The organism is Spiribacter sp. 1M189 (genome assembly GCF_040838345.1).
In the GTDB taxonomy this organism is placed as follows: Bacteria; Pseudomonadota; Gammaproteobacteria; order Nitrococcales; family Nitrococcaceae; genus Spiribacter; species Spiribacter insolitus.
The window spans coordinates 1188490-1244812 of record NZ_JBAKFF010000001.1; the positions used below are offsets into that span (position 1 = coordinate 1188490).

The window sequence follows — 56323 nt, forward strand, 5'->3', positions numbered from 1 at the left end:
GGGCCATGACGCATCTGCGGGCAGCCGGCGTGATCGTCCAGCTTCATGTGGCACTGCCGGTGATCCTGGAGCGGGTGACCGATATCGATACCCGCGGCCTCGCCCGCGAGGCCGGCCAGCCCCTCGAGGCGCTCTATCATGAGCGCGAGGCCCTCTACCGCCGGCATGCGGATCTACGCGTGGATGTCAGCGGATACGACCCGGCGGCCAGCGTCGAGGCTGTCAGGGCCGCCATCGAGAGGGCTGATAACCGGGGCGATGGCTCTGGCATAATGCCGCCTTTGTAATCGTCAACGCGGAGCGTCCATGAGCCGCAAGATACTGGTGACCAGTGCCCTGCCCTATGCCAACGGCCCGATCCATCTGGGCCATCTCGTCGAATACATCCAGACCGACATCTGGGTGCGCTTCCAGAAACTGCAGGGCAACGAGTGCTGGTATGTCTGCGCTGACGATGCCCACGGCACGCCGATCATGCTCAAGGCCCGCGAGCGGGGGATCACGCCGGAGGCGCTGATCGAGCAGGTGGGCGCCGAACACCGGCGCGATTTCGCCGGCTTCGAGATCGGCTTTGACAATTACTACAGCACCCATTCCGAGGAAAACCGGCACTTCTCCGAGCTCATCTACACACGCCTGCGCGACGGTGGCTGGATCGACCGCCAGATCATCACCCAGGCCTACGACGCCAGGGAGGGCATGTTCCTCCCCGACCGCTACATCAAGGGCACCTGCCCGCGCTGCGGCGCAGACGATCAATACGGCGACAACTGCGAGGCCTGTGGTGCCAGCTACTCGCCCGACGAACTCCGCAATCCGGTCTCGGTGATCTCCGGCGAGGCACCGGTGCAGAAGGAATCCGAGCATTTCTTCTTCCGGCTGCAGGACTTCGAGCCGATGCTGCGCGAGTGGGCCGCCAGCGAAGGCCTGCAGGACGAGGTGGCGAACAAGCTCCAGGAGTGGTTTGACGCCGGGCTGCGCGCCTGGGACATCTCGCGCGATGCGCCCTATTTCGGCTTCGAGATCCCGGACGCGCCCGGCAAGTATTTCTACGTCTGGCTGGATGCGCCGATCGGCTACATGGCGAGTTTCCAGGATCTGTGCGATCGCCTCGGCATGGACTTCAACGCCTGGTGGAGTCCCGACTCGGAGGCCGAGCTCTATCACTTCATCGGCAAGGACATCGTCTACTTCCACGCGCTGTTCTGGCCCGCCATGCTGCACGGGGCCGGGTTCCGCACCCCGACCCGCGTCTGCGCCCACGGCTTTCTCACCGTCGATGGCCAGAAGATGTCGAAATCCCGCGGCACCTTCATAATGGCCGAGACCTACCTGCGGCATCTCAATCCCGAGTATCTGCGCTACTACTTCGCCGCCAAGCTCGGCACCGGCGTCCATGACATCGACCTGAGCTTGGAGGATTTCACACAGCGGGTGAACGCCGATCTGGTCGGCAAACTGGTCAACATCGCGAGCCGCTGCGCCGGTTTCATCAACAAGCGCTTCGACGGCCGCCTCGGGCCGCGGCTCGACACCCCGGAGCTGTTCCGGCGCATGAGTGCCCGTGCCGAGACCATTGCCGGGCTCTATGAAGATCGGGAGTACGCCCGCGTCGTGCGCGACGTGATGGCACTCGCCGACGAGGCCAACCAGTACATTGATGAGAAAAAGCCCTGGGTGCTGGCCAAGGATCCGGATGCCGCGGAGGCCGTACAGGCCATCAATACGACGGGGCTCAACCTGTTCCGCCTGCTGATGCTCTACCTCAAACCGGTGCTGCCGCAGACCGCCGCGGCGGCCGAGGACTTCCTGCAGATCCGCGCCATGGACTGGTCCGATGCCGGCCAGCCGCTGCTCGACCACGACATCGCTGCCTTCAAGCCACTCATGACGCGGGTGGACACCGAGGCCATCGACGCCATGGTCGAGGAATCCCGGGACAACCTGAAACCCGCATGAGTGAGAGGGCGACGCTCACCGACCGCATTGATGCGCTGCTGCCCCAGACGCAGTGTGAGCAGTGCGGTTATCCCGGCTGCCGGCCCTACGCCGAGGCCATCGCCCGCGACGAGGCGGACATCAACCAGTGTCCGCCGGGCGGCCAGGCGGGCATCGATGCCCTGGCCGATCTCCTCGGGCGGGCCAGCAAGGCCCTCGACCCCGCGCATGGCGAATACCGACCGCCGCGCGTGGCCTGGATCGACGAGGCGGTCTGCATCGGCTGCACCAAGTGCATCCAGGCCTGTCCCGTGGATGCCATCGTCGGCGCCCGCAAGCTCATGCATACCGTGATCGCCGAGGAGTGTACGGGCTGCGACCTCTGCCTTGCCCCCTGCCCGGTGGACTGCATCCACATGCTGCCCACCGCCCGGGAGCAGGAGCCGGAGGCCATCCAGCAGCGTCGCCGGGACACCGCCCGCGAGCGTTTCCGGCAGCGTAACGAGCGGCTGGCCCGCCGCCGGATCGAGCGTGACGCCCGGCGCGCGCGTCATCGCGCCCGCCGCGACCGCAACACCGGCAGCGATGCGACCAGGCCGGACAACACGCTGCCGGACCGGGCCGCCCGCCGGGCGACGGCCCGCGCCGCCCTGGAACGGGCCCGGGCCCGACGCCGCGATCGTCGAACGGACGATCCGTCGTGAACCGCGAGAAGCGTCAGGCGATCTTCGAGCGGCTGCGGGAGGCCAACCCGCACCCCACCACCGAGCTCAACTACTCGACCCCCTTTGAGCTGCTGATCGCGGTCATCCTCTCTGCCCAGGCCACGGATCGCGGCGTCAACAAGGCCACCGGCCCGCTTTTCCGGGATGCCAACACCCCTCGGGCCATCCTCGCGCTGGGCGAAGACGGCCTGCGCGGCTACATCCGCACCATCGGGCTTTTCAACAGCAAGGCAAAGAACATCATCGCCACCTGCCAGGCGCTGGTGGACCAGCATGACGGCGAGATTCCCCGCGACCGCAAGGCCCTCGAGGCGCTGCCCGGGGTCGGCCGCAAGACCGCCAATGTCGTCCTCAACACCGCCTTCGGCGAGCCCACCATGGCGGTGGATACGCATATCTTTCGGGTGGCCAATCGCACCGGCATCGCCAGAGGCAAGACCGTGCGCGCGGTCGAGGACAAGCTCCTGCGACTGATCCCGAAGGAATTCCTCAAGGACGCTCATCACTGGCTGATCCTGCATGGGCGCTACATCTGCACCGCCCGCAAGCCCCGCTGTGGCGCCTGCCCGATCTACGATCTGTGTGAATTCCCCGACAAGGCGCGCTACGCGGAGGCCGACGGCGGCTGAACCGCGTGTGGCGAGCGTGTCTGCTGCCAGGCCCGCCAGCGACGCCAGGCATAGGCGAGCAGCAGGAACGGCCCGGTGGCCAGTGCCATCGCACCACCAATCGAGACATCCAGCCACACCGCCAGGGCGTAGCCCAGCGGCGCGGTCGCTGCCGCCAGCGCCATGGCCAGCAGGATCATGGTCGAGAGCCGCTGGGTGAGCAGATAGGCGGTAGCCGGCGGCACCACCACGAAGGTGATGAAAAGCACCACCCCCACTGCATCGAATGCCGCCACCGCAGTCCCGCTCAGCAACGAGAGATGGGCATAGAAGATCAGCCCTGGGGCGAGACCCAGCGCGCGGGCCAGGTCCGGATCGAAGGTGGCCAGCTTGAGCGCCTTGTAGAAGGCCAGCACAAACGCGGCATCCAGCAGCAGCATCACGGTCATCGCGAGCATGGCGCGGGGCACCTCAACCCCACCGAGCGTGACGGTATCAAGCCAGACGAAGCCGATCTCGCCGAGCAACACCGTGTGCTCGTCCAGGTGGACATCCCGGGCGAAGACATTGATGAGGATGACGCCGGCACTGAACAGCGCGGGAAAGACCAGACCAATCGCCGCATCATCCCGCAGCCGCCGGGTGCGCGTCAGCGTCTCGATGAGATAGACGGCCAACACACCGCTCAGCGCGGCGCCGACGATCTGCACCGGGCCGCTGGTCTGGCCGGTCAGCAGCCAGGCAATGGCAATGCCGAAGAGAATCGAATGGCTGATGGCGTCAGCCAGCATGCTGTTGCCGCGCAGGACGAGGAAGCTGCCGAGCAGCGAGGCGCTCATGCCCACCAGCATGCCGGTCGCGAGAATGGCAGTAGTCGGATCGGCGAGCCCCGTCATGCCGACTCCCCGAAGCGCCGACGACGGCGCTGGGCGTACTCCGCCGCGTGCGCCACACCGGACTCGGTGAGCTGCCAGTGCCGCCCCTCATCCGGCATATGCTGGGTGGGCAACACCAGGCCGCGATCGGCCAGGGTGCAAAGCTGCGGCTCGGTGATCATGCCGTGGTAGGCATCCACCGCGCCCTGCTCGACGCGATAGCGCCAGTCACCATGTTCCCGGGCGAGTTCATAGAGCGTCTGCAGGATACGATCAGTGGAGGTGTGCGAACGGCGATGGCGACGCCGCCACCAGGCCGGGATCAGCCCCCGTCGCGGCGCCAGCAGCAGCGACAGCAGCGCCAGGAGCGTTGCCAGCAGGACCACCACGGGCCCCGTGGACAGCCCCGGCGCAAGGGCACTGACCAGGCCACCCCCCACGCCGGCAAAGGCACCGAAGACCGCCGAGAGCACGACCATGCTGAGCAGGCTGCCGCTCCACTGACGGGCGGCGGCGCCGGGGGCGACGATCATCGCCGTCATCAAGACCACGCCCACCATCTGCAGGCCGGTGACCACGGCCAGCGCAATCATGGCCGTGAGCAGGCGCTCGAGCCACTGCACCGGCAGCCCCGTCACCGCCGCGAAGGCCGGGTCGAAAGTCATGAGCTTGAGCGGCTTCCAGAGCAGCGCCACGCCCAGCAGGGCCACTCCGGCGAGGATCATCATTGGATAGAGATCGGCCCGCGAGGTCGCCGCCGCCTGCCCGAAGAGAAAACTATCCAGTCCCGCCTGCGCGGCACCGCCCTGGCGCTGTATCCAGGTCAGCAGCACCACCCCCAGGGCGAAACCGAGGCTGAGCGTGGCGGCGAGCGCCGCATCCATCTTCAGCCGCGTATTGCGGGTCAGCGCGATCATCAGCAGTGCCGCCACCACCCCGGTGAACAATGCGCCGCCCATGATGCTGCCCATCTCCCGCGCACCGGCGATCATGAAGCCGAGGCACACGCCGGGCAGCGCGGCATGGGCGAGCGCATCACCCAGCAGGCTCTGGCGCCGCAGCACGGCAAAGGCGCCGAGTACGCCGCTGATCACCCCAATCAGAGCGGCACCCAGCATGACGTTCTGCAGGGTGTAGTCAGCCAGCAGGCCCGGCATCCTCCGGCCCTCCGTTGCGCTGCCTCTCCTCGTCGAGCAGTGCGACCTGGCCACCGTAGGTGCGGCGCAGGTTGCGCGCGGTATATACCGAGTCGATCGGCCCGGCGGCGATCACACGGACATTGAGGAACACCAGCCAGTCGAAGTATCGCCGTACGGTCTGCAGGTCATGATGGACCACGATGATGGTCCGGCCCTCGCTGCGCAGTCGCCCGAGGATGTCGATGATGCTGCGCTCGGTGGTCGCATCGACACCGGCCATGGGCTCATCGAGCAGGAGGATGTCCGGCTGCTGGACCAGCGCCCGGGCGATGAACACGCGCTGCTGCTGGCCGCCGGAGAGTTCGCTGATCTGCCGATCCGCCAGCGCCTCCATGCCCACCTCCTCCAGCGCGCGCAACGCCCTGTCGCGCTCGCGTCGCCCGGGCCAGCGCAACCACCCCATGCGGGCGTATAGACCCATGGTGACCACATCCACCGCGGTGGTGGGGAAGTCCCAGTCCACGCTGGAGCGCTGGGGCACATAGCCCACCCGCCGGCGCTGCGCCGCATAGGTGTGGCCGAACAACCGGACATGGCCCGCCGACAGCGGCACAAGACCGAGGATGGCCTTGAGCAAGGTACTCTTGCCGGCACCGTTGGGACCGATGACACCAGCCAGCACGCCAGGCGGGATATTCAGATCGATATCCCATAGCGCAGGGCGATCGCCGTAGCTGACCGTCAGATCCTCGACATGCAGCGCGAGATCCGGCTCATGGGGCTGACCGAGGTCCTGATCCATAGGGCTCAATCGCCACGCGCCGGCTGTGCATCCAGTGACCCGCGCCAGGGCGCCAGCACCGGCGGCAGCGGCGCCATGGTCCCGCCCAGCGCCCCGGTAATCGCTGCGGTGTTGTGGATCAGCATACCAATGAGACTGTCGGCCAGCGTGCCCGGTTCGCCCAGCGCATCGCCGTAGATCGAGCCACCGATGGATACTTCCGCCGAGCGCTCCCGGGCGGCCGCCAGCACCGCTTCCACGGTGCGCGGATTGATGGTGGTCTCGACAAAGATGGCCGGGATGCCGCGCTCAGCGATGAGATCCGCGGTGGCCTGGATATCGGCGACGCTGGCCTCGGCGCTGGTGCTGATGCCCTGGATGCCTTCGACCTCGATACCATAGGCGCGGCCGTAGTAGCGGAAGGCATCGTGGGCGGTGAGCAGTGCCCGCTGCGCCTCGGGGATGCTGGCGATGCGCGCGCGGATCCACTCGTCCAGCGCCTGGAGCTGCTCATGCAGGGTATCCGCCCGGTCGTTGATGGCCTCTGCGCAGCCCGGTGCGATATCGGTGAGCATGCCGGCGAGGGGTGCCACACCCTGCGCCCATAGACCGGCGTCCATCCACAGATGCGGATCGACTGCATAGCCGCCCGTGCCCTGTATGCGCTCCAACGGCCCTTCCGCGGCGGCGGCCTCGGCCAGCGCCAGTGTGGGCCGGCGCTCACCGACGCGGGTCAGGACATTGTCGAGCTGTCCCTCGAGCCCGAATCCGTTATAGACGATCAGCTCCGCCTGCTGGAATGCGCGCACGTCAGAGGCCGAGGCCTGGAAGAGGTGGGGATCAACGCCGGGGCCCATCAACACTTCGACGTCGATGCACTCATCCCCGAGCCTCTCCACCGTATCGCCGACCATGCCCGTGGTGGCCAGCACCAGCGGCGCCGCAACCACCGCCTGCGCCGCGCCGAGGCCTATGCCCACGACCATCGCACCGGTCAGTAAAACGTTGCGGCAGCGGCTGGCAACCATACGTCCTCTCCCTGCGAATGAGAATTGGTATGGTTCCAATCTATCCATTGCCCCGGACCGGGTCAACGACCCGGCCGCCGGGCCGGCGCGCACACCGACGCGCTATTCGCCGCGTCGGGCGGCGACACGCAGCCGCAGGGCATTCAGCTTGATGAAGCCCTCGGCATCCTTCTGATCGTAGGCTCCCGCATCGTCCTCAAACGTGGCGATGCTGTCGTCGAACAGGCTGTCCGACCCGGAGCGACGGCCGACCACGATGACATTGCCCTTGTAGAGCTTCAGCCGCACGACACCATTGACCCGGGTCTGGGTGTGATCAATCAGGGCCTGCAGCGCCTCGCGCTCCGGGCTCCACCAGTAGCCGTTGTAGATCAGCTCGGCATAGCGCGGCATGACCTCGTCCTTGAGATGGGCCGATTCGCGATCGAGGGTGATGGATTCGATGGCGCGATGGGCACGCAGCAGAATGGTGCCGCCGGGGGTTTCATAGCAGCCGCGGGATTTCATGCCCACATAGCGGTTCTCGACGATGTCGATGCGGCCGATGCCGTTGTCGCCGCCAATCTGGTTGAGCCGCGAGAGCATGTCATGGGGTGCCAGCGCCTCGCCGTTGAGGGCGACGGCATCCCCGCCGCGGAACTCGAGGTCGATCTCGGTGGGCGTATCCGGCGCCGCCTCGGGCGAGACGCTCCAGCGCCACATGTCCTCCTCCGCCGGCGTCCAGGTGTCTTCCAGCACCCCGCCCTCATAGGAGATGTGCAGCAGGTTGGCGTCCATGGAGTACGGCGAGCCGCCGCCCTCCTTCCTGCCCTCAATGGGGATGCCGCGCTCCTCGGCGTAGGCAAGCAGGCGCTCGCGGGAGTTCAGATCCCATTCGCGCCAGGGGGCGATGACGTGAATCCCCGGCTCGAGGCCGTAGTAGCCGAGCTCGAAGCGGACCTGGTCGTTGCCCTTGCCGGTCGCCCCGTGACAGACGGCATCGGCGCCGGTCTCGCGGGCGATCTCGATCTGGCGCTTGGCGATCAGCGGGCGGGCGATCGAGGTACCGAGCAGGTATTCACCCTCGTAAATGGCATTGGCGCGGAACATCGGGAAGACGAAGTCGCGCACGAACTCCTCGCGCAGGTCGTCGATGTAGATCTCCTCGACACCCAGATCCTGTGCTTTGGCGCGCGCGGGCTCGAGCTCCTCGCCCTGGCCCAGGTCGGCGGTGAAGGTGACCACCTCGCAGTGATAGTGGTCGCGCAGCCACTGCAGGATGACGGAGGTATCCAGCCCGCCGGAGTAGGCCAGGACGACCTTTTTGATCTCGCTCATGAAACGCTCTCTCGGATTGACGAATTTCAGGGTCCTATTGCGGGGCAATGATCGGTGCGCCGGCAGGGAGAATCAAGGCGCGGAGCGCCGGCCCTGATACACTGGGGCAATGGAAACGCTCACGCTGACCCGACCGGATGACTGGCATCTCCACCTGCGCGACGGCGTCGTGCTGGAGGATGTGGTGCACTGGAGCGCGGCCCGTTTCGGGCGGGCGATCATCATGCCCAACCTCGTCCCGCCGGTGACCACCACCGAAATGGCCGCCGCCTACCGCGACCGGATCCTGGCCGCCAGGCCCGAACGCAGCAGCTTCGAGCCGCTGATGACGCTCTACCTCACCGACAACACCCCGGCCGCCGAGATCGAGCGCGCCGCGGCCAGCGGCTTCATTCATGCGATCAAGCTCTACCCCGCCGGCGCCACCACCAACAGTGACTCCGGCGTGACCGATATCCAGCACTGTGACGACGCCCTGGCCGCCATCGCCGAGCACAACCTCACGCTCTGCATCCATGGCGAGGTCACACGCCCCGAGACCGATATCTTCGATCGCGAAGCGATTTTCCTTGAAGAGCGCCTGGCGCCGCTGCTCGAGCGCCATACCAGCCTGCGCGTGGTCCTCGAACACCTGACCACCGCCGCCGCGGTGGATTTCGTTCGTCAGGGGCCCGAGCGGCTCGGGGCCACCATCACGCCGCAGCATCTGCTCATGAATCGCAATGATCTGCTCGCCGGCGGCGTGCGGCCGCATCACTACTGTCTGCCCATCCTCAAGCGCGAGCGCGACCGCGAGGCGCTGGTCGACATCGCCACCTCGGGCCACCCGCGATTCTTCCTCGGCACGGACAGCGCGCCGCATGCCCGGCACGCCAAGGAAAACGCCTGTGGCTGTGCCGGCATCTTCAGCGCTCCGCTGGCCATCGAGCTGTACGCCGAGGCCTTCGCGCAGGCCGACGCCCTGGAACGGCTGGAGGGCTTTGCCAGCCACTTCGGTGCCGACTTCTACGGCCTGCCCCGCAATCCCGACCGCATCACGCTGCAGCGTCAGCCACGCGCTGTTCCCGAGACGCTGCCCTACGGCGACGCCCATATCGTGCCGCTGCGCGCCGGCGGCACGATCGGCTGGTCACTCGCCGAGACCACCGCCCCGGAGGCCCCATGACCACTCGTGCCATCAACCAGCGCTTCCGCGGCTTTCTGCCCGTGGTGGTGGACATCGAGACCGGTGGCGTGAATGCCGCCACCGACGCCATGCTGCAGATCGCGGCGGTGATGGTGCACATGGATGAGGATGGTGCGCTCTACACCGGCGAGACCCACACCACGCATGTCCAGCCCTTCGAGGGCGCCAATCTCGATCCAAAGTCGCTGGAGTTCAATGGCATCGACCCGGACCATCCGCTTCGCATGGCGATTCCTGAGGACGAGGCCCTGCGCCAGATCTTCCGGCCGATCCGCGAGACGATCCGGGCCACGGGATGCAGCCGCGCGGTGCTGGTCGGCCACAATGCCTGGTTCGATCTGGGTTTTCTGAACGCCGCGGTGAACCGCTGCGGCATCAAGCGCAACCCCTTCCATCCGTTTTCCTGCTTCGACACGGCGACACTTTCCGGTCTCGCATTCGGGCAGACGGTGCTGGCGCGGGGGGTGGCGGCGGCCGATCTGGGATGGGATGCGCGCGAGGCGCACTCGGCGATCTACGATGCGGAGAAGACCGCCGAGCTTTTCTGCACCATCGTCAATCGCTGGGATGAGCTGAATGATCATCCCGACTACGGGGCGGGGCCCTGAGCCCGGCCCCGCGGCCGCTGGCGGGATCAGGCGTTGTCCGACTCGCTGCCGGCGGCTGACTGCACGGCCTGCTGCAGCTCGCCCGACTCGTACATCTCCATGATGATGTCGCAGCCGCCGAGCAGCTCGCCGCTGACGTAGAGCTGTGGGATGGTCGGCCAGTTGCCGTACTCCTTGATCCCCTGACGGATGCCCTCATCCTCGAGTACGTTGACATAGGCGAACTCCACGCCGCAGCCGGCAAGCGCCTGCGCGGCACGCATCGAGAAGCCGCACTGCGGGAACTGCGGCGAGCCCTTCATGTAGAGAATCACCGGGTTCCCTTCCACCTGCTCGCGGATGCTGTCCTGTACGTCGCTCATTTCGACTCCTTCGTTAATCTGTACTCCCAGTGTACGGATTGGACCAGAATCAGGCGAGGGGCAAAAACCCTGTAGATACGGTATCCTGCGCGGCCATGGAACAAAATCATCTGTCTGACACGCGTTTCGAGTCCCTCGGACTCCACGAATCCCTTCTCACCGGTCTGCAGGAAGCGGGCTTCGAGCACTGCACACCGATCCAGGCCGCCGCGCTGCCCATTGCCCTGAAGGGCCACGATGTCGCCGGGCAGGCGCAGACCGGTACCGGCAAATCGGCCGCTTTCCTGCTCGCTTGCATGCACCGGCTGATGACCAATCCGGTGGCCGCCGACAAGGTCGGGCCCTGGGCGATCGTACTGGCGCCCACCCGCGAGCTCGCGCTGCAGATCCACAAGGATGCCGAGCGCCTCGGCTGGTTCACGGGCATGGACTTCGCCTGCATCTACGGCGGCACCGGCTACGAGAGCCAGCGCAAGGCCCTGGAGAAGGGCACCGACATCCTCATCGGCACCCCCGGGCGCATCATCGATTTCTACAAGCAGCGGGTCTTCAGCCTCGACAACATCGAGGTCTGCATCCTCGATGAGGCCGACCGCATGTTCGACATGGGCTTCATCGCCGACATCCGCTATCTGCTGCGGCGCATGCCGCCGCCCGAGGAGCGGCTCAACATGCTGTTCTCGGCGACGCTGTCCGAGCGGGTCCGCGAGCTCGCCTACGAGCACATGAACGACCCGGAGTCGGTACAGATCGAGTCCGACACCATCACTGCCGACAAGGTCCGGCAGAAGCTCTACCACGTCGAGAACAACCAGAAGATCGGCCTGCTGCTTGGCGTGCTGCGCCAGCAGGAGCCCACGCGCACGCTGATCTTCGTCAACACCAAGCGCGATGCCGACAAGGTCACCGGCTATCTGCTCGGCAACGACATCAAGGCCGCCGTCATCTCCGGGGACATCCCGCAGAACAAGCGCGAACAGCTCCTCGGCAAATTCCAGGCCGGCGAACTGCCGATCCTCGTGGCCACCGATGTCGCCGCCCGCGGGCTGCACATCCCCGAGGTCAGCCACGTCATCAACTACGACCTGCCGCAGGACGCCGAGGACTACGTCCACCGCATCGGCCGAACGGCCCGGGCGGGTGCGACGGGCGATGCCATCAGCTTCGCCTGCGAAAGCTATGTCTACTCCCTGCCCGATATCGAGCAGTACATCGACCAGAAGGTCCCCTCGGAAATGGCCCCGCCGGAGCTCATCGCCGACGACATCAAACCCGCGGCCCGCATGGACAACCGCCGCAGCAGCAGCGGTGGCAGCCGCAGCCGCGGCGGAAGCGGTGGTGGCCGGCGCGGGAATGGTGGCGGCCGTGGCAACGGCGGCCCGCGCGGATCGAGCCGGAGCAGCCGGCCCGCCGAGTCCAGTGGCGACGCGGCTCCCCCGCCGAGCGAGGGCGGCGATCAGTCGTAGTTGAACGAGTAGAAGAGGTCGAGGGCGTTTTCAGCGCCGCTCACGGCCTCGAGGTAGAGCTGCTCGGTCAGGTAATAGCGCAGGCTGAGCGTGTTCTGGGGCTGGAACACGCCGACGCCGTAGCGGACCATCAGATTGGGGGCGAGATAACCACTCACCGCCACCTGCGCCTCATCGCCCTGGCCAGTGGCCTCAAGCTGAAAGTCCTCGATGCCCAGCTCTTCGGCGATCGCCGAGCCCAGCCGTCCGCCACCGAAGACACCCAGCGACAGCGCGGCACGGCTGAGCAGTGCCTCCTCGCTGGGCGTCCCCTGCCCCGGCGGTCGTCCCGTGACCAGATAGGAGAGAATGCTCGCCTGGGCCATCGGTGGTCGCGAGAAAAGCCGCACCTGCGGATCATCCGCGGGCCCGGTGACGCGCAGCCCCGCGAGGATATCCGCCGACTCCCGGACGGCCTCGATATCCAGCCGGGGCCGGATCAGCGGACCGGCGAAGATCAGCCGCCCGCGACGGATGACGAGTGACTGGCCATAGGCCTCATAGCTCGCGTCAAGGAGGTTGAGCACACCCTCCGCCTCGGCCCCCTCGGCGCCAATCTGGCGCAGACGCAGCTCGCCGCCGAGCCGCCCCGTGGCGCCCTGGGCGGAGAAGGTCACCGCATCACCGAGCACCAGTCGCAGATCGCTCTCCAGCGTCCGGCCAACCGCCTCGTCCCCGGCGCGGACCAGCGGTTCGCCGGCGGCATCCACCAGCACGGTATCCGGCGATACCCGCACGGCGCCGGGCGCGCGCTGATTGGGCTGGAGCCGGCCGGCCGGCACCCTCACCTCACCGCTCAGCCGCAGCCGCTGCGGCGTGATCTCAAGGCGCACATCCGGGGTCACGGAGAGTTCGGCGAGCGTACCGACATCGATGGCCAGCGCCTCGCCGGTGAGATCGATCCGCCCCTGAAGGGCGGCCTGCTGCCAGTCGAGCTGGCCATCCACGCGGGCCTTGCCCTCACCGGCCTGGAACCCGCCCTCGAGCGTCGCACGCTGGCCGTCGATGCGGGCGATCAGATTGATCGCCTCCAGCGGTGTCGCCAGGGCGGAGGGCAGAAGCTCGCCATCCGCGAGGCGCAGCGACCCCCGAAAGACCGGCGCCGCGAGCGTGCCGTGCAACTCGCCCCGGGCCTGCAGAAGGCCCCGGACACGGCGCAGTTGCGGCAGGGCGCCGGCAAGCGGTGCCAGCGAGACACCATCAAGCCAGACGATGCCATCCAGCGGCCGGGCGGCATCACTCGGGTCGGTCCGGACAACGAACCCTCCAGTGCCGATCGCCGGCGATGCCAGGCCCAGCCGCAGATCGGCCCGATCCGGCCGCAGGTCGGCATCGACAACAATGCGGTCATAGTCGAGCGACAGGGGGCCATCCGATCCGGTCTGGGGCACCTCGATGCGACCGGCGGCACTGACCAGCGTCAGTCGCGCGCTGGGGCCGGCATCGCGCTGCCAATCCAGTGCCGCGGTGCCGGTGACCTGCCCCGGCAGGCCGAACCCCGCGGGCAGATAGGGCTCGAGCAGCGTCAGCGGCATGCGCGCGAGACCCAGGTGCAGTCGGGCGCGATCGCGGTCGACCCGCAACGGCTCGGCACAGACGCGAACCGCCTGCCATGTCCAACAGTGATCGGCCAGACGCAGCCCCGCCGATCCGACCGCCAGCGCCGGCTCTCCCTCCATTCGCCAACGCCGGCCTGCGGCGGTGAACGTCGCCTCGGTGATCGCTCCGGCCCAGCCACCGGCTGGCCCGTCCATGGCACCGCGGGCCACCAGCCGCGCGGCGAGCGGCCCGTCACTGGCCTCCAGAATCAGACGGTGATCGGCGGGCTCGCCCCGCAGGGCCAGATGCAGGTCACCCAGTGGCGTGTCGTCCCGCGCCAGGCCAAGCAGTCGCAGATCGATCCGGCCACCGCGCTGTGCGGACCAGTCGGCGTCCAGGGTCGCCTGTCCGAGGGCCAGCCCCTGGTAGGCGATCGCCTCGGCGTTGACGGCGCCTGTCACCGACGGCCGGAGCGGTTCACCGCTGACCTCGAAACGGCCCTCGAGCCGCCCGGAGAGCCCTGGCCAGAAGGCGGCCAATGAGGGCGCCTGAAAGTTGCCATCGAGCGCCAGCGTGTCGGTCAGACGTGCATCCAGGGCGAGCCGCCCCTGCGCCGCCTCAATGCTCGCCATGACCCGGCGATCCGGGCCAAGCAGGCTCAGATCGATCTCGAACTGCGCCGTCCGCGCGCCGGAGAGCTCGCCGGTCAGCGTCACATCCTCCGCCTCACCGCGCAGCCGGCCGGCGACCTGGAGCGCCTCCCCGGCGGTGAGCGCGCGGGCGGGTTCGAGCGTCCAATGCAGATCAAGCGGCCAGTCACCCGCCGGTACGATCTCCCCCGCCAGACTGGCGCGACCCGAATCGGCGGCCACCTCCAGGTGCTCGAGGGTCAGCCGGTTATCGACAAGGCGTGCCGCCAGGTCGACAGACTCCAGGTAGAGGGCAGAGCCATCCTCTGCGTCGGCCCCGCGCCGGATCGCCACCTGCTCAATCCGCAGCCCGTCGACGATGACATCCACCGGCACGCTCAGATCCGGCAGGCGGATCCGTTCCGGCAGGGCATCCAGTGGATTGCCACTCGCCGCCGGCTCGGCGGCCTCCGCCGGCAGGGACGCCGCCGGCCAGGCCACCTCGACTCCGACGACGTTCAGGCGATCGATACAGACCCGCCAGCGCAGCAGACAGTCGGGTCGCCAGTCGAGCGTCACGCGGTCGAATGCCACGCGCCGGTCATCCGCCGACCAGACCACATCGGCGAGGACCATCCCCTCCCAGAGGTTGCCCGAGACCACCGAGAGCGTCAGTTCCGGCCGCACGGCCTCGGCCCGCGCCGCCAGCCAGCGGGCGCCGTCGGTGGTGCTGATCAGCCAGGCCATCAGCAGCGCCGTGCCGAATACCAGTGTCAGGAGCAGCGTGCGCAGGCCCGGCATCAGAACGGCGGCCCGACAGAGATATGCAGCCGGAACGGGATATCATCGCGGCTTACTCCCCAGGCAAAGTCCAGCCGCAGCGGTCCCACCGGCGATGACCAGCGAACACCGAAGCCGGTGCCCACCGCGGGATCAAACTCGTCGGGTCGATCGTATGCATTGCCCGCGTCCACAAAGGTCGCGAGGCGCCAGTTACCGAGCACCTTATAGCTGTACTCGAAACTGCCGGTGGCGAGATAGCGCCCGCCAGTCACGTCACCGCTCGCGTCCCGGGGCCCGAGGCTGTTATAGGCGAAGCCGCGCACGCTCTGATCGCCACCGGCGAAAAACCGCAGCGAGGTGGGAGTCTGCTCGAAATCGTTGGTGGCGATGGCGCCCACATCGGCGCGTAACTGGAAGCGGTTGCGCTCGCCGAGGCTGCGCAGCCAGGTGTTGCTCAGCCGCAGGCGGGCGATATCGAGATCGGAGAGAAGATCCCGGGCGGCCACCTCGATCGAGTAGGTCTGCCGGTCTCCGCGGTAGGGATCGATGCCACCGCGGGAGCGGGTGCGCGTGAAGGCGATGCCCGGCAGCAGCAGACGACTCGTCCCCGAATCGAGACCGGCGGTGAAGCGCTCGTCGAGCCAGCGCAGCGACTGGGTGCGCACCCAGCCCGAGGTAAACCCCTGGCGCCGGCTGAGCGAAACGGTGTAGCGCTCGCTGCGGCTCGCCTCGATATCCTCTTTCTGCCAACCCGTGGCCAGTGCCAGATAATCATTGAGGGGGTCGGCGAGCGGAATCTCGTAGCGGGCGTCCACGCTCTGGCGCACCGTGGAGAGCCGGAGCCCGCTGTCCAGACGGTGGCCGCGATTGTTGATGTAGTGTCGCTCGAAGCCGAGCCGGGTGCGGGGGCCCTCGTCGGTGGAATAGCCGATGCCGGTGGTCACGGTATTGCGGTCCCGGGTGACCACATCGGCCTGCACGGGAATCCGCCGGTCCACCGCTTCGTCGCGTCGGGTCTCGACCAGCGCATCACTGAAGTATCCGCTCTCGAGTAGACGGCTGTTGAGATCGGCAATGGCATCGGCGGTATAGGGCGTACCCGGCTCGAAGGGCACCAGCCGCTCAAGGAAGGAGCGCCGGAAAGGTGTCGCGGAGAAGCTCACTTCGCCGAGCGCGTAGCGGGGCCCGCTGGCCAGCACCAGCGTGGCATCCGCCCACGCCCCGGAGACATTCACGGCGAGGCGGGCGGTGGTGAAGCGCGCATCGAAATAGCCCCGCTGCAGGGCCAGATTGCGCAGGGCGCGCTTGCTGCGCTCGTAATCGGCCTGATTGAGTGGCTCATCCGGGCGCAGCGGCAGCCGCTCGACAAGCGTGCCGAAGGCGATACCGTCCTCACCGGCGCCAGTGATCCGGACCTCGACGTTGCGCACCGTCACCCGCGGGCCGGAGTCCACCTCAATGGCAAGCGCCCAGTGCCCCTGCACCGAGCGCAGGCTCACTTCGCTCTGTGCCTGGTAGTAACCGAGCGCCTCCAGCGCCTCCGTGACCTGGCTGCGGACCCGATCCCGGTAGAGATCGGCGGCGAGATCGGAGTCCAGATCCACCGCCGGGTCGACGTATGCACGGATATTCTCCGCAGCCTCGCCCTCAACGCCGGTGAGCGTCAGACGCACCTCGGCCGCCGCGGTACCGGCGAGCAGCCCGGCCACGGCCAGTGTAAGGAGCCATCGCCATGGCCCGCATCCCATGCCCCCGGCGACCCGTCTCAGAGGCGTGGGGGCCGGCCCCCGGCGCGCTCATGGGCTTCCTGACAATCGATGCAGCGAGACGCCGACGGCGAGGCCTGCAGGCGCGCGAAGGGAATGGGCTCACCACAGTCCACGCAGATCCCGTAGCCGCCCTCATGCCAGGCGCGCAGCGCCGCTTCGTTGGCGCGCAGCTCCTGGATGTGGCGGTCAATGTCGGCGTACTCGATGTCCGCGAGCAGATCCACCAGCGACTCGTCGCCCGGGTCACGGACCCGGTCGGCGATATCCTCGGCACGGTGCAGATCGGCGGCCAACACCTCGCTGCGGATCTCCTCGCGCAGCGCGGCCTGCTCTTTCTCCAGCGCCTCGCGCAGTGCCTGGCGCTGCTCGGCGGACAGATTCTCGTTCATTCTCAGCTCCTGCCGTAGATGAGTGTTCAGCTCTCTGACCCGAGAGGGCCCCATGATATCCTCAATCGCATGAGTGAACAGGACGCAAGCTCCGAGGAACATCGCCTGCGGCTCCGCCATCTGCGCTTGTCGGACTACTCCGATGTCAAGCACATCATGGATCAGGTCTATCCCGACCTGGGTGGCGCCTGGACGCGCAAGCAGTTCGCCGCGCAGGTCAGTCGCTTCGCCGAGGGCCAGATCTGCATCGAGGATAACGGCCGGGTGGTGGCCGGTGCCATTTCCATGATCGTCGACTACGGCCGCTACGGCGACCGGCACAAGTACGACGAGATCACCGGCAACGGCTATCTGAGCAATCACGATCCCAACGGCGATGTGCTCTACGGCGTCGATATTTTCGTCGACCCCGAGTACCGCGGCATGCGTCTCGGCCGGCGCCTTTACGACGCCCGCAAGGAGCTCTGCCGCAGTCTCAACCTGCGCGCCATCGTCGCCGGTGGCCGCATGCCCGGCTATCGCGAGCATGCCGGCGAGATGAAGCCCGAGGAGTACATCGATCTGGTCAAGCGCCGCGAGCTCTACGACCCGATCCTCTCCTTTCAGCTCGCCAACGACTTTCACGTGCGCCGCGTGATCACCGCCTATCTGCCGGAGGATCAGGACTCCCGCGCCTTCGCGACGCTGCTGCAGTGGGACAACATCTTCTACGAGAGCGGTCGCACACCGCTCATCGGCGGGCGCAAGTCCACCGTGCGGGTCGGCACCGTGCAGTGGCAGATGCGCCGCGTGACCAACTTCGAGGATTTGATGTCGAACATCGAATTCTTCGTCGATGCCATGGCCGGCTACAACTGCGACTTCATCCTCTTCCCGGAGCTTTTCAACGCGCCGCTGCTCGCGCAGTTCAACCAGGAGGACCCGGCCGAGGCCATGCGCGGTCTGGCCCAGTACACCGGCGAGATCACCGATGCCATGAGCCGCATGGCCGTGTCCTACAACATCAACATCATCGCCGGCTCCATGCCAGTCTATGATGACAACGCCCTCTACAACGTCGCCTACCTGTGCCGGCGTGATGGCACCATCGACAACCACTACAAGCTCCACGCCACCCCCGATGAGCGCTTCTACTGGGGGGTACAGGGCGGCGATGCGCTGAAGGCCTTCGACACCGACGTGGGCAAGATCGGCATCCTGGTCTGCTACGACGTGGAATTCCCGGAGGCCTGCCGGCTGCTGGCCGATCAGGGCATGCAGATCCTGTTCGTGCCCTTCTGGACCGATACCAAGAACGCCTACCTGCGGGTGCGGCGCTGTGCCCAGGCGCGGGCCATCGAGAACGAGTGCTACGTGGCCATCACCGGCAGCGTCGGCAATCTGCCACGGGTGGAGAACATCGAGATCCAGTACGCCCAGGCCGCCGTGTTCTCACCCTCGGATTTCGCCTTCCCCCATGACGGGATCGTCAGCGAGTCGACACCCAATACCGAGATGACCCTGGTGGTGGATCTCGACATGGACAAGCTCAAGCAGCTCCGCGCCGAGGGCTCGGTCCAGAACGCCAAGGACCGGCGCCTGGACCTCTACCGCGTGCACTGGCTGGAGGACTGACGCCGCCGCGAGCAGCGGCGCCTCCGGGCTCAGAACTTCTGGTTCGCCAGCCAGGGCTGCATCCGCGCGAACGCCTCTTCGATGTTCTCCATGGAGTTCGAGAAGCTGATGCGGATGGCGTTGCTGCAGGTATCGCCGAAAGCATCGCCCGGGATCACGCACACGCCGGTCTCCTCGAGCATGCGTAGCGAGAGATCGGTGGCATCGGTCCGGGGCGGCAGCGAGGGGAACACGTAGAACGCTCCCTGCGGGACGTAGCCGGTGAGATGCGGCGTCTCGCTGACGAGCTCCACCACCCGGTCGCGACGGCGCCGGTATTCGGCGTTCATCTCGTCGACACAGGCCATGTCACCCTTGAGTGCCGCCACGCCGGCCCACTGCGCCGGGGTGCTCGCCACCGTGGTGGTGAACATGTGATAGCGCCGCAGCTTCTTGATCGCGCCCTGGCTGGAGATCATCCAGCCGATGCGGAATCCCGCCATGCTGAAGGTCTTGGAGAAGCTCGAGATCGACATCACATGATCGAGATCCGAGGTGCAGTTGATCACGCTGGGGAACTCCATCCCCTCCTCGAGCAGGATGTGGTCATAGACCTCGTCGGCGAAGACGTAGACCCCACGGTAGGCCGCCTCCTGGACGATCGCCTCGATGGTCTCGCGTGGATAGACCGCCCCGCTCGGGTTGCTCGGCGAGTTGAGCACGATCGCGAAGGTGCGCATGCCGATGGCGTCGATCACCTCCTGCGGGTCGATCTGATGGCCATGCTCGGGGCGCGTCGGGATGATCTTCACCTCGCCGCCGTTCATGCGGATGAGCGGGGCATAGAGCAGGAAGGTCGGATCGGTGACGATGAACTGCCGGCCCGGTGCCGCGGTGGCGGTGAGCGCGAGATACATCGCCTCGGTGGCGCCGGTGGTGACGAGGAAATTGTCCTCCGTGAGCTCGCGGTCGTAGCGCGCGCTGTAGTACCGCGCCAGTCCGGTGAGCAGCTCCGGCAGGCCGGCGTCCATGGTGTAGCCCGTGTACCCGTCGCGCAGTGCGTCAATATGCGCCTCGACGATATGTTGCGGCGTCGGGAAGTCGGGCTGGCCGATGGAAAGATGGATGACATCCTCCATGCCGGCGGCGGTGTTGATCATCCGCCGGATGCCGGGCATCGGGATGGCCTGAAGGGAGGGGCTGAACAGCGGCCCTTCGGCCTGATCACCCTGCTCCATCTCCACCGGATTCACCATAATCGGATCCCCTTTTGCTGCAGGTCGGAACAACGTCGGATATCAAGGCGAAGCTAGACCTCGCGAGGAAAGTGGTCAAGCCCCCTGAGAGCGCATTCTGACGCAGTTGACGCGGTGCATCGGGGGTGTTTACCGTCCTTGCGGTCCAACCTGCCACAAAGGGAAGCATTCGATGACCGAGGCCCGGCCCAAAATTGTTGTCCTCACCGCGCCTGGCGAGGGGCTTCCCGAGGGGATGAATGCGCTCGAAGACGTCGCCGAGCTGCAGGTCGCCGAGGATGCCGAAAGCCTCCGTGCCACGCTCCCCGGTGCCAGGGTGCTCTGTGTCACCGATTTTCGCACCGAGGCCCTGGCCGAGGCATGGCCGGCCGCCGACGCCCTGGAATGGATCCACGCCACCAGCGCCGGCGTCGATGCACTGCTGATCCCGGCGGTGCGCGAGAGCGACATTCCGGTGACCAATGCCCGCGGCATCTTCGATCGCTGCATCGCCGAGTACGTCCTCGGCCAGATCATCGCCTTCTGCAAGGACTTTGCCGGCAACTGGCAACTCAAGCAGGCCCATCAGTGGCAGCATCGCGAGACCGAGCCAGTGGCCGGACGCAGTGTGCTGGTGGTGGGCGCCGGCTCCATCGGCCGCCAGATCGCCCGCCTGTGCGGCGCCGTGGGCATGAGCCCGGATGGCGTCGGCCGCCGCGCCCGGCCGGGGGATGAGGACTTCGGCGCGATCTACGCCCAGGCCGATCTGCTCTCGCTGCTGCCGGACTATGATTTCGTGGTCATTGCCGCGCCGCTCACCGCCGATACCGAAGGCCTCTTTGGCGAGGCCGAGTTCCGGGCCATGCACCCCGGCGCACGTCTGGTCAACATCGGCCGCGGCCCCATCGTCAAGACCGATGCGCTGGTCAACGCGCTGCGCGACGGGGCCATCGACGGCGCCGCACTGGATGTCTTCGAGCAGGAGCCACTGCCGCCGGCGCACCCGCTCTGGGATCTGCCCAATGTGCACATCTCCTCGCACATGGCGGGCGATTTCATTGGCTGGAAAAGCGCCCTGTCACAGCAGTTCATTGACAACTTCCGGCGCTGGCATGCCGGCGAGCCCCTGAACAACCCGGTGGACAAGGCCCACGGCTTTGTCCCCTCCACCTGATTCACCCAACTCAACGCAACGAGGCGCTTCATGATCGACTCTCCCCTGCTCCCGTCACTCGGCGGCTACATCAACGGCGAATGGGTCATGGCCGACAGTGGCCGCACGCTCGCCGTGACCAACCCGGTCGACAATGGCCATCTGGCGGACGTCGCCGCCATGGGGGGTGACGAGACCAGCCGGGCCATCGCCGCGGCCGAGGCCGCCCTGGAGCAGCCCGCCGATCGCGAGCAGCGCCGCCGCTGGCTGGACGCCATTGCCGATGCGCTGATCGCCAACCGCGAGGAGATCGGCCGGATTCTGTGCATGGAGCACGGCAAGCCGCTGGCCGAGGCCCAGGGCGAGGCGGATTACGCCGCGGGCTTCTTCCGCTATGCCGCCGCCCACATCGACGCCCTCGCGCCGCACACGCTCGACGAGCGTCCGCGTGACTGTACCTGGCATGTCCACTATCGACCCGCCGGCGTGGTCGGGCTGATCACGCCGTGGAACTTCCCCATTGGCATGATCGCCAAGAAGCTCTCCTCGGCCATCGCCGCCGACTGCCCCAGCGTCATCAAGCCCTCGTCGAAGACACCGCTGACCATGATCGCGCTGTTCACCCTGCTCGAGCGCGAGGTCGGGCTGCCCGCGGGCAAGGCCAACCTGGTCATGGGCTCGGCGGGGCCGATCACGGATGCGCTTTTCAATGCACCTTCCGTGCGGGTGATCAGCTTCACCGGGTCCACCGAGGTGGGCCGCGAGCTGATCCGCCAGTCCGCCCCCGGCGTCAAGCGCCTCACCCTCGAGCTGGGCGGCAATGCGCCCTACATCATCTTCGATGATGCCGATCTCGATCATGCCGCCGATCAGCTCATCGGCAACAAATTCCGTGGCGGTGGCCAGACCTGTGTCTGCGCCAATCGCATCTTCGTGCATGGCGATGTCGCGGCCACCTTCGCCGACAAGCTCGCCGAGCGGGTCAAGGCCCTGACCGTGGGTGATGGCATGAAGGAGGGCACGCGCCTCGGCCCGTTGATCGATGAGAACGCCGTGGCCAAGGTTCAGCGGCACGTGGAGGATGCCGTGGCCCGGGGCGCGCAACAGGTCTACCAGGGCGATGCGAGTGGCCTGGCCGGGACCTTCTACCCGCCGACGGTGCTGCTCGACGTCCCGGCCGAGGCGGCCTGCTACCGCGAGGAGACCTTCGGTCCGCTGGTGCCGATCATCACCTTTGCCGACGACGCCGAGGTGGTGCATATGGCCAACGACACCGACTTCGGCCTCGCCTGCTATGTCTTCACCGCCAACGAGGCGCGGGGCTACGGGGTGATCGAGCGTCTGCGCTTCGGCCATGCGGCGCTGAACACCGGCAGCGGACCGACGCCGGAGGCGCCCTTCGGTGGCATGAAACAGTCCGGCTTCGGCCGCGAGGGTGGCCTCGAGGGGCTGTTCGAGTTCACCGAGACGCAGACCATCCCGGTGGGCTGAATCAGCGTCCTCAGCCCGACACCTGGCCGCCCGGATCCCGGGCGGTCAGCGCCCGCACGGGCGGGATCAACAGGATAGCCACCACCACATAGCCCGCCAACGCCACGGACAACCCCGGTACACCAACGCCGGCATCCAGCAGGACACCAATGAGCACCGGCGCCGCCGCCGTGCTGAGCACCATCGCGCCATGCGCCATCGCCCGGATGGCCCCCAGGTGACGGATGCCGTAGAGCTCGGGCCAGAGTGCTCCCATCAACGTGCCGGCTGCCCCCACGCTGGTACCCGTCAGCCCCAGGTAGAGCATGGCCGCGGCATCACCGCGCATGAAACCCAGCACCAGGAGCGCCGCCAGCATGGGCAGCAGATAGAGCCGCAGCAACCGGGGTGCGCCGATCCGGTCCGCCAGCGTCCCACTCAGCGCAAGGGCGCTCACATGCGCCAGCGCGAAGACCACGAATGCCGTGGACACCCAGGCGAGGCTCCAGCCCTTGGCGGTGGCGATGGGGACCTGGTGGAAGAACAGCGCCGTGATGAGAAACGGCGGCGCCAGCAGCGCCGGCAGGATGCGATAGAAGCGCGCATCGCGAAGCACGGCCGCCCGCGTCCAGTCCGGCACCGGCGCTGCCGTGGGTGGAGATGAAGAGGCGTCATCTCCCCCGGCCGCGGATAACGGCGTTGGCAGGCGCGCATGCTGTCGCAGCAGGAGCAGGCAGGCCGGCAAGGCCACCACCAGCAACAGCGCTGCCACGACCCACCAACTCCCCCGCCAGCCAAACGCTGCCATTAACGCCACCGCCAGCGCGGGCAGTAGCGCCTCGCCGCTGGGCAGGCCAAGCGTCACCGCGCCGATGGCGGTGCCCCGTGCCGTCGTCACCCGGCGCCCGATGGTCGTCTGCGCGACATGCATCATCAACCCCTGACCACACAGGCGCAGGAGCAGGAACGCTGGAACCAGCCAGAGGGCACCCGGTGCGACGGCCAGCATCACCGCCCCGAGGGCGGCGCCCGCCATGACTCCGGTCGTGAACAGCGGCAGCGGGAGTTGGTCGACGCCGCGTCCAAGCCAGATGACCAGCACGCCGCTCGCCAGCGTGGCGGCGGAGTACAGGCCACCGAATTCCGCATTGCTGAGGGCGAAGGCCTGCCGCAATTCGCCCCCGAACAGCGAAATAAAATAGGTCTGACCGGACCCGGAGAGAAATGCCAGCAGGAAACCGAAACCGAGCAGATAGCGATGACCCGCCAGACTTTGCAGAGAAGTGCGCATCAATTCGTCGATCCCGAATCAAAAAAGGCCCGGCTAAGCCGGGCCTTGTCGTTCGCGCCGGGCGCCGCCGCAGCGGCGCCACGAGCGGCAGGGAAGGAAATCAGCCGGTGCTGCGCATGGCCTCGGGCTGTTCGCCGCTGCCCGTCTCGACAAGGGCCGCCTCGAACTGATCCACCGCCCAGTCGATCTCCTCGGCGGTGACGATCAGCGGCGGAATCCAGCGGATCACATTGCCGCCCCATGGGCCGCAGCGGATCATCAGCAGTCCGCGGTGCTCGCAGGCCTTGAGCATCTTCGCGCCCCGGTCACCATCGGGCTTGCCGTGGGCGTCTACCAGATGCGTGCCGATCATCAGCCCCCTGCCGGAGATGTTGCCGATTTCCGGATGGCGCTTCTGCACATCCTCGAGCCGCGCCCAGAGCTGGGCACCACGATCGGCGGCGTTCTCGACGAGCTTCTCGTCGCGCATGACATCCAGCGTGGCCAGACCGGCGGCACAGGCTACCGCGTTACCGCCGTAGGTCCCGCCCTGGGAACCCGGCAGCGCCTTGCTCATGAGCTCCGCCGGGGCGGCCATGAACGAGAGCTGGAAGCCACTGGCGACGCCCTTGGCGGAGACCACCACATCCGGTTCGACGCCGAAGTTCTCGTAGCCCCACATCATGCCGGTGCGGCCGTTGCCCGACTGCACCTCGTCCATGATCAGCAGAATGCCGTGCTTCTCGCAGCGCTCCTGCAGACCCTGCATGTATTTGGTGTTGGCCGGAATATAGCCCGCCTCCCCCTGGATCGGTTCGATGAGCATCGCCGCCGTCTCCATGGGCGTGCTCTGGACCTGCAGGATGTAGTCGAGCTCGCGCAGTGCGAAATCCGCCGCCTCGTCCTCGCTCATCCCGTACCAGTAGGTATCCGGGAACGGCGCCGTCACCACGCCGCCCATCATCGGCTGGACGCCCTGGCGCACCGCCGCGCTGGAGGTGGTGGTGGACAGCGAGCCCATGGTGCGGCCGTGGAAGCAGCCGCGGAAGGCGATGATATTGGGCTTGCCGGTGGCCTGCCGGGCCAGACGGATGGACGCCTCCACCGCCTCGGTACCGGCATTGGAGAAGAAAACACTGTCAATATGATCGGGCAGCAGCTCGACGATCCGATCCGAGAGCTCGAGGATCGGGCGGTGCTTCATGATCGCGTACTGCGCGTGGACCACCTTGTCGATCTGCGCCTTCGCCGCCTCAACGACCCGCGGGTGGCAGTGGCCGGTACTCAGCACGCCGATCCCCGACGCGAAGTCCATGTACTTGCCGCCATCCTCGGAGTAGACGTACATGCCCTGCGCGCGCTCGACCAGAATGTCGCTGGACTGGCGCAGCAGCGGCGAGAGATGGTGGACGTTGTCGCTCATGACATAGCCTCCTGGCTAAAGAATTCCCAATTCAGCATACGCGATCCGCGCCTGCATTTCTCCCCGGGTCGGACAACAAAACGCCGGATGATATCCTTATCGGACTCAGTCCGAAGAGGTTTCAAGGATGGCGATGCAAAGCAACGAGCCGGTGATTTTCGAGCGCGACTGCGAGGCGGCGCTGATCCCGGCCGGAGACACCGGCATCATCCCCAAGGGGGCGGAAGGCATGATCACCCAGGCGCTGGGCGGGAGCTATACCGTCTACATCCAGGGCAATCTGTTCCGCATTGACGGCAAGGATGCCGATGCCATCGGCAAGGAGCCGGAGCCGACGCCGGAGCTCCCGGATAACGCCTCGGCAGAGGACGTCGAGCAGCTCGTCTGGGATCAGATGCGGCGCTGCTACGACCCGGAGATCCCCATCAACATCGTCGAGCTGGGGCTGGTCTACCGCTGCGATATCACGCTCAACGACGATGGCACCCGGTCGGTGGACATCGACATGACGCTCACCGCACCGGGCTGCGGCATGGGCGATATCCTGGCCTATGATGTGCGCGAGAAAGTCAGACAGATCCCGACCATCGAGGAGGTCAAGGTGGAGATCGTCTTCGATCCGCCGTGGAGCTTTGAGATGATGTCGGAGGCGGCGAAGCTGCAGACCGGCATGATGTAGCGTTGCGGCCAGCGATGCGGCACCGATCCTCTATGCGAGTCTAGTCGGTGCCGTCGCCGCGCCGCGGCTCGGCGGGCTCCTCAATCATCCCGCGACCGGCCAGCTCGCTCAGCGCATCCGGCTCGATGAGCTGGATCTCCCGACCCTCGGCCTTCAGCCAGCCCTGATCGGAGAAGCGCCGGAACAGCCGGCTCATGGTCTCCGGCGCGAGCCCGAGGTAGTTGCCCAGATCGCTGCGCGCCACGGGCAGGCGGAAGCGCGTGGCGGACAGACCGCGTCGGGCAAAGCGATCGGAGAAGCTCATCAGCAGCATCGCCAGGCGCTCCTCGGCACTGCGCCGGGCCATGGCGAAGAGCATCTCCTGGTCGGCGAAGATTTCCTTGGACATCAGGCGCAGCAACTGGCGCTGCAACCCTGGAATATCCGCCGCCAGATGTTCGAGCTGCTCGAACGGCAGCTCGCAGATGCTGGTGGTCTCCAGCGACGCCGCCGAGCAGGGATGCACCCAGGTGTTGATGGCATCGAGCCCCACCAGCTCCCCGGGGAGGTGAAAGCCCGTGACCTGCTCCTCGCCCTCTTCGGTCGTGGTGTAAGTCTTCAGCGAACCCGAGCGCACGGCATAAATGGCCTGAAAGTTGTCTCCGCCCCAATACAGGTGATCGCCCCGCTGCAGCGGCCGCCTGCGCTCCACGATGGAATCGAGCTGCTCGATATCCGCCTCGCTGAGCGACATGGGAAGGCAGAGCTGATTCAGGCTGCAATGGGCACAGGCCTGGCGGAGACTGGAGATACGAAAGTCCGAGAGATCGGAATCGCTCATTGGCTGTCCTGCCTTTGGTCGCCGTCGCAACCACTCCTCCGGAGTTGGATTCTCACGCATAAAGCATACTTCAGGTGCGGTACCGGTGCCACAACAGACTCAATCCGCGAAATGGCGGTAGCCGGCGGCGGCCTCGAGGATGCGCTCATCACCCCACCAGACGCCCTCGCCCTGGCGCACCTCGCCGATGCAGCGCACCGGCGTGCGCGCACGCCGGGCGGCGGCCCGCACCGCTCCCCCGGCCCCGCGCGGCGCGGTAAAGCAGAGCTCGTAGTCGTCCCCCCCGCCGAGCTGCAGGCGACGCGCCCCGGCCTCTCCCGCCCAGCGCTGCAGCCGCGCCGAGGGCCGGCAGCAGGCCGGATCGAGATGCAGCGCCACACCACTGCGCTCGGCGATATGACCGGCATCGGCGGCAAGACCATCGGAGAGATCAATGGCGGCACTGGCCACGCCGGCCAGCGCCTGACCCAGTGCCACCCGCGGCCGAGGCGCAATGAAGGCCTGTTGCAGCCCCCGCCAGTGTGCCAGCTCCCGGTCTCCGTCCTGCTGCCAGACCGCCAGGCCGGCGGCGGCCTCGCCCGGCCGCCCGGACACCCAGACCACATCCCCGGGATGGGCACCATCCCGGCGCAGGGCGACACCCGCGGCCCGACCCGTGATCTGCAGGCTCACGGTCAATGGCCCACGGGTCACATCGCCGCCGATCAGGGCTACACCGCTATCCCGTGCCAGACACCCAAGGCCATCGGCAAATTCAGCCACCCAGGGCTCGTCCGGCGCCGGCAGCGTCAGGCCCAGCAGCGCCCAGCAGGGCTCACCGCCCATGGCGGCGATGTCACTCAGGTTCACCGCCAGCGCCCGGTAGCCGACCCAGTAAGCCGGCAGATCCGCCGGGAAATGCACCCCCTCGACCAGGGTATCGAGGGCCATCAGCAGGGGCCGATCGCCGGGCTGGGTGATGGCGGCGTCATCCCCGGGCCCGAGCAGGACGTCGTCACGGATGGCACCCAGCCGGGCCAGGTAGCGTTCGATGAGTTGGAATTCGGAACAGCCGGCCATGCCGTTGACCGGTCAGCGCCGCCGAGTCTTCAGCTCGGCGGCCCGCAGGGGCTGGTCGCGGCCGACGCGGTCAAGTACGCCGTTGATGTAGCGATGGCTCTGCTCGGCGCCGAACGCCTTGGCCAGTTCCACTGCCTGGTCGATGCACACCCGGTAGGGTACCTCCAGACGCTCGCGCAGCTCATAGGTGCCCAGGCGCAGCAGCGAGCGTTCCACCGGATCGAGGTTGCGCGCCGGGCGATCGAGATAGCGGTCGAACGCCGCATCCAGGCTGTCCGCCTCATCCGTAATGCCGCGGAAGACCTCCGAGAAATAGTCCAGGTCCATCCGGCCCAGGCGATGCTCGCCGAGGAACTGCCGCTGGATGTCGGCGGGGTCCTGCCCTGTCAACTGCCACTGATAGAGCGCCTGGAGCACGCGCCGGCGGGCCCGCGCCCGGGCGCGGTTGGCCTTCGCATGGTTCACAGACGGCGCAGGAGACTGATCATCTCGAGCAGTGACATGGCCGCCTCGGCACCCTTGTTGCCGGCCTTGGTGCCGGCCCGCTCGATGGCCTGCTCGATGCTGTCGGTGGTGAGCACACCAAAGGCAACGGGCACGCTGCGCTGGTGGCTGACCTGACCAAGCCCCTTGGCACATTCGCCGGCGACGTACTCGAAGTGCGGTGTCCCGCCGCGAATCACGCAGCCCAGGGCGACGATGCCGTCGTAGTCGCCGGAGGCCGCCAGCCGGTCGGCGATCAGCGGCAGCTCCCAGGCACCCGGCACCCGCACCAGGGTGAGCGCCTCGTCGGCGACGCCGTGGCGGACCAGGGCATCCCGGGCGCCGCCGACCAGCGGGTCGACGATAAAGTCGTTGAAACGAGTGGCCACCAGCGCGATCCGCGCATCGTTGGCCGTGAAATCACCTTCGAGGGTCTTCATGTTCATACCGTTGTCGTTCTGTGGACGGGCGCAAGCCTAAACCGCCATGCGCCCCGTGGAAACCGCCGATCAGGCCGACGGCTCGGCCTCGCTCGCGGTCTGGACGTAATCGACCACCTCCATGCCAAAACCGGAGAGGCCGTACATGATCTTGGGCGTGGAGAGAACGCGCATGCGCCGGATGCCCAGATCCGTGAGAATCTGCGCCCCGATCCCATAGGTCCGCAGCGCCTGGCTTTCCTCGCTGGACTCACGCGGCTCCGGCGTCATCTCGCCGCTCAGGGAGAGCGCCTGGAACTCGCGCATGCGAGCGAGCACCTCATCACGATCGTCTGCACGGCGCAGCATCAACAGACAGACCGGTTCCTGGTCGCTGCCCCCGATCTCGGCCAGCGACTCGCGCAGCGACCAGGTCTGATCCGGCGCCGTCGCGCCGAACAGATCCGCCAGCGTGTTCTCTATCTGTACGCGCACCAGCGCCGGTGTCTCCGGGTCGGTCTGGCCGCGCAGCAGGGCGAAGTGCAGTGCGCCATCCACCGTGTCCTGATAGGCATAGAGATGGAACCGCCCGTACTCGGTGGGCAGCTCGCAGTCGGCGACCCGCTCGACGGTACGCTCGTTGCGAATGCGGTAGGCGATCAGGTCAGCCACGGTACCGATCTTGATGTCATGCTCGCGGGCGAAGGCAAGCAGATCGTCGCGCCGGGCCATGGTGCCGTCCTCGTTGAGGACCTCGACGATGACCGCCGCCGGCTCGAAGCCGGCGAGCCGGGCCAGATCGCAGCCGGCCTCGGTGTGCCCGGCCCGGGTGAGCACGCCACCGGGCTGCGCCATGAGCGGGAAGACATGCCCCGGCTGGATGATGTCCTCGGGCGCCGCCTGGGGCGAGACCGCGGCCTGGATGGTGCGGGCCCGATCCGCCGCGGAGATGCCCGTCGTAACACCCCGCGCCGCCTCGATACTCAGCGTGAACCGGGTGCCCTGGTGGTCGCCGGCGCCCGAGACCATCAGCGGCAGGCGCAGTTGCTCGCAGCGCTCGCGGGTGAGGGTCAGGCAGATCAGCCCACGGCCGTAGCGGGCCATGAAGTTGACATCATCCGGCCGAATCATGGAGGCGGCCATGAGCAGGTCGCCCTCGTTCTCGCGATCCTCGTCATCGAGCATGAGCACCATGCGCCCTGCGCTGAGCTCGTCGATGATCTCCTCAATCGTGTTAAACGCCATGCCTAATCCTCAAGAAAGCCACTGCGCCGCAGCAATGCCTCGCTCACTCCGCCGCGATTCACGTCCTCACCGCCCTGCATCAGCCGCTCCAGGTAGCGGGCGATGAGGTCGACCTCGAGGTTCACCGACTGGCCCGGGTCATAATCTCCCAGCGTGGTCACCGCCGATGTATGGGGGACGATGTTGACATCGAACTCGGCGCCATCCACCCGGTTGACCGTCAGGCTGATGCCCTCGATGGCGATGGAACCCTTCTCGGCGATGTACCGGGCGAGCGCCTCCGGCGCGCGAAAGCGCCAGCGCTCGGAGCGACCATCCGGCGTGCGCGAGACCACCTCGCCGACGCCATCCACATGGCCGCTGACCAGATGGCCACCGAGCGGCGTGGACAGGGTCAGTGCCGTCTCCAGGTTGACCCGATCGCCCGGCGCGAGGCGGCCGAGGGTGGTCCGGGCCAGACTCTCCAGCGAGACATCCGCGGCGAAACCCTTGCCATCCACCTCGACGGCGGTCAGGCAGCAGCCGTTCACGGCAATGCTGTCGCCAATGGCCACCGACTGCAGATCGAGCCCCTCGGCATCGAACCGCATGCGGCGGTCACCGCCGGTCTCACGGCTTTCCTGCAGGGTTCCCGCGGCCTGAATAATGCCGGTGAACATTCACACCTCCTCGGGTTCGCGCACACGCAGCGTCAGGCGCAGGTCCTCGCCCACGCGGCGCTGATCCATCCAGGTGAGCGGCAGGCGATCCGTCATCACCTCCAGCCCGGAGAGCGCCAGCAGCGGACGCCCTTCATGCCCCATCAGATGCGGCGCCAGGTAGACGATCAGCTCGTCCACCAGGCCGGCCTGGATCCAGGCGCCGGTCAGCCGCGGGCCGGCCTCCATCCACACCTCGTTGATCTCGACGCCGGCCAGCACCTCCAGCGCCGCGGTTGGGCTGACATGGCTGTCCTCGCCCGGGGCGACGTGCCAGAGCTCCGCGCCGGCATGCACCAGGTCGGGCTCGCGTGCCGGCATCGTACCGCCATGAATAAGCACAACGCCGCGCTCGTCGGCCAGCATCCCGGCATCCGGCGGCGTGCGCAGATCGGTATCAATGACCACGCGGCGCGGCGGTAGGAAGTCCGCCTCGACATCGCGCACGGTGAGCTGCGGATCATCGGCGATGACCGTGTCGACACCGGTGACGATCGCCCCGCTACCGGCCCGCCAGCGATGGACGTCATGACGGGCGGCATCGCTGGTGATCCAGCGGCTCTCGCCCGAGGCCATCGCCGTGCGCCCATCGAGGCTCGCGGCGAGCTTGGCCCGGACGTAGGGCAGTCCCGCGCGCATGCGGCGGAAGAAGCCGGGGTTGAGGCGCTCGCTGTGCTCGGCCATCAGACCCGCTGTGACGGCCACACCGGCCTCGCGAAGGCGATCCAGCCCGCGACCGGCCACCCGCGGATTGGGATCGGTGGCGGCCGCGACCACCCGGGCGATGCCGGCCTCGATCAGGGCATCGGCGCAGGGCGGGGTGCGTCCGTAGTGGCTGCAGGGCTCGAGGGTGACATAGGCGGTGGCCCCGGCCGTATCGCCGCCTGCCGCGCGCAGCGCCAGGATCTCGGCATGCGGCTCGCCGGCCCGGGCATGCCAGGCCTCGCCGATGCACTCGCCATCGCGCACCAGCACACAGCCCACCCGCGGGTTGGGGTCGCAGGTCCAGCGCCCGCGTTCGGCCAGTTGCAGCGCCCGCGCCATCCAGGCGTGGTCGGCGGCGCTGAAGTCACTCAAGAGTGATCACCGTTGTCCATCAGCGGTGCATCAGACTCTTCCAGCCCCTCGATCACCTCGCGGAAGGCGCTCACGTCCTGGAAGCTGCGGTAGACCGAGGCAAAGCGCACATAGGCCACCTGGTCGAGTTCGCGCAACTCCTCCATGACCCACTCGCCGATGGTGCTCGCCGCCACTTCGCCATCACCCAGCGCCTGAATGCGCTGCCGGATGCGGTTGAGCGCGGATTCCACCGCCTCGGTGGCCACCGGACGCTTTTCCAGCGCCCGCATCATGCCCGTGCGCAGCCGCAGCTCGTCGAACTGCACGCGGGTGCCGTCACGCTTGACCACGCGGGGCATGACCAGCTCCGCCGATTCGTAGGTGGTGAATCGCTCCCCGCAGCCAACGCATTCGCGCCGGCGCCGCACCTGGTCACCCTCGCTCGCGAGCCGCGAGTCAATGACCCGCGTATCCTGCGTCTGGCAGAACGGACAGCGCATTCCGCTCTATGAGCCCTGCAGGGCCTCGTAGACCGGATGACGCAGGCAGATCTCGGTGACCTGGTCGCGGACCCGGGCGCGGACGGCGTCATCGTTGATGTCATCGAGGACATCGCAGATCCAGCCGGCCAGCTCCCGGCTCTCGGCCTCACCGAAGCCACGGGTGGTGATGGCGGGCGTGCCGATCCGCAGCCCCGAGGTCACGAACGGCGACTGCGGGTCATTGGGCACGGTGTTCTTGTTCACCGTGATGTGGGCATCCTCCAACGCGGCGTCCGCCTCCTTGCCGGTCAGCCCCTTGCTGACCAGATCCATCAGGAACAGATGGTTGTCCGTGCCGCCCGATACCACGTCGTAACCGCGCTCCATGACGGTCTTCGCCATGGCGCGGGCATTGGCGACGACCCGCTCCTGGTAGACACGGAAGTCCGGATCCTGCGCCTCGCGGAAAGCGACCGCCTTGCCGGCGATGGCATGCATGAGCGGCCCGCCCTGTGTGCCCGGGAAGATGAGCGACTGCAGCTTCTTGGTCACTTCCGGGTTTTCGCGGGCGAGGATCAGCCCGCCACGGGGGCCGCGCAGGCTCTTGTGCGTGGTCGTGGTCACCGCATCGGCATAAGGCACCGGACTCGGGTACACGCCGGCCGCCACCAGACCAGCGACATGGGCCATGTCGGCCACCAGCCAGGCACCGACTTCGTCGGCGATGGCCCGGAAGCGGGCCCAGTGGACGATGCGCGAGTAGGCCGAGAATCCGGCCACGATGATCTTCGGCTGATGCGCCTTCGCCAGACGCTCAACCTGGGCATAATCGATCTCGCCGGTATCCGAGGTCACACCGTACTGAACGGGGGTGTAGATCTTGCCCGAGAAGTTCGGCTTCGCTCCGTGGGTGAGGTGCCCACCATGATCCAGGCTCAGCCCCAGCAGGGTGTCACCGGGCTGGGCCAGCGCCATGAACACCGCCAGATTGGCGCTCGAGCCGGAATGCGGCTGGACATTGGCATAGTCCGCGCCGAACAGCGCCTTGGCCCGTTCGATGGCCAGATTCTCGGCGATGTCCACATACTGGCAGCCACCGTAGTAGCGTTTGCCCGGATAGCCCTCGGCGTACTTGTTGGTGAGTACGCTGCCCTGCATCTCGAGCACCCGCGGGCTGGCGTAGTTCTCGGAGGCGATGAGCTCGATGTGCGTTTCCTGGCGATGACGCTCGTGATCGATGGCGTCGGCCAGCTCCGGGTCGAATCCGGCAACGGTCATGTCCTTGGAATACATGCCTGTCCCTCATCTGGCGGGCGGATCATGGAAACCGCAAATTATAGCGGAAACCACCTTTTCATGCATTGCGGGCGGCGCTTCTCTCAAGGCGCGAGACTTCGTAGACTGGTGGGATGGCACAATATATCTACACCATGAATCGGGTCGGCAAGGTCGTCCCGCCCAAGAAGCATATCCTCCGGGATATCTCCCTTTCTTTCTTCCCCGGCGCCAAGATCGGTGTGCTCGGTCTCAATGGTTCCGGCAAGTCGACGCTGCTGCGCATCATGGCCGGCATCGACACCGACATCGAAGGCGAGGCGCGGCCGCAGCCGGGGATCAATATCGGCTACCTCTCGCAGGAGCCCGAGCTCGATCCGGCGAAGGACGTCCGCGGCAATGTCGAGGAGGGCGTGGCCGATACCAAGGCGCTGATCGATCAGTTCAACGAGGTCTCGGCGAAATTCGCCGACCCGGACGCCGACTTCGAGGCGCTGATGGCCGAGCAGGGAAAGCTGCAGGACAGAATCGACGCCGCCGATGCCTGGGACCTGGAGCGCAAGCTCGACCAGGCCGCCGAGGCGCTGCGCCTGCCGCCCTGGGAGGCCGATGTCACCAAGCTCTCGGGCGGTGAACGCCGCCGGGTGGCGCTCTGCCGGCTGCTGCTCTCCAACCCCGACATGCTGCTGCTCGACGAGCCCACCAACCACCTCGACGCCGAGTCGGTGGCCTGGCTCGAGCGATTCCTCGCCGAATTCCCCGGCACCGTGGTGGCGGTCACCCATGATCGCTACTTCCTCGATAACGTCGCCGGCTGGATCCTCGAGCTCGACCGCGGCCATGGCATCCCCTGGGAGGGCAACTACTCCTCCTGGCTCGAGCAGAAGGAAAAACGCCTCGCTCAGGAGGCCCGCGAGCAGGCCGCTCACCGCAAGGCCATGCAGGCCGAGCTCGAGTGGGTGCGCTCTAACCCCAAGGGCCGCCAGTCGAAGAGCAAGGCGCGCCTGAAGCAGTTCGACGAGCTCCAGTCGAAGGAATTCCAGGAGCGCAACGAGACCAACGAGATCTACATCCCGCCGGGCCCGCGCCTCGGTAATGTCGTGGTCGAGGCCGACGCCGTGCGCAAGGGCTTTGACGACCACCTGCTGGTCGACGGTCTCTCGTTCACCCTGCCCGCGGGCGGCATCTGCGGGATCATCGGCCCCAACGGCGCCGGCAAGACGACCATGTTCCGCATGATCGTCGGCCAGGAGACGCCCGACGACGGCAGCATCCGGCTCGGCGAGACGGTGGATCTGGCCTACGTCGACCAGAGCCGCGATCACCTTGATGACGACAAGACGGTCTGGGAGGAGATCTCCGGCGGCCACGACATCCTGCAGGTGGGCAAGTATGAGGTGAACTCGCGGGCCTACGTCGGGCGTTTCAACTTCAAGGGCCAGGATCAGCAGAAGCGCATCGGCGACCTCTCCGGTGGCGAGCGCAACCGCGTGCACCTGGCCAAGCTGCTGCAACGCGGTGGCAACCTGTTGCTGCTCGACGAGCCCACCAACGATCTCGACGTCGAGACCCTGCGCGCCCTCGAAGAGGCCCTGCTGGTCTTCCCGGGTTCGGCCATGGTGATCTCCCATGACCGCTGGTTCCTGGATCGCATCGCCACCCATATCCTCGCCTTCGAGGGCGACAGCCAGGTGACCTGGTTCGAGGGCAATTACCAGGAGTACGAGGCCGACCGGCGCAAGCGGCTGGGCGACGAGGCGCTCAACCCGCACCGCATCAAGTACCGCCGGCTCGCCGACTGATGGGCGGGCCCAACGCGCAGACCGCCACCCTGCTCATGCACTGCCCGGATCGCCCGGGTGTGGTGGCCGCCGTGACCCGGTTTCTGGCCGGGCACGGCGCCAACATCATCGATCTCGACCAGCACGTCGACCGCGCCGAGGGCGTGTTCTTCATGCGCGTGAAATGGGAGCTGGACGGCTTCGGCCTCGACACCGCGGGCTTCGGCGCCGCCTTCGAGTCGGCCATTGCCGACGACTTCCAGGCCACCTGGCAGCTCCATCACGATGCCCGGCCGCTGCGCATGGCGCTGTTCGTCTCGAAGATGTCGCACTGCCTCTACGATCTGCTCTCGCGCTGGCAGTCCGGGGAGTGGCGCGTGGAGATTCCGCTGATCATCAGCAACCACGAGACGCTGCGCCCGGTGGCCGAGCAGTTCGGTCTGCCCTTCCACTGCTTTGCCATCACACCGGAGACCAAGGCCGAGCAGGAGGCGCGTGAGATCGCCCTGCTCGAGGAAAACGGCATTGATCTGGTCATCCTGGCGCGCTACATGCAGATCGTCAGCCCGCAGCTCATCAATGCCTTTCCGCAGCGGATCATCAATATCCACCACTCCTTCCTGCCCGCGTTCGCCGGCGCAAAGCCCTACCACGCCGCCCATGCCCGGGGCGTGAAGATCATCGGGGCCACCAGTCACTACGTCACCGAAGACCTGGACGCCGGCCCCATCATCGAGCAGGACGTGACCCGCATCACCCACCGGGATTCCGTGGGCGAGCTGGTGCGCAAGGGACAGGATCTGGAAAAACTCGTACTCGCCCGCGGGGTGTGGGCGCATCTCCAGCGCCAGACGCTGGTCTACCGCAACCGCACCATCGTCTTCAGCTAGCCGGGCGGCGGCAGTCCGGGCGCCGTCCGGCCTCGAGGGCCTGCTCGTAGAGATAGAGCGCCCGGGGCATGGCCGCCTGCAGATCCTCGATACGCTGATTGCGGGAGGGATGCGTGGAGAGGAACGCCGGCGGCCCGTTGCCACTGGCCTTGGCCATGTTCCGCCATAGCGCCACGCTGGCCTCGGGATTGAACCCGGCGCGTGCCATCAGATCCAGACCGATCTCGTCGGCCTCCGACTCGTGCAGGCGACTGAACGGCAGGATGATGCCCACCTGTGCGCCGATCCCCAGCACCGCCATCAGCTCCTGGCGCTGGGGGTCATCGCCGGCGGCCACCTGCAGCGCCCCCAGTCCCACCGTCGTGGCAAACTGCGTGGACATCCGCTCATTGGCGTGCTCGGCCATGACGTGGGCAATCTCATGACCAATCACAGCGGCGAGCTGATCCTGATTCTCGGCCACGTCCAGCAGCCCGGTATAGACCCCGATCTTGCCACCGGGCAGCGCGAAGGCGTTGACCTGCTCGCTGTCGAAGACGGTCACCTCCCAGCCGTTTTCGGCGTACTCCGACGGCACCTGCGGGATGATGGCATCGGCCACGCACTCCACGTAGTCCACCACCGGCCCCTGCTCGATGATCGGCTCGTTCGCCTTCATCTGGCCGTACGCCTCAACGCCCATGCTGCGCATCTGCGATTCGGGGAAGAACTGTAACTGTGAGCGGCCGGTGGGCGATGTCGCGCAGGCCGCCACCACCAGGCCCAGCGCGACGGCCAGAGTGGCCCGCAGTGCGGCGGCGACTCGCCGCCGGCTGCGGCGGTCAGGCCTTGCCATCATCACGCTCCGAACCCTCATCATGCTGCCCATCGGGTCGCGGGAATTCGGCGGGCGGCTCGATGGGCGGCGGCCCGGCACGCCCCTGGGCGAGGATCTGCCAGGCGATATGCCACATCCCCATCACCAGGCCGATGATGCCGATAATGCCCAGCGGCGCAAAGGAGGCGAACGGCGTGCTGAAGAGCAGCCATAGACCAGCCCCGAGCGCAAACCAGCGCCCGGCGAAGGTGCCACAGTGATCGCGGCACCAACGCGCCCGCTCCCCGGCAGACGCCGTCGCCAGCGGAGGCTGACGCAGATGCCAGAGCGCGAACCAATACGCAATGAACCGCCGCGGCCAGGTTTCCATGGCCGTATTATGCACCCCGGGCGGCTGGGGTAAACCGGCAGATTCCGTATAATGGCGGGTTTCACGATGGCAAACGGAGTCCGCCGCGAATGTCTCAGCGCATTGACCGACTGCATCAGGCCCTCGCCGAGCGCATCCTGCTGCTCGACTGCGCCATGGGCACGATGATCCAGTCGTACGAGCTGGACGAGCCCGATTTCCGCGGCGAGCGCTTCGCCGAGCACCCGAAGGATCTCAACGGCAACAACGATCTGCTGGTGCTCACCCGACCGGATATCATCGCCGAGATCCATCGCGAGAACCTCGCCGCGGGCGCCGATATCGTCGAGACCAACACCTTCTCGGCCACCACCATCGCCCAGGCCGACTACGGCATGGAGGACCGGGCGCGGGAGATCAACGTCGAGGCCGCGCGCATCGCCCGTGAGGCCTGCGACGAGTTCGAGGCCGAGGACCCCGCGCGACCGCGCCTCGTCGCCGGCGCCATCGGCCCGACCAACCGCACCGCCTCCATCTCGCCGGACGTCAACGACCCGGGCAAGCGCAACGTCACCTTCGACGAGCTGGTCACCGCCTATCGCGAGGCGGCCGAGGGCCTGCTCGAGGGCGGCGCCGACATCCTGCTCATCGAGACCATCTTCGACACCCTCAACGCCAAGGCGGCGATCTATGCGCTGGAGCGGTTGTTCGAGGACCGCGGCGAGCGCTGGCCGGTGATGATCTCCGGGACCATCACCGACGCCTCCGGACGGACGCTATCCGGTCAGACCACCGAGGCATTCTGGAACTCGGTGCGCCACGCCCGGCCCTTTACCGTGGGGCTGAACTGCGCGCTGGGCGCCGATCTCATGCGCCCGTTCGTCAAGGAGATCAGCCGGGTGGCGGACACCTACGTCACCGTCTACCCGAACGCCGGTCTGCCCAACGAATTCGGCGAGTACGACCACTCCGCGGAGTTCATGGCCGGGATCATGAAGGAGTTCGCCGAGAGCGGCTTCGTGAACATCATCGGCGGCTGCTGCGGCACCACGCCCGAGCACATCCGGGCGCTGGCAGAAGTCGTGGCCGGCCTGCCACCGCGGCCGATCCCCGAGCCCGAGCGGGCCATGCGGCTCTCGGGGCTGGAGCCGTGCAATATCGGCGAAGAGAGTCTGTTCGTGAACATCGGCGAGCGGACCAACGTCACCGGCTCGGCGCGCTTCAAGCGGCTGATCAAGGAGGGCGATTACGACACCGCACTCGAGGTGGCGCGGGAGCAGGTCGATGGCGGCGCGCAGATCATCGACGTCAACATGGACGAGGGCATGCTCGATGCCACCGAGGCCATGGAGAGCTACCTCAAACTCGTGGCCGCCGAGCCGGATATCGCGCGGGTGCCGGTGATGGTGGACTCGTCCAAGTGGGACGCCATGATCGCCGGGCTGAAGTGCATCCAGGGCAAGTCGGTGGTCAACTCCATCTCGCTCAAGGAAGGCGAGGCGCCGTTTCTCGCGCAGGCCGCCGATCTCAAGCGCCACGGCGCCGCGGTCGTGGTCATGGCCTTCGACGAGCAGGGCCAGGCCGATACCTACGAGCGGCGCATCGAGATCTGCGAGCGCGCCTATCGCCTGCTCACCGAGCGGGTCGACTACCCGGCCGAAGACATCATCTTCGACCCCAACATCTTCCCGGTGGCCACGGGCATCGCCGAGCATGACCGCTACGCGGTGGACTTCATCGCCGCCACCCGCTGGATCAAGGACAACCTCCCCTACGCCAAGGTCAGCGGCGGGCTGTCGAATCTGTCGTTCTCTTTCCGTGGCAACAACGCGGTGCGCGAGGCGATGCACTCGGTCTTCCTCTACCACGCCATCCGCGGCGGGCTCGACATGGCCATCGTCAACGCCGGCCAGCTCGAGGTCTATGACGATATCGACCCGGAGCTGCGCGAGCATGTCGAGGATGTCGTGCTGGCGCGCCGCGAGGACGCCACCGAGCGGCTGCTGGATCTCGCCGAGCGCTACAAGGGTCAGGGGGGCAAGAAAAAGGAAGAGGATCTCGCCTGGCGCGAGCAGCCCGTCGCCAAGCGCCTCGAGCATGCGCTCGTGAAGGGCATCGCCGATTACACCGACGAGGATGTCGAGGAGGCGCGCCAGCAGTTCAACCGCCCCATCGAGGTCATCGAAGGCCCGCTGATGGACGGCATGAACGTGGTCGGCGACCTCTTCGGCGAGGGCAAGATGTTCCTGCCCCAGGTGGTGAAATCCGCCCGCGTGATGAAAAAGGCCGTCGCCTACCTGCTGCCGTATATCGAGGAAGAAAAGGCCGCGAGCGGCAACACCGACGACGAGCCCGCCGGGCGCATCCTGCTCGCCACGGTCAAGGGCGACGTGCACGATATCGGCAAGAACATCGTCGGCGTGGTGCTCCAGTGCAACAACTTCGAGGTCACCGACCTCGGCGTCATGGTGCCCGCCGAGCAGATCCTCGAGACCGCCATCGAAAAGCGGGCCGATGTCATCGGCCTGTCCGGGCTGATCACCCCGTCCCTCGACGAGATGGTCAACGTGGCCAAGGAGATGCAGCGCCGGGGCATGGAGCTGCCGCTGCTCATTGGCGGCGCCACCACCTCGCGCGTGCACACCGCAGTCAAGATCGACCCGCGCTATGACGGTGATGTCATCTACGTCAAAGACGCCTCGCGCGCTGTGGGCGTGGCTAGCAACCTGGTGAGCGATACCCGCTACGAGGACTTCGCCGCCGGCATCCGCCGCGAATATGAACGCGTGCGCAAGCAGCATGCCGGGCGTCAGAAGCGGCAGAAATGGCTGAGCCTCGAGGCCGCCCGTGACAACCGGACGCCCGTCGACTGGACGGACTGGGCGCCGGCACGCCCCCACCAGCCCGGCATCCATGTCATCGAGCCCTCACTCGAGGAGCTCGTGGAGTACATCGACTGGACACCGTTCTTCCACGCCTGGGAGCTCGCGGGCTCTTATCCGAAGATCCTCGACGATGAGGTCGTGGGTGAGGAGGCGCGCAAGCTGCATGCCGACGCCCTCGAGATGCTCGATCGGCTCGTCGCCGAGGGCTGGCTCACGGCACGCGGCGTCTACGGCCTGTTCCCGGCCAATGGGGTCGGCGACGACACCGAGCTCTACACCGACGAGAGCCGCAGCGAGGTCCTCACGACCCTGCACCACCTGCGCCAGCAGAACGAAAAGCCCGAGGGCCGGCCCAACCAATCACTGGCGGACTTCGTCGCGCCCCGGGAGACCGGTCAGCCCGACTGGATGGGCGCCTTCGCCGTGACCACCGGCATTGGCATCGACGAGCCCGTGACGCGCTTCGAGGCCGATAACGACGACTACAACTCGATCATGGTCAAGGCGCTCGCCGATCGCCTCGCCGAGGCCTTCGCCGAGATGCTCCACCAGCGCGTCCGCCGTGAATACTGGGGCTACCAGCCCGACGAGCAGCTCGACAACCGGGCGCTCATCGACGAGCAATACAGCGGTATCCGGCCGGCGCCGGGTTATCCCGCCTGCCCGGATCACACCGAAAAGGACCTGCTCTGGGCGCTCCTTGATGTCGAGCAGCGCATCGGCCTGCGACTCACCGAGAGCCGCGCCATGTTCCCCACCGCCGCGGTCTCCGGCTGGTACTTCGGCCATCCCGACAGCCGTTACTTCGGCCTCGGGCGCATCTACCGCGATCAGGTCGAGGACTATGCCGCGCGCAAGGGCATGTCGGTGCGCGAGGTAGAGCGCTGGCTCGCCCCCAACCTGGGCTATGAGCCGGACGATGACTGAGTTGCAAGACCGGCCCAGTCCGGCAGACTGAGCACTCCATTCGAGGACAACCGAGGTAGACCATGACGGCAGTTACCCGATCACTCGCTCCCATCGTGGCGCTGCTGGCCTTTGCCCTGGTTTTCGCCAGCGGCACTGCCACGGCCCAGTCGAATAACTCGGAGCCGGCGCTCCAGCCCCAGGGTGAGCAGCCGCAGGCCGAGGTCCGTGCCCGCCACGAGAACTGGATCGTGCGCTGTCAACCCGCGCCCGAAGAAGCCTTTGGAGCCAGCGAATTCTGCGAGATGTACCAGCAGGTGAGCGAGCAGGAAAGCGAACAGACCGTGCTCGAGGTGGTCATCGGCTACCCCCAGGACGCCGGCCAGCCGGTGGCGCTTTTCAACCTGCCGCTGGGCATGCGTCTGCCCCCCGGCGTGCAGATGCAGGTCGATGACAACGAGCCGATTCAGTTCCCGGTCCAGCTCTGTCTGGGCAGCGGCTGCCGCGCCGATATCGAACTCGGCGAGACACTGATCGGTCAGATGCGTGCCGGTACCGAGGCGGTGCTGACCATCGTCGACCCACAGGGCCGTAACGTCGAGATCCCCATGTCGCTGCTCGGCTTTAGCGCGGCACTGGCGGAGCTGCAGGCCAGTCAGCCGTAGGCCGGCCGAACCCATCCATCCGACAGGAGATCAGAAGCCGATATGGAACTCATCATCAACCCCGGTGACGGCGTTCACCTCTCCGATGCGCTGCGTGACCACCTCCAGCACAAGCTCGAGCCGGTGGAGCGCAAGCACGGCGAGCGCCTGACGCGCATCGAGGCCCACTTCAAGGACGAGAACGCCAGCAAGGGTGGCCGCGACATCCACTGCCTGCTCGAGGCCCACCCGCGTGGCATGGACCCCATCGTCGCCGAGGCGCTGGCCGAGGACGCCTACACCGCCTCGCACCAGGCCGCGGGCAAGCTCGACCGCGCGCTGGCCAACCACTTCGGCAAGATCGACCGCAAGCGCCCGCACTGACCGACACCGAATGGTCATGCAGGCGGGGCAGACTGGCTGAATGTGGAGGGTAATCGCCGATGCCCTCGGCCTGATCGCAAGCGGTCTGCTGCCCCGCCGTCAGGGGCTGCTGCGCAACGGACCCCGGCGCTGGGCCGTGACCCTGGGCCTGGCGCTCATCCTGCCGGTGGTGCTGCTCTACTACTGGATCGGCCTGTGGCTCGATGAACTGCTCTTCCGTGGCTATCGCCGGGTCGCCGTGGCGCGGCCGGTGTTCATCCTGGGCGTGCCGCGCAGCGGCACGACCGCCTTGCACGAGGCCCTCGCCGAGGATCGTCAGTTCACCACACAGCGCACCTGGGAGTGCCTGCTCGCCCCCGCGATCAGCCATCGCCACCTCTGGCGCGGACTCGCCCGGGTGGATCGCCGGCTGGGCAGGCCGCTGCGCCGGCTCGCCGGCTGGCTCAACCGCCGCTGGGTCGCACCCCTCACCGATGCCCACCCCATGCGCCTTCATGCCCCGGAGGAGGACTACTTAAGCCTCCTCCCGCAGCTCTCGGCCTTCATTCTGGTGGTCGCCTTCCCCGACAGCGACCGACTCTGGCGCCTCGGTCGCGGCGATATCGCCCTCGCAGACGACGAGCGCCAACGACTCATGCGCCAGTACCGGCGGGTCATCCAGCGGCATCTGTACTTCCATGGCGCCGAGCGTACCTATCTGGCGAAGAACGCCAGTCACGCCACCCTGGCCGCCAGCCTGCTCGAGGCCTTCCCGGATGCCCGCTTCATTGCCTGCCTGCGCGATCCCGCCGAGGTGGTCTCCTCGCAGCTCTCGAGCCTCGGCCCGGGGCTGCGTGCGCTGCATGGCCCGATCCGTCAGGACGAGCTCACGCGGCGCATGCTCGCGCAACTGCAGTTCGGCTATCGCAACCTGCTATCGGTGCTACCGGCGCGGGCCGGCGATCGCGCGGTGTTCCTCCCCCTCGGCGCACAGCGCCAGGGGCTGGCCCAGGCGATTCGCCAGGTCTATGCCCATCTGGGATTGCCGCTCGGGACGGCATTCGCCGAACGCCTCGACACCCTGGATGCCCAGGCCCGGACACATCGCTCCGGCCACCGGCATGCCCTCACCGACTACGGCCTCGACGGCGCCCAGGTCGCCGAAGCATTCGCCGACATCCGGGCGGCCTTCAACTTTGCCGCCACCGAGGCCATCCCCGCCGGCCAACAGACGCCCCTTGATCATCGACTGCGCGTGGTCGTGGTCTCGGATGCCGCACCACAGCGTAACGGCGTGGGCACCTACTACAGCGACCTGATCGCCCACCTCGACACGCGGGTGGCGGCGATCCGGCTGATCGCCAACGGCGGCGAGGGCCCGGTGATTCCGCACTGGCATGAGACTGCCCTGCCCGGCGACGCCACGCAGAGCATCGCCCTGCCCTCGCCCATTGCGCTGCGCCGGGCCATCGCGAATACCGCCCCCGAGGTGGTGATCGTCGCCACCCCCGGGCCCTACGGCATCCTCGCCGGCCTCATGGCGCGGCGCCTGGGGGCGCGGCTGATTTTCGGCCTGCATACCGACTACGAGGCGCTCGCCGGGCTCTACTGGGGGCGCCTGCGCGGCGCCGTGAACCGGGTGGCGATGCGCGGCATCAACCGCGTTCTCTTCCGCCGTGCCGGCGTGGTGGTGAGCAACTCGGCCCATATGCACCAGCTCGCGCGGGAAAAGGGCGCCCGCCATGCCATCCGGGTGAACACCCCCATCCCGCGGGAGTTCCTCGAGACCCCCCTGGCGCCACTGCAGATACCGCCCCGACGGATCCTCTTCGTCGGCCGCCTCGCCGCGGAAAAACGCGTCAATGCGATCATCGAGGCCGCCGAGGCCCACCCCGGGCTCAGCTTTCGCATCGCCGGAGATGGTCCGCTGCGCGACGAGGTCGAGGCGGCGGCCGCGCGGCTTGAGAATCTGGAGTATCTCGGCTGGCTCGACCGCGATCGCCTGCGCGGTGTGCTCGATGAAAGCGATCTGCTGGTGCTGCCCTCGCGGGTCGAGGCGTTTGGCACGGTGGCGCTGGAGTCCATGGTGCGTGGTCGCCTGACGCTGGTCTCGCCCGGCTGTGGGATCACCGACTGGCCGGCGCTCGCCGATGGCCTGCTAGTCATGGATGGCGAGCAGACCGTCGCGGCGGCACTCAGCGGGCTCCTCGCCCTGCCAGCCGACGAACTCGCCGCCCGCGCGGAGACTGCCCGTGAGCGCAGCGCGCAGATGGCCCGGCAGTGCATCGACGAATGGCTGGCGCTGATCGCACCATGAGCCGGCCCGACGTCCATCTGAGCATCCACGATGTCATGCCGAGCACGCTACCGCGGGTGCAGGCCCTCATTGATCTATGTCATGACTGCGGCTGGCCGCCACCGGTACTGCTGGTGGTGCCCGGCGCCGGCTGGGATGACGCGGGGATCGAGACCCTGCGGCGCTGGCGGGCCGACGGGCACGAACTGGCCGGCCATGGCTGGCGGCATCGCATCGCGCGCTACGGCGGGCTCTGGCACCGGCTGCACAGTGCCCTCATCTCCCGCGATGTGGCCGAGCATCTGGCACTGGATGCCGAGGGCATTCTCGCGCTCATGCGCGACTGCCATGCCTGGTTCGAGTCTCATGAGCTGACCCCACCGATGCTCTATGTGCCACCCGCCTGGGCGCTGGGCGCCCTTCCGCGAGCCCGGCTCGGCGAACAGCCATTCGATTCGGTGGAGACGATGCGAGGCATCTATTCCCAGGCCAGCGGCCGCTGGCGCTATCGGGCACTCCTCGGCTATGAGGCGGGTAACGGACTGCAACATCGGGCGCTGCAGATCAGCAACGCCGTCAATCGCGCCCGCGCCCCGCGGGCGGGGCTGCGCATCGGGCTGCATCCGCAGGATGCGCAGCTCCCGCTGGCGGGGGCGATGCGACGGGATCTGCTGCGGTTCAGCCCGCGTCCGCCAGCAGGCGGTTGACCTCTTCCCAGTTGACCACGTCCCAGAACGCCTCGACGTAGTCCGGCCGGCGGTTCTGGTAGCGCAGGTAGTAGGCATGCTCCCAGACGTCGATGCCCAGCACCGGCGTACCGCGGACCTCGGCGACGTCCATGATCGGATTGTCCTGATTGGGCGTGGAGGTCACCTTAAGGCCCTCGGCGGTGTGGATCAGCCAGGCCCAGCCCGAGCCGAATCGACCAAGCGCCGCGTTGGTGAAGGTCTCGCGGAAGCTGTCGAAGGAGCCGAACGCCTCGTTGATGGCATCCGCCACCGCCCCGTTCGGCGCGCCACCGCCGTTCGGCGAGAGCATGTTCCAGAACAGCGAGTGGTTGTAGTGGCCACCGCCGTTGTTGCGCACCGCCGCCGGCAGCGTGGAGATACCGCTGAGCAGCTCCTCGAGCGGCTTGCCCTCGTAGTCGGTGCCGTTCACCGCGTCGTTCAGCTTGGTGACGTAGGTGTTGTGATGCTTGGTGTGGTGGATCTCCATCGTGCGGGCATCGATGGAGCGATCCAGGGCGTCATAACCGTAAGGCAAATCCGGTAGCGTGAAGGCCATAGGGGTCTCCTTTGCTGGTTTTTGATGAAAGGAAATCACTCGATTCAACGCTCAAACCGTACCCTTTGAGTCCGGTTTTGGCCATAGCAGGCTGGCCAATCGCCGCCCTCATCAGCAATACTTCGCGGGTTAACGAACTCATACCGACCGGAGTCGCCGATGACCGCCCGTACCGTATTCATTAATTGCGCTTGCCTGTTGCTGCTCACGGGCTGCGGAGCCAACCTGGACCTGTCCACGGCGAACCTGGGTCTGGGGACTGCCGGTTCGGCCCAGGCCGTACCAACGGAAGCGAGCGAAGTCGTCATCGGTACGGAACCACCCGATTTTGATGCCAGGAGCACGGGCAGACATCGCGGGATCGCCCGCGCCAACTGCAACTCAAGCAGCAGTGTCGAGGAGGCCCGGCAAGAGGCACTTGAACTGCTGCGCCGGCGCGCTGCCAATAACGGAGCGGATTATATACGCCTGACCGGTTCCGGCAGCATCGACGAGCGCGGATCCTGTCTGGATGGATTCTTTCGCCTCGACGGCGTGGGCTTTGCCGAGCTGACGGCAACCCGTCAGGCGGATAGCGGGATGAGTCCCGCCGATACGCTCACCTCCCGGCTTGAGGAGCTCGACGCCCTGCTCGACCGGGGCCTGATCAACCAGACCGAGTATGACCAGCTTCGCCAGCAGGTCCTCGACGAGCCGTACTGAAGGCAGCCGAGATGAGTGACAGCCTTCGCGATCAAATGCTCAAGGCGGGTCTTATCGACGAACAATCGGTCAAGAAAACCCGCAGCAGCAAGCGCAAGAAGCGCCGGCGCGGCGAGGCCGACGCCGAACAGAGCGCCGCCAGCGAGGCGGCTGCCCGGCGCGAGGCCGACCGACGCGCGCGCGATCGCACGCTCAACGCCCGGCGCCAGGAGGAGCGCAAGCAGGAGGCCGACGAAAAGGCGGCGCGGCAGATGGTGATCGACAGCGAGATCGCCCACGATGGCGAGGAGCGCTTTCAGTTCAGCCATAATGGCCGCATCCGTCCCATCCATGTCAGCGCCGCCCAGCGCCGTGAACTCGCCAGTGGCAAGCTTGCCATCGCCCGAACGCGGGGACGTTACCGGCTCATCCCGGGGGATATTGTCGAGAAGGTCCGCAGCCGGGCGCCATTCCTCATCGCCTGGACCGCCGCGGACAGCGACGCCGGCGACGAGGACGACGCCTATGCCGATCACCCGGTCCCCGACGATCTCATGTGGTAGATCAAGAAGGCGTAGCGGTAGGCGACCTCCTCGAGAAACTGGAATCGCCCGCCCGGACCGCCATGGCCGGCGCTCATGTTGGTATGCAGCAGCACCGTCCCCGATGGTTCACCCTCGCTGCGCAGGCGCGCCACCCACTTCGCGGGCTCCCAGTAGGTCACCCGCGGGTCGGAGACCCCGGCGGTGACCAGCAGATGCGGGTACGGCCGTGGCGCCACATTGTCATAGGGTGAGTAGGCGGCGATCCCGGCGTAGGCCGCGGGATCCTCGATGGGATTGCCCCATTCGGGCCACTCCGGTGGCGTCAGCGGCAGATCCGGATCGAGCATGGTGTTGAGTACATCCACAAACGGCACATCCGCCACCGCGGCCTGGAACAGCTCCGGGCGCAGATTGAGCACGGCGCCGACCAGCATGCCGCCGGCACTGCCGCCATGCGCGGCAATGCGCCCGACGCCGGTGTAACCCGCCTCAATAAGTGCCTCGGCACAGGCGATATAGTCGCTGAAGGTATTGCGCTTCGCCGCCTGTCGCCCCTCCCGATACCAGCGATAACCCCGCTCGCGTCCCCCGCGCACATGGGCGATGGCATAGACAAAGCCCCGGTCCACCAGCGATAGCCGGTTGGGGCTGAATCCGGGCAGCTCGCTGATGCCATAAGCACCGTAGCCATAGAGCAGCAGGGGCGTATCGGCATCGGGTGCCACGTCGCGGTGGTGGAACAGGGAGATCGGTACCGACTCCCCATCCGGCGCCGTCGCCATCAGACGCCGCGTGACATAGGACTCGGGATCGTGTCCGGATGGGACCTCCTGGGTCTTGCGCAGCGTCCGCTCGCGACGGCGCATGTCGTAGTCGAACACCTGGGCAGGCCGGGCGAACCCGCTCATGGCAAAGCGCAGCGTATCGGTGTCGTACTCAAGCCCGGGCATCACACCCACCTCGATACAGGGGTCGGGCTGTTCGATGACATGTTCCTCGCCGGCATCGAGGCGGCGGATGACGATGCGCGACTCGGCATCCTCCAGCTCCTGGCGGACCAGCCAGTCGGCGAACACCACCATCCCCTCGATGAGCCGGCCCGGACGATGGGCAACCAGCGGCACCCAGGCATCGCGCCCGGTGGCGCCGATCGGCGCGCGGGCAATGCAGAAATCCTCCGCGCCACCGGCGTTGGTGAGGATGAACCAGTCATCGCCATGGTCACTCACCGAGTACTCCACATCCCGCTCGCGCTCGGCGATGAGCCGCGGCTCGGCGGTCGGATCGTCGGCCGGCAGCCAGCGCACCTCCGAGGTGGTGTGGTCGTGGCTGTCGATCAACAGATAGCGCCCGCTCTCCGTGCGATCCACGCCCAGAAAGAAGCCGGGATCCCGCTCGGTATAGACCAGCTCATCCGACTCGGCCGGCATGCCAACGCGATGGCGATAGACCCAGCGGGGCCGATGCTCGTCATCGATCACGGTGTAGAGAAAGCTCTCGCCGTCATTGGCCCAGGCCATATCGCCCCGGGCCGGATGGATGACCTCGTGCAGATCGTCGCCGGTGGCAAGGTCACGAACCCGGATCGAGAATGCCTCCGCGCCGGAGCGATCACTGGCCCAGGCGAGATAGCGATGATCGGGGCTATGCGCCGCACCGCCGAGCCGGAAGTACTCAGTACCGGCCGCCTCGCTATCGCCGTCGAACAGGACCTGCTCTTCCCCGCCATCCCGTGGATGCCGACACAGCAGCGGGTGCTGACCGCCCTCGCGGTAGCGCGAGTAGTAGGCCCAGGGGCCCTCCGGTGCTGGCACGCTGCTGTCATCCTCGCGGATGCGGCCCCGCAGCTCGGTGACCAGCGACTGGCGCAGCGGCTCGAGCGGGTTCATCACCGATTCAGCGTAGCGGTTCTCCGCCTCGAGGTAGTCGCGAATCGCCGGATCCAGGCGCTCCGGGTCGACCATGGCATCGCGCCAGTGGGCATCACGCAGCCAGGCGTAGGGGTCGGTACGCGTCACGCCGTGGCGGGTATCAGTGATTGGCCGGCGCATGGCAAGCGGCGGCCGGATCGCGCCGGATCCCGGTCGATCGGTCATCCAGGTCACTCCTTGGGTTAAACGGGCCAGGCCTGTCGCTCGGCCCGCAGGGCCAGCGAGGCATGCACGGTCACAGTGGTCAGGATGAGCGCGCCGCCTGCCAATGTCAGGCTCGGCACCGCCTCGCCGAGCAACCACCAGACCCAGATCGGGCCGAGGATGGTCTCGATGAGCAGGCAGAGGCTGACCTCCGGCGAGGGCAGATAGCGCGTCGCAACGGTGAGCAACACAGTGGCCAATGGCATCTGAAACAGGCCCATCACGCCGATCACTGCATAGCTCGACACCGAGAGACTGAATGGATCGGCGAAAGGAATGGCCATGGTGCCGGCAATCGCCCCGCTGACGCAGACCAGCGGCAGCCGCGGGACCGCGGGGAAGCGGCGCAGGATCGTTAATTGCGCGCCGACGGTCATCGCCAGCAGCAGCGCCAGGCTGTCGCCCAGCACCGAGCCTCCCTGCAGCCCGCCCCCGAACACCACCACCACGCCGATGACGGCGAGCGCGATGGCCGCCCAGGTGCGCAGGGGCACCTGCTCGCGCAGGAAGATCCGCGAGAACAGCGCGGCGAAAAATGGCGAAGCGGCGAGGATCACCACGGTGTTGGCCGCCGCTGTGTGAGTCACCGAGAGCACGAACAGCGTCGTGTTGCCCGAGAGCAGCACCACTGAGGCGGCGATAAGCCAGCGATCACGTCGCCCCGGGGGAAGCCTCAAGCGCTTGCCGCTGACCAGCATCCATGCCCCGAGTGACAGGCAGATCAGCCAGCCGCGCCAGAACACGATATCCCAGTGCGGCGCATCCGCGAGGCGCACCATCAGCGCATCGAAACTGATCAGCAGCACGGCACCCAGCGCAATCGCCAGGCCGCGGCCATGCGCTGCCGGTCCGCTCAAGCCGATTTGATCCGCCGCTGCCATCAGCCATGCATCTCCCTGAAAAGATAGACGGCAGAGCCTATCCCCCAAGGCAGTGAATGGCCAGCCAGACGCGTTTGTTCGGCACAAACCGGACGTTTACACTACGCGGTCACACATAATCGACTCAGAGGTCTTCATGCAGATCGAAAAGAACGCGGTGGTTGCCATCGACTACACCCTGCGCGACACCGAGGGCGAGGTGCTCGACGCATCGCCGGACGGCCAGCCACTGCAGTATCTGCATGGTGCCGGCAATATCATCCCCGGCCTCGAAAAGGCCCTCGAGGGCAAGACCACCGGCGATGATCTGGATGTGAGCATCCCCCCGGAGGAGGCCTACGGTGAGCGTGACGACCGCCTGCAGCAGGATGTCCCGCGCAGCATGTTCGAGGGTGTCGACAACGTCGAGACGGGCATGCGCTTCCAGGCTCAGACCCAGTCGGGCACCCAGGTGGTGACCGTGGCCGCCGTCAGCGGTGACAGCGTGACGGTGGACGCCAACCATCCGCTCGCCGGGCAGACGCTGAACTTCAAGGTCAAGGTCTCCGACGTGCGCGAGGCCTCGGACGAGGAAATCGAGCACGGCCACGTGCACGAGTAGGATCAGCCAACAGCGGGGGGCGACAACGTGATCGAAATCGAGCGGATTTCCCGGGCATTCGGTGGCCTGCAGGCGGTCCGTGAGGTCTCTTTCACGGTGGCCGAGGGCAGCATCACGGGGCTGATCGGCCCCAACGGCGCCGGCAAGTCGACGCTGTTCGGCATGGTCGCCGGCGCCCTTCCCCCGGACAGCGGCCGTATTCGGCTGCAGGGCGAGGACATCACCGGCCTGCCCACCCACGCGCTCTTCCACAAGGGGCTGGTGCGCACCTTCCAGATCCCGCACGAGTTCTCGCGCATGACCGTGCGCGAGAACCTCATGATCGTCCCCGCCCGCCAGGCGGGCGAGAGCCTGCTGCGGAGCTGGCTGCAGTGGTGGAGCGTCGTCCGGGAGGACCGTGCAATCCTGCGCCAGGCCGATGAGGTGCTGGAGTTCCTCGAGATCAGCCATCTGCGCGATGAACTGGCCGGCAACCTCTCCGGCGGCCAGAAGAAACTCCTCGACCTGGGCCGAACCATGATGACCGACGCCAAGGCCGTTCTGCTCGACGAGCCCGGCGCCGGGGTCAACCGCACACTGCTCGGCAAACTCGCCGAGGCCATCGAGCGGCTCAACCGCGAGCGCGGCTATACCTTCTGTGTCATCGAGCACGACATGGACCTGATCGCCCGGCTCTGCGACCCGGTCATGGTGATGGCCAACGGCGAGCTGATCGCCCAGGGCGACATGGCCACGCTGCGCGAGAATCCGCAGGTGCGGGAAGCCTATCTGGGCACCGGCACCAGCGGCGGCATTGGAGCGGCCTGAGGCATGAGTCTTCTACAAGCAAGCGGCCTTTACGCGGGCTACGGCGGTGTGGACATCCTCCGCGGCACCAATCTGCGGGTGGAAGCCGACGAAATCGTGGTCATCGTCGGCCCCAACGGCGCCGGCAAATCCACCGCCATGAAGGCGGTGTTCGGCCTCGTGCCAATCCGCGAGGGGCGCGTGGAGTACATGGGCGAGGACATCACCAACCGCCCGCCGGAGCGCATGGTCACCCGCGGCATTGCCTACGTCCCGCAGGAGTCCAACGTGTTTCCGTCGCTCAGCGTGCTGGAGAACCTCGAGCTAGGCGCCTATGCGCTGAGCGGCGATCATCGCCCGCGCATGGAGAAGATCTTCGAGATCTTCCCGCGGCTCAAGGAGCGGCGCCATCAGCAGGCGGGCGTGATGTCCGGCGGCGAGCGGCAGATGGTGGCCATGGGCCGGGCGCTTATGGTCGACCCGCACCTGCTGATGCTCGATGAGCCGACCGCGGGGCTCGCGCCACGGCTCATCGACGAGACCTTCGAGCGCATCAAGGGCATCAACCAGCTCGGCATCGGCGTGCTCATGGTCGAGCAGAACGCCCGCCAGGCGCTGGCCGCCGCCGACCGCGGCTACGTGCTCGCCACCGGCGAGAATCGCTACGAAGACACCGGCCCCGCCCTCCTCGCCAACCCCGAGGTGGCAGAAATGTTCCTGGGCGGATAACAGGCAATGATCGAGTTCATCCAGCTCCTCATCAACGGCATCCTGCTCGGCAGTATTCTGGCGCTGGGCGCCGTCGGGGCGACCATGATCTTCGGTGTGCTGCGCTTCGCGCACTTCGCCCACGGCGATCTGATGGCCATCGGCGCCTATTTCGCGCTGACGGTGGTGACCGTGTTCAACCTGCCGGTGCTCGCCGCCCTGCCCGTGGCCATGCTCCTCACCGCGGGGCTTGCCGTGGGCATCGACCAGGTGGTCTACCGCCGCATCCGCCGGGTGCAGCCGGTCATCCTGCTGATCGCCTCGTTCGCCACCGCCCTGGTCCTGCGCTCGTTCATCCAGATGGTCTGGGGCAGCAGCAACCAGGTCTACCAGACGGGCATCCAGCTCCCCTGGCGCATCGGGCCGCTCACGCTCAAACCCGATCACCTGCTGATCTTCATCGCCGCCACCGTGCTGGTGATCGGCGTGCATCTGTTCCTCACCCGCACGAAGATGGGCAAGGCCATGCGGGCGATGAGCGACAACATGAACCTGGCCCTGGTCACCGGCATCCCCGCCGATCGGGTGATCATGTGGACCTGGGTCATCGGCGGCGCGCTGGCCGCGGCGGCCGGCGTGTTCCTCGGCATGGATACGCGGCTGCATCCGGTCATGGGCTGGACCCTGCTGCTGCCGATCTTCGCGGCCACCATCCTCGGCGGCATCGGCCGGCCCTACGGCGCCATTCTCGGCGGGCTGGTGATCGGCTGCGCGATGGAGCTCTCCACGCTCATCATCCCCGGCTCGTACAAACCGGCGGTGGCCTTCGCGATCATGGTGGTCACGCTGATCTTCCGGCCGCAGGGGATCATCAAGGGGTCGGTGTAATGGAACTTGCTGGACTGGGCGCCTACGCCCTCTTCTTCCTCAATCTGGTGGGCATCTACGCCATCATGGCGCTGGGGCTGAACATGCAATGGGGCATGACCGGGCAGTTCAATATCGGCATCGCGGGGTTCTTTGCCGTCGGCGCCTATACCACGGCCATTCTCACCACTGGCCCTTCGGACAACTGGCTGGGCGGGTTCAACCTGCCCTTCCTGGTCGGGCTCGTCGGCTCGGTGCTGGTCTGCCTGCCAATCGCCTGGGCGGTCGGGCGCATCACCGCGCGACTGCGTACCGATTACCTCGCCATCGCCACCATCGGTATCGCCGAGATCATCCGGCTGTTCTTCCTCAACGAGGGGTGGCTCAGCAACGGCACCCGCGGCATCCCGGGCATCCAGAAGCCGTTCGGCGTTGGCAATGGCGGTTACCTGATCGTGGTCGCGGCCTTCGTGGGACTGACCTGGCTGGCGGTGGAAATCGCCCGGCGCTCGCCCTGGGGCCGGGTCCTGCGGGCCATCCGCGACAACGAACCCGCCACCGCGGCGGCCGGCAAGGACATCGCGCGTTTCCGGCTGCAGGCCTTCGTGGTGGGATCCTGCATCATGGCGCTGGGCGGCGGGCTCTATGCCCACTTCGTCGGCTTTGTCAGCCCCGAGGCCTTCCGCCCGCTCTACGGCACCTTCCTGGTCTGGGTCATGCTGATCGCCGGCGGCAGCGGCAACAATCTCGGCGCCATGCTCGGCGCCCTGGTGGTCTGGCTGATCTGGTCGTCCACCGAGATGCTCGCCGGTCTGGTACCCACGGCGCTGATCGGCAGCGAGAGCGCCTTCCGCGTGTTCCTCATCGGCATCCTGCTACAGATCATCCTGGTCAGCCGGCCGCAGGGACTTCTGCCCGAGAAGCGGCCACCGATGCCGGGCGAGCGTGGCGCGAGTGTGGGAAAGGGCCACTCCGTCAGGGATTGACCTCCTCCACGTGGCCTAAGGTCGGCGGACAATCCCTGACGGATCGGCCCTTCCCCTCACGACCACGCCGACCGGGAGCGACAGCCTCCGCGCGACCTGAAGCCGGCGGTCACTCGCTGACAGATCAGCTACTGAATCGGCAACGGGCACAACGACCGCGCCATCATGGACTCATCGCCGACTTTAGGCCACGTAGAGGCGATGAGTCCGTGATGGCGCGGTCGCAGCAAGCCCGATACCGCCGACTGCACCCAAGGCGAAGCCGGCGGCCATTGGCGTCTTACATGGACGGCTCGAAGACCTCCACGGTCACATACTCGCCATCTTCGATGACCCAATGGCCAAAGGTGCCGGCGACATCTCCGTTGGCGTCGTAGTCGACGCTGCCGGAAGCACCCTGGTAGTTGATCGGCTCACCCGCGTTGACGAGCTCCACGGCCACGTCAAACTGACCCGGCCCGACAACCATGCCCTCGGGGTCATTGACCGCGCGCAGATGGTCGCGGATCGCCACCGGGTCGGTGCTGTTCGCCACCAGGGCCGCCAGCGCGATGGTGTAGACCGCGTCGTAGGCGGTGTCGATGTAGGGCACCGGCGGCAGCTCGCCATAGCTCGCCTCATAGGCGCTGCGGAAATGCTGGGCCGCGTCCGTGTCATCACGGGCCTCCGGCACCGTGCCGAAACTGCCGTTCAGGAACTGCGCGCCGAGGTTTTCGACGATCTGCGGCGACTTCATGCCGTCGGTGAACATGAACTGGCTGAAGTAGCCCCCTTCCAGCGCCTGACGCAGGATGGTCTGGCCGTTCTCCGGATAACCGATCAGCAGCAGCGGCGATTCGCCATCGGAGACCTGGCTGAGCTCACCCCGGTAGGAGGCCATGCCCGGCTCGTAGCCGGTGCGGCCGACCACGCTGCCACCGGCCGATTCAAAGGCCTCGGTGAAGGCATCGGCAAGGCCTTCGCCATAGTCGTTGTTGATGTAGAGGATGGCAACGCTGTCAACTCCCTCGTCCGCCGCGATCGAGGCGAGCGCGGTGCCCTGGAAGGCATCCGACGGCGTGGTGCGGAACAGGAAGTCATCATCCTCGAGCGTGGTCATCACCGGGGAGGTGGAGGCACCGGAGATCTGCGGCACGCCCTCCACGGAAGTGACACTGCTCGCCACGGGAATCGTCACGCCGCTGGAGAGCGCGCCGACGATCGCCGAGACATTCTGCACGGACACCAGCCGCTGGGCGGCATCGACACCGGCCTGCGGCTCGGTCTGGGTATCGGCGATCTCGATGACCACCTCCTGACCCATGACACCGCCCTCGGCGTTGATCTCGCTGGCGGCCAGTTCGATGCCGTTGCGCGAACTCTCACCATAGGCCTGCAGATCGCCGGTGAGGGGCAGCAGCGCACCGATGCGCAGCTCCGCCTCAGCAGCACCCGCGGCCATGACCAGGGACAGGGCGCCCACCGCGCCCGCTAGCTTGCCGTTTATTCTCATGTCCAACACTCCGCTGGATAACTGTGGATTGGGCAGTGTTTGAGAATACGCAGCCCGGCGACGGAAGGCAAAGCGGCCCGAGCCCTGCGCTGGCGACGCGAAGCGGGCGCGATCAGGCGCTCTGCCCGGCGCCGGACTCGGCCTCACCGCGGGCGGTTTCCAGCGCCTCTTCAGCCTCCATCCACTCGGTCTCGGCATCGGCCTTGTCACGACGCAAACGCCCCTGCTCGCGCAGCAGATCATTGAGGGCGTCATTGGCCGAGTCGGCATACAGCGCCGGATCGGCGAGCCGGGTCTCGACCTCCCCCAGCGCCGCATCCAGCTTCTCGATCCGCGCCTCAGCGGCCCGGACGCGTTTCTCCAGCGGCCGCAGCGCCGCCTTGGCCTGTGCCACCGCCTGACGCCGGGCACGTCGCTCGTCACGCGATTGACTGACCGCTGGCGGCTCGGCCGGAGCCGTTGCCGGCGCTGAGCTGTCCTCCCCGCTCGCGGCCGCCTGGCCGGCTTCCCGCGCGGCACGACGGGTCTCGCGCTCGTCCCGCGCCAGCCAGCGCCGATAGTCATCGAGGTCACCCTTGAAGGCAGTGACGCCCCCGCCGGCCACCAGCCAGTAATCGGCCACCGTGCTCTCGAGCAGGTAGCGGTCATGGGAGACCACCACCACGGCACCCTCGAAGCCCTGCAAGGCCAGATTGAGGGCGTGGCGCATCTCCAGATCGAGATGGTTGGTGGGCTCATCGAGGAGCAGCAGGTTGGGCGCCTGCCAGACCAGCATGGCCAGGACCAGCCGCGCCTTCTCACCGCCGGAGAACGGCGCGACCGGATCCAGCGCCTGATCGCCGTTGAAGTCGAAGCCGCCGAGGAAGTCCCGCAGCCGCTGCG

At 67.1% G+C, this 56323-nt stretch carries 52 protein-coding genes and 1 pseudogene (2 of these 53 running past the window's edge); 25 read left to right on the forward strand and 28 right to left on the reverse strand.

Annotated features, from left to right (window positions below; translation table 11 throughout):
• The 4 genes and pseudogenes from V6X30_RS05995 to nth form a co-directional block, all read left to right on the forward strand.
• A protein-coding gene (locus V6X30_RS05995; protein ID WP_367983714.1) for a shikimate kinase crosses the window boundary here: on the forward strand, window positions 1-287 show its 3' portion. Its footprint begins 265 nt before the window's first position; the window shows 287 of its 552 coding nt (coding positions 266-552); its start codon lies beyond the left edge, outside the window; the stop codon is at window positions 285-287.
• A 19-nt stretch (window positions 288-306) separates the two neighbouring features.
• Window positions 307-1959, forward strand: coding sequence for a methionine--tRNA ligase (gene metG, locus V6X30_RS06000; RefSeq protein ID WP_408022358.1), 1653 nt, complete (start codon window positions 307-309; stop codon window positions 1957-1959).
• 2 nt (window positions 1960-1961) lie between these two features.
• A pseudogene (gene rsxB, locus V6X30_RS06005) lies at window positions 1962-2642 on the forward strand (electron transport complex subunit RsxB); the annotation flags it as partial.
• The gene (gene nth, locus V6X30_RS06010) at window positions 2639-3292 is read left to right on the forward strand and encodes an endonuclease III (protein WP_367983716.1); all 654 of its coding nucleotides are present in this window, start codon (window positions 2639-2641) and stop codon (window positions 3290-3292) included. The pseudogene rsxB and the gene nth, both read left to right, overlap by 4 nt.
• On the opposite strand, the gene V6X30_RS06015 is transcribed toward nth, so the two are convergent.
• The 5 genes from V6X30_RS06015 to V6X30_RS06035 all read right to left on the reverse strand — a co-directional run bounded on the left by V6X30_RS06015 (window position 3268) and on the right by V6X30_RS06035 (window position 8411).
• Window positions 3268-4167, reverse strand: coding sequence for a metal ABC transporter permease (locus V6X30_RS06015; RefSeq protein ID WP_367983717.1), 900 nt, complete (start codon window positions 4165-4167; stop codon window positions 3268-3270). The genes nth and V6X30_RS06015 overlap by 25 nt on opposite strands.
• The gene (locus V6X30_RS06020; RefSeq protein ID WP_367983718.1) at window positions 4164-5303 is read right to left on the reverse strand and encodes a metal ABC transporter permease; all 1140 of its coding nucleotides are present in this window, start codon (window positions 5301-5303) and stop codon (window positions 4164-4166) included. The genes V6X30_RS06015 and V6X30_RS06020 overlap by 4 nt, the downstream gene beginning before the upstream one ends.
• Window positions 5284-6087: a metal ABC transporter ATP-binding protein gene (locus V6X30_RS06025; protein ID WP_367983719.1), complete on the reverse strand. Its 804-nt coding sequence runs from the start codon at window positions 6085-6087 to the stop codon at window positions 5284-5286. Before V6X30_RS06025 ends, V6X30_RS06020 begins: the two co-directional genes overlap by 20 nt.
• A 5-nt stretch (window positions 6088-6092) precedes the next feature.
• Entirely contained in the window at window positions 6093-7094 is a 1002-nt protein-coding gene (locus V6X30_RS06030) for a metal ABC transporter solute-binding protein, Zn/Mn family (RefSeq protein WP_367983720.1), read from the reverse strand.
• 102 nt (window positions 7095-7196) lie between these two features.
• Window positions 7197-8411 carry an argininosuccinate synthase gene (locus tag V6X30_RS06035; protein WP_367983721.1) on the reverse strand — a complete coding sequence of 405 codons (1215 nt, stop codon included), beginning with the start codon at window positions 8409-8411 and terminating at the stop codon, window positions 7197-7199.
• Between the two features lie 109 nt (window positions 8412-8520).
• Between V6X30_RS06035 and pyrC the strand changes: the two genes are divergently transcribed.
• Window positions 8521-9576, forward strand: coding sequence for a dihydroorotase (pyrC, locus tag V6X30_RS06040; RefSeq protein ID WP_367983722.1), 1056 nt, complete (start codon window positions 8521-8523; stop codon window positions 9574-9576).
• A complete protein-coding gene (gene rnt / locus V6X30_RS06045; RefSeq protein ID WP_367983723.1) occupies window positions 9573-10205 on the forward strand; it encodes a ribonuclease T in 633 nt (210 codons plus the stop codon). Before pyrC ends, rnt begins: the two co-directional genes overlap by 4 nt.
• A gap of 26 nt (window positions 10206-10231) precedes the next feature.
• Here rnt and grxD read toward each other — a convergent pair whose 3' ends face one another.
• Entirely contained in the window at window positions 10232-10567 is a 336-nt protein-coding gene (gene grxD / locus V6X30_RS06050; protein WP_367983724.1) for a Grx4 family monothiol glutaredoxin, read from the reverse strand.
• A 95-nt stretch (window positions 10568-10662) separates the two neighbouring features.
• On the opposite strand from grxD, the gene V6X30_RS06055 reads away from it, so the two are divergent.
• Window positions 10663-12033: a DEAD/DEAH box helicase gene (locus V6X30_RS06055; RefSeq protein WP_367983725.1), complete on the forward strand. Its 1371-nt coding sequence runs from the start codon at window positions 10663-10665 to the stop codon at window positions 12031-12033.
• Here the strand turns inward: V6X30_RS06055 and V6X30_RS06060 are convergent.
• The 3 genes from V6X30_RS06060 to V6X30_RS06070 are packed head-to-tail and all read right to left on the reverse strand — an operon-like array spanning window position 12024 to window position 17181.
• On the reverse strand, window positions 12024-15041 hold the full coding sequence (locus V6X30_RS06060) for a translocation/assembly module TamB domain-containing protein (RefSeq protein ID WP_367983726.1): 3018 nt from the start codon (window positions 15039-15041) through the stop codon (window positions 12024-12026). The two genes, V6X30_RS06055 and V6X30_RS06060, sit on opposite strands and share 10 nt — an antisense overlap.
• Complete coding sequence (locus V6X30_RS06065; RefSeq protein ID WP_367983727.1) at window positions 15041-16771, reverse strand: autotransporter assembly complex protein TamA; 1731 nt, start codon at window positions 16769-16771, stop codon at window positions 15041-15043. The genes V6X30_RS06060 and V6X30_RS06065 overlap by 1 nt, the downstream gene beginning before the upstream one ends.
• Window positions 16772-16788: 17 nt before the next feature.
• Window positions 16789-17181 carry a TraR/DksA family transcriptional regulator gene (locus V6X30_RS06070; RefSeq protein ID WP_367983728.1) on the reverse strand — a complete coding sequence of 131 codons (393 nt, stop codon included), beginning with the start codon at window positions 17179-17181 and terminating at the stop codon, window positions 16789-16791.
• A 69-nt stretch (window positions 17182-17250) separates the two neighbouring features.
• Here V6X30_RS06070 and V6X30_RS06075 point away from each other — a divergent pair, with 69 nt between their 5' ends.
• Entirely contained in the window at window positions 17251-18795 is a 1545-nt protein-coding gene (locus tag V6X30_RS06075; protein ID WP_367983729.1) for a GNAT family N-acetyltransferase, read from the forward strand.
• A gap of 29 nt (window positions 18796-18824) precedes the next feature.
• On the opposite strand, the gene V6X30_RS06080 is transcribed toward V6X30_RS06075, so the two are convergent.
• Window positions 18825-20030, reverse strand: coding sequence for a pyridoxal phosphate-dependent aminotransferase (locus V6X30_RS06080; RefSeq protein WP_367983730.1), 1206 nt, complete (start codon window positions 20028-20030; stop codon window positions 18825-18827).
• 172 nt (window positions 20031-20202) lie between these two features.
• Between V6X30_RS06080 and V6X30_RS06085 the strand changes: the two genes are divergently transcribed.
• The gene (locus tag V6X30_RS06085) at window positions 20203-21183 is read left to right on the forward strand and encodes a D-2-hydroxyacid dehydrogenase (RefSeq protein ID WP_367983731.1); all 981 of its coding nucleotides are present in this window, start codon (window positions 20203-20205) and stop codon (window positions 21181-21183) included.
• 30 nt (window positions 21184-21213) lie between these two features.
• Complete coding sequence (locus tag V6X30_RS06090) at window positions 21214-22653, forward strand: NAD-dependent succinate-semialdehyde dehydrogenase (protein WP_367983732.1); 1440 nt, start codon at window positions 21214-21216, stop codon at window positions 22651-22653.
• Window positions 22654-22663: 10 nt separating this feature from the next.
• Here the strand turns inward: V6X30_RS06090 and V6X30_RS06095 are convergent, their stop codons facing one another.
• Both V6X30_RS06095 and V6X30_RS06100 read right to left on the reverse strand, forming a co-directional pair.
• Entirely contained in the window at window positions 22664-23923 is a 1260-nt protein-coding gene (locus V6X30_RS06095) for an MFS transporter (RefSeq protein ID WP_367983733.1), read from the reverse strand.
• A 100-nt stretch (window positions 23924-24023) separates the two neighbouring features.
• Window positions 24024-25325 carry an aspartate aminotransferase family protein gene (locus V6X30_RS06100; protein WP_367983734.1) on the reverse strand — a complete coding sequence of 434 codons (1302 nt, stop codon included), beginning with the start codon at window positions 25323-25325 and terminating at the stop codon, window positions 24024-24026.
• Window positions 25326-25452: 127 nt separating this feature from the next.
• On the opposite strand from V6X30_RS06100, the gene sufT reads away from it, so the two are divergent.
• Entirely contained in the window at window positions 25453-26004 is a 552-nt protein-coding gene (sufT, locus tag V6X30_RS06105) for a putative Fe-S cluster assembly protein SufT (RefSeq protein ID WP_367983735.1), read from the forward strand.
• 40 nt (window positions 26005-26044) lie between these two features.
• On the opposite strand, the gene fnr is transcribed toward sufT, so the two are convergent.
• From fnr to glyA, 9 genes are all read right to left on the reverse strand, one after another.
• Entirely contained in the window at window positions 26045-26824 is a 780-nt protein-coding gene (gene fnr / locus V6X30_RS06110; RefSeq protein WP_367983736.1) for a fumarate/nitrate reduction transcriptional regulator Fnr, read from the reverse strand.
• A 99-nt stretch (window positions 26825-26923) separates the two neighbouring features.
• Window positions 26924-27883 carry a thiamine-phosphate kinase gene (gene thiL, locus V6X30_RS06115; protein WP_367983737.1) on the reverse strand — a complete coding sequence of 320 codons (960 nt, stop codon included), beginning with the start codon at window positions 27881-27883 and terminating at the stop codon, window positions 26924-26926.
• Window positions 27884-27895: 12 nt separating this feature from the next.
• A complete protein-coding gene (nusB, locus tag V6X30_RS06120; protein WP_367983738.1) occupies window positions 27896-28348 on the reverse strand; it encodes a transcription antitermination factor NusB in 453 nt (150 codons plus the stop codon).
• Window positions 28345-28812: a 6,7-dimethyl-8-ribityllumazine synthase gene (gene ribH, locus V6X30_RS06125; protein ID WP_367983739.1), complete on the reverse strand. Its 468-nt coding sequence runs from the start codon at window positions 28810-28812 to the stop codon at window positions 28345-28347. The genes nusB and ribH overlap by 4 nt, the downstream gene beginning before the upstream one ends.
• 63 nt (window positions 28813-28875) lie before the next feature.
• The gene (gene ribBA, locus V6X30_RS06130; RefSeq protein WP_367983740.1) at window positions 28876-30030 is read right to left on the reverse strand and encodes a bifunctional 3,4-dihydroxy-2-butanone-4-phosphate synthase/GTP cyclohydrolase II; all 1155 of its coding nucleotides are present in this window, start codon (window positions 30028-30030) and stop codon (window positions 28876-28878) included.
• A 2-nt stretch (window positions 30031-30032) separates the two neighbouring features.
• Window positions 30033-30689, reverse strand: coding sequence for a riboflavin synthase (locus V6X30_RS06135; RefSeq protein ID WP_367983741.1), 657 nt, complete (start codon window positions 30687-30689; stop codon window positions 30033-30035).
• Window positions 30690-31772: a bifunctional diaminohydroxyphosphoribosylaminopyrimidine deaminase/5-amino-6-(5-phosphoribosylamino)uracil reductase RibD gene (gene ribD, locus V6X30_RS06140; protein WP_367984551.1), complete on the reverse strand. Its 1083-nt coding sequence runs from the start codon at window positions 31770-31772 to the stop codon at window positions 30690-30692.
• Between the two features lie 29 nt (window positions 31773-31801).
• Window positions 31802-32287, reverse strand: coding sequence for a transcriptional regulator NrdR (gene nrdR / locus V6X30_RS06145; protein WP_367983742.1), 486 nt, complete (start codon window positions 32285-32287; stop codon window positions 31802-31804).
• 6 nt (window positions 32288-32293) lie between these two features.
• Window positions 32294-33562: a serine hydroxymethyltransferase gene (glyA, locus tag V6X30_RS06150; protein ID WP_367983743.1), complete on the reverse strand. Its 1269-nt coding sequence runs from the start codon at window positions 33560-33562 to the stop codon at window positions 32294-32296.
• Between the two features lie 116 nt (window positions 33563-33678).
• Between glyA and ettA the strand changes: the two genes are divergently transcribed.
• Together ettA and purU are read left to right on the forward strand one after the other, a co-directional pair.
• The gene (ettA, locus tag V6X30_RS06155) at window positions 33679-35346 is read left to right on the forward strand and encodes an energy-dependent translational throttle protein EttA (protein WP_367983744.1); all 1668 of its coding nucleotides are present in this window, start codon (window positions 33679-33681) and stop codon (window positions 35344-35346) included.
• Entirely contained in the window at window positions 35346-36215 is an 870-nt protein-coding gene (gene purU / locus V6X30_RS06160) for a formyltetrahydrofolate deformylase (RefSeq protein WP_367983745.1), read from the forward strand. The genes ettA and purU overlap by 1 nt, the downstream gene beginning before the upstream one ends.
• Here the strand turns inward: purU and V6X30_RS06165 are convergent.
• Together V6X30_RS06165 and V6X30_RS06170 are read right to left on the reverse strand one after the other, a co-directional pair.
• Window positions 36208-37050, reverse strand: coding sequence for a M48 family metallopeptidase (locus V6X30_RS06165; protein WP_367983746.1), 843 nt, complete (start codon window positions 37048-37050; stop codon window positions 36208-36210). The two genes, purU and V6X30_RS06165, sit on opposite strands and share 8 nt — an antisense overlap.
• Window positions 37037-37402, reverse strand: coding sequence for a hypothetical protein (locus tag V6X30_RS06170; RefSeq protein WP_367983747.1), 366 nt, complete (start codon window positions 37400-37402; stop codon window positions 37037-37039). The genes V6X30_RS06165 and V6X30_RS06170 overlap by 14 nt, the downstream gene beginning before the upstream one ends.
• 89 nt (window positions 37403-37491) lie before the next feature.
• Here V6X30_RS06170 and metH point away from each other — a divergent pair, with 89 nt between their 5' ends.
• The 5 genes from metH (at window position 37492) to V6X30_RS06195 (ending at window position 45182) form a co-directional block, all read left to right on the forward strand.
• Window positions 37492-41193, forward strand: a complete 3702-nt coding sequence (gene metH, locus V6X30_RS06175; protein WP_367983748.1) for a methionine synthase — start codon at window positions 37492-37494, stop codon at window positions 41191-41193.
• Window positions 41194-41255: 62 nt separating this feature from the next.
• Entirely contained in the window at window positions 41256-41837 is a 582-nt protein-coding gene (locus V6X30_RS06180; protein ID WP_367983749.1) for an invasion associated locus B family protein, read from the forward strand.
• A gap of 42 nt (window positions 41838-41879) precedes the next feature.
• Window positions 41880-42200 carry an HPF/RaiA family ribosome-associated protein gene (locus tag V6X30_RS06185; RefSeq protein ID WP_367983750.1) on the forward strand — a complete coding sequence of 107 codons (321 nt, stop codon included), beginning with the start codon at window positions 41880-41882 and terminating at the stop codon, window positions 42198-42200.
• A 40-nt stretch (window positions 42201-42240) separates the two neighbouring features.
• Window positions 42241-44496, forward strand: a complete 2256-nt coding sequence (locus V6X30_RS06190; RefSeq protein WP_367983751.1) for a sulfotransferase — start codon at window positions 42241-42243, stop codon at window positions 44494-44496.
• Window positions 44493-45182, forward strand: a complete 690-nt coding sequence (locus tag V6X30_RS06195; RefSeq protein ID WP_367983752.1) for a DUF2334 domain-containing protein — start codon at window positions 44493-44495, stop codon at window positions 45180-45182. The genes V6X30_RS06190 and V6X30_RS06195 overlap by 4 nt, the downstream gene beginning before the upstream one ends.
• On the opposite strand, the gene V6X30_RS06200 is transcribed toward V6X30_RS06195, so the two are convergent.
• Window positions 45154-45759, reverse strand: coding sequence for a superoxide dismutase (locus tag V6X30_RS06200; RefSeq protein WP_367983753.1), 606 nt, complete (start codon window positions 45757-45759; stop codon window positions 45154-45156). The genes V6X30_RS06195 and V6X30_RS06200 overlap by 29 nt on opposite strands.
• A gap of 159 nt (window positions 45760-45918) precedes the next feature.
• Here V6X30_RS06200 and V6X30_RS06205 point away from each other — a divergent pair, with 159 nt between their 5' ends.
• Both V6X30_RS06205 and V6X30_RS06210 read left to right on the forward strand, forming a co-directional pair.
• Window positions 45919-46461: an SHOCT domain-containing protein gene (locus V6X30_RS06205; protein WP_367983754.1), complete on the forward strand. Its 543-nt coding sequence runs from the start codon at window positions 45919-45921 to the stop codon at window positions 46459-46461.
• Between the two features lie 11 nt (window positions 46462-46472).
• The gene (locus V6X30_RS06210; protein ID WP_367983755.1) at window positions 46473-47003 is read left to right on the forward strand and encodes a DUF2058 domain-containing protein; all 531 of its coding nucleotides are present in this window, start codon (window positions 46473-46475) and stop codon (window positions 47001-47003) included.
• Here the strand turns inward: V6X30_RS06210 and V6X30_RS06215 are convergent.
• Both V6X30_RS06215 and V6X30_RS06220 read right to left on the reverse strand, forming a co-directional pair.
• Window positions 46973-49081 carry a S9 family peptidase gene (locus V6X30_RS06215; protein WP_367983756.1) on the reverse strand — a complete coding sequence of 703 codons (2109 nt, stop codon included), beginning with the start codon at window positions 49079-49081 and terminating at the stop codon, window positions 46973-46975. The genes V6X30_RS06210 and V6X30_RS06215 overlap by 31 nt on opposite strands.
• Before the next feature lie 17 nt (window positions 49082-49098).
• Window positions 49099-50001 carry a DMT family transporter gene (locus tag V6X30_RS06220; protein WP_367983757.1) on the reverse strand — a complete coding sequence of 301 codons (903 nt, stop codon included), beginning with the start codon at window positions 49999-50001 and terminating at the stop codon, window positions 49099-49101.
• Window positions 50002-50137: 136 nt separating this feature from the next.
• On the opposite strand from V6X30_RS06220, the gene V6X30_RS06225 reads away from it, so the two are divergent.
• Genes V6X30_RS06225 through V6X30_RS06245 form a run of 5 tightly spaced genes read left to right on the forward strand, consistent with a single transcriptional unit; the run spans window position 50138 to window position 53949 of the window.
• Window positions 50138-50602, forward strand: a complete 465-nt coding sequence (locus V6X30_RS06225) for an FKBP-type peptidyl-prolyl cis-trans isomerase (protein ID WP_367983758.1) — start codon at window positions 50138-50140, stop codon at window positions 50600-50602.
• Window positions 50603-50629: 27 nt separating this feature from the next.
• The gene (locus tag V6X30_RS06230) at window positions 50630-51409 is read left to right on the forward strand and encodes an ABC transporter ATP-binding protein (protein WP_367983759.1); all 780 of its coding nucleotides are present in this window, start codon (window positions 50630-50632) and stop codon (window positions 51407-51409) included.
• 3 nt (window positions 51410-51412) lie between these two features.
• On the forward strand, window positions 51413-52117 hold the full coding sequence (locus tag V6X30_RS06235) for an ABC transporter ATP-binding protein (RefSeq protein ID WP_367983760.1): 705 nt from the start codon (window positions 51413-51415) through the stop codon (window positions 52115-52117).
• A gap of 6 nt (window positions 52118-52123) precedes the next feature.
• Window positions 52124-52984: a branched-chain amino acid ABC transporter permease gene (locus V6X30_RS06240; RefSeq protein ID WP_367967123.1), complete on the forward strand. Its 861-nt coding sequence runs from the start codon at window positions 52124-52126 to the stop codon at window positions 52982-52984.
• A complete protein-coding gene (locus V6X30_RS06245) occupies window positions 52984-53949 on the forward strand; it encodes a branched-chain amino acid ABC transporter permease (RefSeq protein ID WP_367983761.1) in 966 nt (321 codons plus the stop codon). Before V6X30_RS06240 ends, V6X30_RS06245 begins: the two co-directional genes overlap by 1 nt.
• A 280-nt stretch (window positions 53950-54229) precedes the next feature.
• On the opposite strand, the gene V6X30_RS06250 is transcribed toward V6X30_RS06245, so the two are convergent.
• Window positions 54230-55441, reverse strand: a complete 1212-nt coding sequence (locus tag V6X30_RS06250; RefSeq protein ID WP_367983762.1) for an ABC transporter substrate-binding protein — start codon at window positions 55439-55441, stop codon at window positions 54230-54232.
• A 112-nt stretch (window positions 55442-55553) separates the two neighbouring features.
• Window positions 55554-56323, reverse strand: partial view of an ATP-binding cassette domain-containing protein gene (locus V6X30_RS06255; RefSeq protein ID WP_367983763.1) — the final stretch only. Its footprint extends 1219 nt past the window's final position; only the last 770 of its 1989 coding nucleotides appear in the window; its start codon lies beyond the right edge, outside the window — the gene reads right to left on this strand; the stop codon is at window positions 55554-55556.

What these genes read in the sequence shown, in the direction of transcription:
- metH (WP_367983748.1), top strand. Translation starts at nt 37,492, where the DNA reads ATGTCTCAGCGCATTGACCGACTGCATCAGGCCCTCGCCGAGCGCATC.
- V6X30_RS06075 (WP_367983729.1), top strand. Translation starts at nt 17,251, where the DNA reads ATGAGTGAACAGGACGCAAGCTCCGAGGAACATCGCCTGCGGCTCCGC.
- grxD (WP_367983724.1), bottom strand. Translation starts at nt 10,567, where the DNA reads ATGAGCGACGTACAGGACAGCATCCGCGAGCAGGTGGAAGGGAACCCG.
- V6X30_RS06090 (WP_367983732.1), top strand. Translation starts at nt 21,214, where the DNA reads ATGATCGACTCTCCCCTGCTCCCGTCACTCGGCGGCTACATCAACGGC.
- V6X30_RS06095 (WP_367983733.1), bottom strand. Translation starts at nt 23,923, where the DNA reads ATGCGCACTTCTCTGCAAAGTCTGGCGGGTCATCGCTATCTGCTCGGT.
- V6X30_RS06235 (WP_367983760.1), top strand. Translation starts at nt 51,413, where the DNA reads ATGAGTCTTCTACAAGCAAGCGGCCTTTACGCGGGCTACGGCGGTGTG.
- V6X30_RS06085 (WP_367983731.1), top strand. Translation starts at nt 20,203, where the DNA reads ATGACCGAGGCCCGGCCCAAAATTGTTGTCCTCACCGCGCCTGGCGAG.
- ribBA (WP_367983740.1), bottom strand. Translation starts at nt 30,030, where the DNA reads ATGGCGTTTAACACGATTGAGGAGATCATCGACGAGCTCAGCGCAGGG.
- ribH (WP_367983739.1), bottom strand. Translation starts at nt 28,812, where the DNA reads ATGAACATGAAGACCCTCGAAGGTGATTTCACGGCCAACGATGCGCGG.
- pyrC (WP_367983722.1), top strand. Translation starts at nt 8,521, where the DNA reads ATGGAAACGCTCACGCTGACCCGACCGGATGACTGGCATCTCCACCTG.
- V6X30_RS06020 (WP_367983718.1), bottom strand. Translation starts at nt 5,303, where the DNA reads ATGCCGGGCCTGCTGGCTGACTACACCCTGCAGAACGTCATGCTGGGT.
- fnr (WP_367983736.1), bottom strand. Translation starts at nt 26,824, where the DNA reads ATGAGCGATTCCGATCTCTCGGACTTTCGTATCTCCAGTCTCCGCCAG.
- V6X30_RS06135 (WP_367983741.1), bottom strand. Translation starts at nt 30,689, where the DNA reads ATGTTCACCGGCATTATTCAGGCCGCGGGAACCCTGCAGGAAAGCCGT.
- V6X30_RS06220 (WP_367983757.1), bottom strand. Translation starts at nt 50,001, where the DNA reads ATGGCAGCGGCGGATCAAATCGGCTTGAGCGGACCGGCAGCGCATGGC.
- V6X30_RS06180 (WP_367983749.1), top strand. Translation starts at nt 41,256, where the DNA reads ATGACGGCAGTTACCCGATCACTCGCTCCCATCGTGGCGCTGCTGGCC.
- V6X30_RS06100 (WP_367983734.1), bottom strand. Translation starts at nt 25,325, where the DNA reads ATGAGCGACAACGTCCACCATCTCTCGCCGCTGCTGCGCCAGTCCAGC.
- V6X30_RS06170 (WP_367983747.1), bottom strand. Translation starts at nt 37,402, where the DNA reads ATGGAAACCTGGCCGCGGCGGTTCATTGCGTATTGGTTCGCGCTCTGG.
- purU (WP_367983745.1), top strand. Translation starts at nt 35,346, where the DNA reads ATGGGCGGGCCCAACGCGCAGACCGCCACCCTGCTCATGCACTGCCCG.
- V6X30_RS06060 (WP_367983726.1), bottom strand. Translation starts at nt 15,041, where the DNA reads ATGCCGGGCCTGCGCACGCTGCTCCTGACACTGGTATTCGGCACGGCG.
- V6X30_RS06240 (WP_367967123.1), top strand. Translation starts at nt 52,124, where the DNA reads ATGATCGAGTTCATCCAGCTCCTCATCAACGGCATCCTGCTCGGCAGT.
- V6X30_RS06205 (WP_367983754.1), top strand. Translation starts at nt 45,919, where the DNA reads ATGACCGCCCGTACCGTATTCATTAATTGCGCTTGCCTGTTGCTGCTC.
- V6X30_RS06225 (WP_367983758.1), top strand. Translation starts at nt 50,138, where the DNA reads ATGCAGATCGAAAAGAACGCGGTGGTTGCCATCGACTACACCCTGCGC.
- V6X30_RS06030 (WP_367983720.1), bottom strand. Translation starts at nt 7,094, where the DNA reads ATGGTTGCCAGCCGCTGCCGCAACGTTTTACTGACCGGTGCGATGGTC.
- ettA (WP_367983744.1), top strand. Translation starts at nt 33,679, where the DNA reads ATGGCACAATATATCTACACCATGAATCGGGTCGGCAAGGTCGTCCCG.
- V6X30_RS06055 (WP_367983725.1), top strand. Translation starts at nt 10,663, where the DNA reads ATGGAACAAAATCATCTGTCTGACACGCGTTTCGAGTCCCTCGGACTC.
- sufT (WP_367983735.1), top strand. Translation starts at nt 25,453, where the DNA reads ATGGCGATGCAAAGCAACGAGCCGGTGATTTTCGAGCGCGACTGCGAG.
- metG (WP_408022358.1), top strand. Translation starts at nt 307, where the DNA reads ATGAGCCGCAAGATACTGGTGACCAGTGCCCTGCCCTATGCCAACGGC.
- nrdR (WP_367983742.1), bottom strand. Translation starts at nt 32,287, where the DNA reads ATGCGCTGTCCGTTCTGCCAGACGCAGGATACGCGGGTCATTGACTCG.
- V6X30_RS06215 (WP_367983756.1), bottom strand. Translation starts at nt 49,081, where the DNA reads ATGACCGATCGACCGGGATCCGGCGCGATCCGGCCGCCGCTTGCCATG.
- V6X30_RS06025 (WP_367983719.1), bottom strand. Translation starts at nt 6,087, where the DNA reads ATGGATCAGGACCTCGGTCAGCCCCATGAGCCGGATCTCGCGCTGCAT.
- V6X30_RS06035 (WP_367983721.1), bottom strand. Translation starts at nt 8,411, where the DNA reads ATGAGCGAGATCAAAAAGGTCGTCCTGGCCTACTCCGGCGGGCTGGAT.
- V6X30_RS06080 (WP_367983730.1), bottom strand. Translation starts at nt 20,030, where the DNA reads ATGGTGAATCCGGTGGAGATGGAGCAGGGTGATCAGGCCGAAGGGCCG.
- V6X30_RS06210 (WP_367983755.1), top strand. Translation starts at nt 46,473, where the DNA reads ATGAGTGACAGCCTTCGCGATCAAATGCTCAAGGCGGGTCTTATCGAC.
- V6X30_RS06065 (WP_367983727.1), bottom strand. Translation starts at nt 16,771, where the DNA reads ATGGGATGCGGGCCATGGCGATGGCTCCTTACACTGGCCGTGGCCGGG.
- rnt (WP_367983723.1), top strand. Translation starts at nt 9,573, where the DNA reads ATGACCACTCGTGCCATCAACCAGCGCTTCCGCGGCTTTCTGCCCGTG.
- V6X30_RS06165 (WP_367983746.1), bottom strand. Translation starts at nt 37,050, where the DNA reads ATGGCAAGGCCTGACCGCCGCAGCCGGCGGCGAGTCGCCGCCGCACTG.
- thiL (WP_367983737.1), bottom strand. Translation starts at nt 27,883, where the DNA reads ATGGCCGGCTGTTCCGAATTCCAACTCATCGAACGCTACCTGGCCCGG.
- V6X30_RS06200 (WP_367983753.1), bottom strand. Translation starts at nt 45,759, where the DNA reads ATGGCCTTCACGCTACCGGATTTGCCTTACGGTTATGACGCCCTGGAT.
- V6X30_RS06245 (WP_367983761.1), top strand. Translation starts at nt 52,984, where the DNA reads ATGGAACTTGCTGGACTGGGCGCCTACGCCCTCTTCTTCCTCAATCTG.
- ribD (WP_367984551.1), bottom strand. Translation starts at nt 31,772, where the DNA reads ATGGCGCGGGCGCTGCAACTGGCCGAACGCGGGCGCTGGACCTGCGAC.
- V6X30_RS06250 (WP_367983762.1), bottom strand. Translation starts at nt 55,441, where the DNA reads ATGAGAATAAACGGCAAGCTAGCGGGCGCGGTGGGCGCCCTGTCCCTG.
- V6X30_RS06015 (WP_367983717.1), bottom strand. Translation starts at nt 4,167, where the DNA reads ATGACGGGGCTCGCCGATCCGACTACTGCCATTCTCGCGACCGGCATG.
- V6X30_RS06070 (WP_367983728.1), bottom strand. Translation starts at nt 17,181, where the DNA reads ATGAACGAGAATCTGTCCGCCGAGCAGCGCCAGGCACTGCGCGAGGCG.
- glyA (WP_367983743.1), bottom strand. Translation starts at nt 33,562, where the DNA reads ATGTATTCCAAGGACATGACCGTTGCCGGATTCGACCCGGAGCTGGCC.
- V6X30_RS06190 (WP_367983751.1), top strand. Translation starts at nt 42,241, where the DNA reads ATGTGGAGGGTAATCGCCGATGCCCTCGGCCTGATCGCAAGCGGTCTG.
- V6X30_RS06195 (WP_367983752.1), top strand. Translation starts at nt 44,493, where the DNA reads ATGAGCCGGCCCGACGTCCATCTGAGCATCCACGATGTCATGCCGAGC.
- V6X30_RS06185 (WP_367983750.1), top strand. Translation starts at nt 41,880, where the DNA reads ATGGAACTCATCATCAACCCCGGTGACGGCGTTCACCTCTCCGATGCG.